Genomic DNA, 56251 nt, shown 5'->3' with positions numbered 1-56251 from the left:
AGGACGAGGCCCGCTGCCATCCGCAGTCCGTGCTGCCACGCCCGGGTGCCCGCCGGGGAGCGCCGCGCGGCGACGATCGCCGCCGCGACCACCCCGACGGCCGCCGCGACCAGCAGCCACCATGCCGCGCTCTCCTCCGACGCGAGGTTGCGCAGGTCGAGGGTCGTACCGCCGGGGGTGCGCAGTACGGTGTCCAGGGCGCGGGGTACGGGCAGCCCGAACGGGCCATCGGCGGTGCCGTCCCAGACGGCGCCGAGGCCGAGGGTGAGGGCGAGCCAGGCCAGATTGGGCAGGCCGAGCAGGATCACCGCGAAGGTCTCGGCCGGGTGGCCCCGGGTCGCCGCGGTGACGAGTCCGGCGACGAGGCCCAGGGCGACGTACGCCAGCAGCAGGAGCACCATCGCGTGGGCGACGGGCCGGACGGGCGCGAGGGGGCGTACCAGCCGGGCGGGGACGGCGGCGCCGTACGAGGCGAGCAGGGCCACCACCAGCAGGGCGGCCAGCCAGAGGAGCCCGTGGAGCAGGCTCAGGGGCACGTCGGCGGCGAATCCGGCGGACGCGGTGATCCCGAAGATGTCCCCGATGTCGGCGATCGTGCCGCCGGGCGTGAGGTCGAAGGTGTGCCGTGCGGCGGCGGCGAGTCCGACCAGGACGACGGCCCACAGCACTGCGAGCCTGGCGGCCCAGGCGGCGAGTTCACGGGCGCCGACGACGGCGTGCAGCCGCAGGGGCCGCAGGAATCCACGGGCGAGGGCGAGGGCGCCCGCGAGGGTGACGGAGAGGGGGACGACGTCGAGTGTGCCGCCGCCGACGGCGAGGGGTCCGGCGGAGCCGGTGAGTTCGACGGTGCCGCCCGCGCCGAGGACGGCGACGGCGGCGACGACGCCGGGGAAGGAGCCGTCGGGCAGGTCGGCGGCGCCCGCGGCCCACAGTCCCAGCGCGGCGGTGACGACGAGCGCGACGAGTCCGGCGGCGACGGCGAGGAACGCCTGGATCCAGCCGTAGGGGGTACGGCCCGCGGGGAAGGGGGCCGGGCGGCGGCGCCCGGGCTCCGGCTGCTGGGTCACGTCGTCACGCTATGCGGCGGTGGCGCCGCGCGCGCGCCGGGCCGGGCCGACGGCGTAGCGCCGACGGCCCGTCCCGGCTTGCGGGCGGTTCGCGGTGGACGCACACAATGGGCTGCGGACACGCCCCGGGGCGGCCGGGAAGCCCGGCGCGCCGGGTACGGCCCGCCCGGCGGCGCGCTGTCCCCGGGCCCGGTTCCCGTACCGCCCGGCACCCCGGCGTCCGTCCGCGAGTCCGATCGATCTCCTCCGAGCAGGGGTGGAGCACGTGAGCGCCGAACCGCCGCCGTCCGAACGTCCCACCGGTCCGCCGTCCGGTCCGCTCGCCGGGCCGGACTCCGCGCCGCCGCCGACCCGGGTGTCGGAACAGGTCCCGGCCGGGCCTTCGGGCCCCGGCGACGACAACGGGGACCGGTACGGCGGCGGAGGCGGCGGCGGAGGCGGCGGAGGCGACGGCGGAGGCGACGGCGGCGGGCCGGGGAAGCCGGAGGGCCCGGGCGACGGCCGGAGCGGCCCCTGGTGGCGATCGGTGCCCCGGGTCGCGCTGCTGAGTCTCGGGGTGGCCGCCGCGGTCGCCGTGGTCCTGGTCCTCACTCTGCCGGACGATTCGGACGAGCCGGGTTCGGGGGCGGGTGCGTCGGGGGAGATCTTCCTCCAGCCCGCGAGCGCCACCGGTCCCGATCCGTATACGGCGTCGTCGGCGAAGGTGAGCACGCCGCCGTCGCAGACGGCCCAGCCGTCGGGCCCGCCGCCGGACAAGAACGAGGTCCGTTCGGTGTCGGGGGCGACCCCGGGTCTGTACAGCGGGACGATGAACCGGCCGAGTTGCGACGTCGAGGCGCCGATCGTTCAGCTCTCCGCCGACGGGGCGAAGAACGCGGCCTTCGCCGGGGTGCTGGGAGTCGAGCCGAACGCCGTCCCGGAGTATCTGCGTTCGCTGACACCGGTTCAGCTGCGGATCGACACCCGGGTCACCAATCACGGCTGGCGCGACGGCGCGACGACCTCCTACCAGGCGGTCCTCCAGGCCGGAACGGCGGTCCTGGTCGATCCCAAGGGCGTACCGAGGTTCCGCTGTACCTGCGGCAATCCGCTCACCCCGCCGGTGGCACAGTCGGGTACGCCCCGTACCGAGGGCGACGCGTGGCCGGGCTACTCGGCCGACCGGGTGGTGTTCGTGAAGCCGGCGGCGAAGGATCTGAACGAGCTGACGGTCATCGCCCCGGACGGGGGCTGGTTCACCCGGCCGACGGGGTCCACGGGTTCGGCCGACCGTCCGACGAAGCCCCCGGAGCAGAAGCTGCCGTCGTCCCCGCCGCCGTCGGACGAGCCGTCCGGTGCGAAGTCGCCCTCCGAATCGCCTTCGACGTCGCCGCCGAAGCCGGATTCGTCGCCGCCGCCGTCGCCGCCGTCCTCGAAGCCCGCGGAGCCCGGGTCGTCGCCTCCGGAGGAGTCGACCCCGGGGCAGGTGTCACCGCCGCCGGAGTCGCCGCAGCAACCCGAGCAGCCGTACTCCCCGGGCGGCACCCCGGCTGCCCCGGACACCGGGGCGGCGAGCTGAGCCGGCGCTCCCCGGCCCGGCCGGACCGCGGGGGCCGGGCCGGGCCGGGAGCCCGTTACGGGGTGCTCCGGTCAGCCCAGTTCGAGGCTGGTGACCCCGAAGACCCGCTCCGTACGGACGGCGGGCGCCGGTCCCGTGTACATCCGGGTGGTGGGGAACTGGGCCGTCAGCCCCCGGTCGGCGGCGAGCGCCGCGCCTTCCCGGTGGGGTTCGGGGACGTCCACGGCGACCGCTTCGCCCTCGGCGATCCCGGCGGTCAGGCTGTCGAAGAGGGCTTCGGCGTCTTCGGTGGTGTCGGCGAAGAGGGGGCCGATCCGGTGGGCTTCGCGGCCCGGCCTGATCGCCCCGTAGCCGGTGATCCGGCCCCGGTCGAGCCGGGCGTAGGCGGTGTGGCCCGGCGCGGTCAGCCAGCGGGCGACGAAGGCGTCCCGCTCGGCGGGGAAGCAGGTCCGGTCGTACGCGCCGATCGCGGTGAGCAGATCGGCGGTGACCGGTACGACTCCGGGCGCGATGCCGCCGCCCCGGCGGGGGACGCCGCCGTACCGGACGGTGTCGTACGCGGCGCCGAAGCCGGAGCGCTCGTAGTTCCCCTGCTGGGCGGGGACGGCGTCGAGGCCGATCAGCCGGGTACCGGCGTGCGGCAGGGCGGCGCGCCAGGTCGCCAGACCGATGCCGCGGCCGCGCAGTTCGGGGCGGACGAGGTAGTGGCCGAGGAAGGCGTAGTCGGCGCCGTAGCGGACGATGGAGACGGCGGAGACGACGGCGCCGTCGATCCGGCCGACGAAGAAGCCCTCGGGGTCGGTGGGATGGAAGCAGGCGGCGTCGCCGTCGCCGGGGTTCCAGCCCTCGGCGGCGGCCCATTCGGCGATCCGGCGCCACTCCTCCAGAGTGGCCGGGGCGACGGTGAGGTCGGTGGTGTCCTGGATTCCGGTGAGGGGCTCGGTCATCTGCGGTGCGTCCCTTCAGGGGGTGGTTGCTGGGAGGTCGGGAGGTCGGTGTCCGGTGCGGCCCGTGCCCCGGTGGTCGGCGGGTCAGATCAGGTCCATCGCGGCCACCTCGTCGGGGCTGCCGTAGCTGACCGGCCCCGAGAAGCGCCGCCGGGCGGTGGCGAACCACCACACGGTGGCCACCAGGACCACCGCGACCAGGGCGATCGGAGCGTAGTTGAAGGTGGTGGGGGTGATGGGCAAGGCGTGCGGAAGAACGAAGAGGACACTGCTCAGTCCGATCCAGAGGACGGCGATCCGGGCCACCGGCACACCCCATCGGCCCAGGTTCCAGGGGCCGGGCCGGAATTCGTCCTTGAGCCGTAGCCGCAGAAAGATCGGGATGCCGTAGGCGAGATACATGCCGACGACATTGACGCTGATGATGGCGGCGAAGGCGGTATGGGACCAGGTGCCGGGCACGGTGAGGAGGAAGGAGCATCCGGCGGCCAGCCAGACGGCGTTGACGGGAGTCCGGGTCCGGGGGCTGACGGTGTGCCAGCGCCGGGAGCCCGGCATCGCGCCGTCCCGGGAGAAGGCGAAGATCTGCCGGGCGTTGCTGGTCATGTTGGCGAGCCCGCAGAACAGCATGGAGCCGATCACCACGAGGAGCAGCAGTCCGGCGGCCCCGGTCCCGATCCCGTCGACGAGGACGCGGACGGGGGGCGCGGAGGCGGCGGCCGTGGCGGCGTAGTCGTCGATGGAGTAGACGAGGGCCAGCATCAGGGCGAGTCCGGCGACGGCGGACCAGGCGATGGCCCGGACGATGCCGCGCGGGGTGTTGACGGTGGAGCGGACGGTCTCCTCGGACATGTGGAAGCTGCCGTCGAAGCCGGTGTAGGTCCAGCTGGTGACCAGCAGGCCGAGGAGCGCGGCGTAGACCCCGCTGGTGAAGCCGGTGTCGTTGACGAAGTGGGTGATGAAGGCGGGTGACCGGTGTCCGTCGGGGATGACGACGAGACAGCCGACGATCAGGGTCACCCCGCCCGCCAGCCACCAGACGGAGACCCGGGTGACCACGACGACCAGGTCCACGGTGTAGGTGTTGGCCAGGGCCTGGGCGAGCAGGATGACGGCGGTGATGGCGACGGTCCGGGGGCCGGTGGGTTCATAGGCCGGGTGGCCGAGGGCGATGAACGCCTGGATGAAGGTGGCGGCGGCATAGGCGGTGGCCGCCGTACCGCCCACCTGTCCCACGAAGTTGAGCCAGCCGGTGAACCAGGACCAGGCTCCCCGGTGGTTTCTGGCGAGCTTCCCGGCGGCGAAGTAGAGCGCGCCGCTGGTGGGGTAGGCGGAGGCGATCTCGGCCATCGCCGCGCCGACGAACAGCACCATCACGGAAACCGCTATCCATCCCGCGACCAGGATCAACGGGCCGCCCGCCGCCATTCCGTAGCCGAAGGCGGAGAAAATTCCGGAGATGACATTGATGATGGTGAAGGAAATGGCGAAATTGTCGAAGGCGCGAAATCTCCGGGTGAGTTTGCGCGGATATCCCATGGCGTGCAGGGTGGCGTCGTCGTCGAGGGCGACGGTCCCGTCGTCGCGGTGACGATTCCTGCGCCGGACGGCTGCGATGCTCTCCGGCACCGGCGGCCCCTTTCCGAAGTTTCCCGAAGTTCCCGAATTCTCGTGCGGCCCCATGGAGTTCCGGGGCGGTCCCGGGCCCGGCCGGGGCATCCGGTACCGGTCGCGGCCCGGCGGGCACGGACGGGTACCGGGCCGTCGGCCGTGCCGGCGGTACGGCCCCGGGCCGCCGGCCGAGCCGTACGGACACCGGTCCCGGCCCGGGCGGCGGGCGTCGCCGGTCCGGACCGTGCGCCCGGCGCGTTCCGGCTCCGGCTCCGTCAACAGGGCAGGGCGTCCTCGGGCGTACGGTCCGCTCATCCGGCGGGTACCGGCAGGCCCAGGGTCCGCCGGGCCCTGGTGAGCTGGTCGCTGGGTTCGCCGAAGGCGCTCCACGGCATCCGCGCGGCGTACGGTCCCATCGCCGTCAGCACATCCCGCGCCTCCGTCTCCTGGCGGCTCATGTAGAGGGCGTGGGCGAGATAGGAGAGGTCGAGGACGGGGGTGAAGCGGTAGCGGGGCACCTCGGGCAGCCAGTGGCGGTGGCCGTGGAGGGCGGTGGCCACCCACTGCGGCCGGCGCCAGGCCCGGTGGGCGAGCAGCGACGAGGGGTCGTACTCCTCGGCCAGGGCGACCAGCGGCAGCAGCCGCAGCGCGGAGCTGACGGGGGCCCGGTTGCTGAGGAAGGCGGCGACGTCCCAGCGGGCGCTGGCGGTGCCGCCGTAGCGGGCGAAGAAGAAGGCCAGAAAGCGATGGTGCGCCTCGCGGTTCCAGGGGTCGAGCCGCAGTACGCGGGCGAGCAGCGGCCAGGGGCCGGGAGGCGCGGTGAGAAGTCCGGTGGGCGCCGGGTCGCGGGGGCGGCGGATCCGGGCGAGCGCCAGATGGACCACCCAGGGGGTGGGGTCGCGGGGGTTGAGCCGGGCGGCCCGTTCGCAGGCACCCTCGGCGATGCCGAGCAGGGTTCCGGCGTGCCGGGCTCCGGCGTCGTCGGCGCGCAGCGCCCTGAGCATGGCGACCCGGGCCCACAACAGGGCGGACTCGGGGCCCGGTTCCTCGGCGAGCCACCGTTCGGCGAGGTCGGAGTCGGCCGCCTCGGAGGCCAGGACCAGGGAGCGGTGGGCCCGGGTCCCGAAGTCGGCCCGGGTCTCGCGCAGGGCGCGTTCGGCGCCGAGGTAGCGGCCCGCCTTGACGTCGATACAGGCGCGGGCCAGCCGACGGTCGTCGGCCGCCGGATGCCAGACGTACTGTCCCCCGAAAGACCCGGCAGGCACGTTCCCCTCCCCCGTCGCCCCTGACGCCACCGCCTCCGGCGCGCATTCCGGTGACGGGCCCGGTCACGGCCGTCGGAATGCGGCCGGTTCCCCGTGGATCACCGGCGGCGGGACCACACCCTACTCATCAACAAGTGGCGGAGAAAACACTCGTCCGGGTAACGGATGCGTTCTTCACCCCGAAGAGGTCGGTGACGGTGGCCGGTTCCGGCATATGCCACCACCGCACGCCACCAGCCCCTTTACCATGCGCCACAGAGGATTCCCCAGAGTTTACCGAGCAAACTCACCCGAAGGAGGGGATCGCCGTCTTTATCTCCGTCCGTTCCCGGCGGCGTTTGGCCAATTGGCGACTTGACCCGGAGTGAGCCTCCGCTCCGCCGCTCCGGCACCCGGCGCGGCCCCGGGGTCCGGGGTCGGCGGGACGGCGGCCGGCGCGCCCCGGGGGCGATCGGTTACGGACGGTCGCCGATGGCCGGATCCACCGGGTCCCGGGGGTAGCCGAACGGGACCGCCGTTCGGCCGATCCCGCGCGCCGGGATCATGATCAAACGATTCGCCCGGCGGTGTGGCCCGTCGATACCGGCCCGGTCCGGGCTCGTTGTCCGGGCATGATCAACCCTCGCCGCGCCGCGGTTCTCCCGACGCTCGCCCTCACGGCCGCCCTGACGGCCGTTCTGCTGCCCGGTACCGCCCGGGCCCAGTTCGCCCCCGCGCCTCTCACCGTCGCCGCCACCGCCGGGCTCGCCGCCGACGGCTCGGTGACGCTCACCGGTACGTACTACTGCGCGCCCGGCTCCGGGCCCGTCCTCCTCGACGGCGAGGTGGTCCAGGGCGACCGGCGGGCCGACTTGGACGGCATCCTCGCGGTCTGCGACGGCCGGCTCCGCGCCTGGAAGGCCACGGGCAGCCCCGCGTCGGGTTCGTTCGAGCGCGGCGCGGCCCGGGGCGAGGCCGTGCTGATGGAGCTGTCGAAGGGGCTGCCGTTCCCGGTCGGCGTACGGACCGCGGAGAGGGCGATCACGCTGACCCGCTGACCCACCGGGGCGCCGGGCCGCGCGGCCCGGCGCCGCCGTCACTCCCACCGGGTCGCCAGCAGCAGCGCGATGTCGTCCGGGCGGTCCTCCGCCTGGCGCGCCTCCCTGATCAGCCGGTTGGCGACCTCGGCCAGGGGGTCGTCGCCGTGGTCGGCGAGGGCGGCGCGCAGCCGCTCGATTCCGGTGTCGATATCGGCGCCCGCCTGTTCGACCAGGCCGTCCGTGTAGAGGGCGAGCAGCGCGCCGGGTTCCAGCGTCAGTTCGGTGACGGGGTACGAGGCGGCCGGGTCGACCCCCAGGACGACACCGCCCGCCAGATCGAGGACTTCGGTTCGCCCGTCCGGGTGACGCAGCAGCGGCTGCGGATGTCCGGCCCGTACGGCCTGGGCCCGGCCGGTCGCCGGGTCGAGGAGCAGATAGACGCAGCTGGCGAACTGGCCCGGGTCGAGGTCGATCAGCAGCCGGTTGGTGCCGCTCATCACCTCGGCGGGGTCGTGGCCGCCGAGGGCGAAGGCCCGCAGGGCGCTGCGGAGCTGGCCCATGGTGGCCGCCGCGGCGACACCGTGTCCCTGGACGTCCCCGATGACCAGGGCGATCCGGTCGCCGGTCTCCACCACGTCGTACCAGTCACCGCCGACGTCCATGCTCTGGGTGCCCGGGAGATAGCGGCCGACGGTGTCGACGTGGTCGAGGACCGGGAGCCGGTGCGGCAGCAGGGCGTCCTGCAGCCCCCGGGCCAGGGCCGCCTCGGTGTCGTACCGGCGGGCCCGCTCCAGGGCCTGGGCGATCAGCCCGGCGAGGGCCGTGAGGACGGCACGCTCCTCGGCGGAGAAGTCGCGCGGCTGGTCGAAGCCGAGGATGCAGGATCCGACCGGCCGCCCCGAGGCGATCAGCGGGAGGAAGGCCCGGGCGCCGACATGGGCGTCGAGGGGGATCCCGGGATAGGCGGCGGCCAGATGCTCCATGGACTCGAAGAAAATGGGGCGGCCGGTGGTCAGGGTCTCGACCCCGGGCAGTCTGGCGTCCAGGCCGACGCCGTCGAACCGGTCGAGGAAGCCCTGCGGGAAGCCGGTCTCCCAGGCCAGGAAGAGATGGCGCTCGTGGAGCAGGTAGATCGCCAGCTGGCGGCCGCCGAACGCGGGCAGCAGTTCGTCGGTGACGACGGCCGAGACCTGGCGGGCGGTGACGGCCTCGGTCAGGGCGATGGCGAGGGCCACCGGCCGGTAGAGGCCGGTGGACCGGCCGGTCAGGGCGCCCAGCGGCCCGGCGGGACGGTCGCCCGGCGGCCCGGCCGGGGAGCCGATCGGCCGCTCCGCGGGGTCGAGGGTGACGGTGACCCCGTCGTGGCCCGAGTACAGGGTCACCTGGAGCCAGCCGTCGTCGCCCCGGCGGGCCGTGAACGAGACGGGCGCGCGGGCCATCAGGGCGGCCCGGAAGTGGTCCTCGTAGGCGGGGTCGGCGAGCCAGGGCAGGGCCTCCCAGAGCACCCGTCCCGCCAGTTCGGGGCGGCCCCGCCCGAGCAGGGTCTCGGCGCTGTGGTTGGCGTAGGTGACCCGGCCGAGCCGGTCGAGCGAGAGCATGCCGCGCGGCAGCCGGTCGCTCGCCTCGGTCACGGCCTGCCCCGAGCCGAGGTCGACGAGGAAGCCGTGGAGTACGGCGGGACCCGCACCCGGCCCCGGCGCCCGGGTCGGGGCGCCGCCCGCCGGGCCGGACGGGGCCGGGAAGGCCACCGGGCCGCCGTGACCGGGCGGGGACTCGGGGCGGACCGGTGTGACGGAGAGTTCCACGAGATGTGCCCGGCCGTCGACCCCGCGCAGCCGGATCCGCCGGGCCTCGGCGCCGTCCGCCTCCCACGCCCTGCGGGCGATCGCGCGCAGCCCGAGGCCGTCCTCCGGGGTCAGCCGGTCGGTGAAGGCCGCCAGGGTGCCCGGGAAGTCCTCCGGGCCGTGCCCCAGGATGCGGCAGAACAGGGCGTCCCCGGTGACGGCGTCGGTCCGGAGATCCCAGGTGAAGTGACCGATCCGGACGGGCGGGGCGCTGAGCGACGGCAGCTGCGCGGAGAGCGGATCGGCGGTCCATACGACGTCCGTGCCGCCGTCCCGGAGAGCGTCGAGCGCCGCGCCGAGCCGACGGGCCGCCTCGTGCATCCGGCGGCGGTCGCCGTCGACCACGGCCCGGCCCGGGGTGGCCGTACGCAGGACGGCGAGCACCCCGTACCGCTCGGGTCCGTCGCCCACCGGCGCGTAGAACCCGCTGAACGGGAACGGCAGGCTCACCATCAGCTGCGGGAAACGGCGCATGGCCTCCTCGGCGTCCGCGAGATACACCGGACGCCCCGACCGGAAGACCCGGGCGGCGGGGAAGGGCCGGTTCAGATGCACCCGCCACCACGGGCGGAAGAGCCGGCTGGGCAGCCCGGCCATCACGGCGAGCCGCAGCAGCCCCTCCGTACCGGACCGCAGGTAGACACCACCGGAGAAGCCGCCGACCGCCTCCGTGGCCCCCACGGCGGCCTCGGCCAGCAGAAGCTCCAGCTCCGTCGGTGTGCCGGGGGCGGCGGGGGGCCGCTGGGGGGTGTCCCCGGTCGCGCCGTGCGAGGTCACACAGCCAGCATGCCCGCGGGGCGCGCGGGGCGCGCGTCGCGCGGGCAGGGGGTGGTCCGGCCGGGGTGCGGGCCGGCCGCGGGCGGTCTCCGCGGCCCGGGCCCGGTTTCCCGCACGGCCCGGGGAGGAGGCGGCCTCCGGGCCGGGTGTGCGGTGCTTCCTCCGGAGGAGTTCCGACCGCGGACCGTCCGTGGCCGCTCGCGCGGTTCCCCGCGCCCCTGGGATCCTCGCGGCGCCCCGCAGGTGGCCGGCCCCTCGAGGGGTCCGCCGCGGCGTCCGTCGCGAGGGCGGCGGCTACCGTCCGGTATCCGAGATGGTGCGCCGTCGCACCCCTGGTGCGCCCCGTGGACTGGGCTATGTTGAGCGGGAGCGGGACGAGAAGGAGTGACACCGGTGCCATCAGATCAGCGGGCACGCGCACAGGCGTCTGCGATCACGCCGGGAGGGCGGGAGCCCGCCGACGAACCCGCCCCGGCGGACCGCGTCCTGGCGCTCTTCGGCGGACACCGGCTCTCGCCCGGCCAGCGGCGGATCGCCCGGTACATCACGGACCATCTCACCGAGGCGGCGTTCCTCTCGATCACCGATCTCGCGGACCGGGTCGGGGTGAGCCAGCCGTCGGTGACCCGGTTCGCCGGGTCCGTCGGGTTCAGCGGCTATCCGGCCCTCCGCGAGGCGCTGCAGCCGATCGCCCTGAACGCGATCGCGGGGATCACGCAGACCCGTGAGGAGATCCGCCGCAATGAGCTCCAGGCGGCGGTCGACGCCGAGATCGAGAATCTGGAGAGCCTGCGGCGGCTGCTCGCCGACACCGACCGCGTCCTGGACATCGGCCGCGAGCTGGCCCGTTCCGTTCCGCTCACGGTCCTCGGCCTGCGGATCTCGGTCTCCCTCGCCGAGTACTTCGCCTACGCGGCCCGCCGGATCCACCCCGATGTCCGTACGGTCACCCGTGGCGGGAGCGTGGCCTACGACGCCCTGCTCCAGTCCCGGGAGGCGGGCGGTACCTGGGTGCTGGCCTTCGCCATGCCCCGGCACGCCAACGAGACCCTGGCCGCGATGCGGGCCGCCCGTACGGCCGGGCTGAAGGTCGCCCTGATCACCGATCTGCCGCTCGGACCGCTCGCGGACGAGGCGGACGAGACCCTGGTGACCGCCACCGGGTCCCGGCTGGTCTTCGACTCGTACGCGGCACCGGGCGTGCTGTCGGCCGCCCTGCTCCAGGCGATGGCGGACGCTGATCCGCAGCGCACCCAGACCCGGCTCGAAAGCTATGAACACGCGGCCGAGCAGCACGACTTCTTCCTGGACGACTGAGCACCGACTCGTCGCGGCCGGGGACGGGCGCCCCGAAGCCGGTTCCCGCACAACGTCCCGTCGGAACAACCCTGTTGGACATTCCCCGACCAACCGGACTGCATGAAAATTTTCTTACCCTTGCTTACTCGACGGTATATATATTTACTTCAGGGGGTGGCCCGGAGATCAACCGGATCGATCGGATCCCGTGACCGGTCACGCCCCGGGAAGGCCGGCCGCCCGCGACCATGCAGACGTACCACCGCGCCACCGGCCCCCTCCCCTCCGGCGCACCCCGCGCCGCGCAAGAACCGGGCATCGCGCCCTGACGCACTCCTCCTCGCGTCCGCACCGCGATGTCCCGTACGGGCCTCCGTCCCCTCGGAAGCCCACCCGGCGGCCTCGGCCGACCCCTGGGCCGGGGCCGCCAGAACCCTCCCGGTCGGCCGCCCGCCGCCCCGGACCCGTCACGGCTGGAGCGACGACGATGCCCCGGACCACCCCACCGGCCTCCCCTGACTGGCCGCTCCAGGTCGCCGCGCCCGGCACCCCCGAATGGGAGCGCACCGCCACCGGCTGGCTGCGGACCCTGGTCCCGGCGCGGTACGCGGCATATCCGACACTCACCCGCCACCCCGTGGTTCTCGCCCGGCACGCCCAGCTCCAGCTCCAGCACGAGATCAGGGCCGTACGCGCCGGACTCCAGACCTCCCGGGCCGAACTGCCGACGCTCGGCGTCTCGCCGCGGATCGCGGAGAGCGCGATCCTGATGTACGCGGCCGAACTGGACCAGCTCGACCGGCTGGCGCGCGGGGTACGCCTGGTGACCGCGGCGCTCGTCGCCGACGCCCGGCACCGGACCGAGGCAGCCGCGACCGGACCGTCCGGCCGCCGGGGGCGCGCGGCGGTCTGACGCGCCCGCGCGCACCCGCTTCACCTCCGCCCGGCGTACCGACACGGCGCGCCGGGCGTACGCATGCCCGGCCCCCACCTCCATCGCCCCTGCTCGGCGGCGTCCGGGACGGACCCGGCCGCCCTCCCCCGGCCCCGGAAGAAAGATCTCCGTCCCCACTTGCGCATTCGATACCCCCTAGGGGTATATTCCTTCTCGCCCGAGGGGGATACCCCCGAGGGGTATGGAACTCATAGAGGAGGGGACGGGCATGCCAACCGTCAATCCACGGCGCTGGTGGGCACTTCTGGTGCTGGCCACCGCGCAGTTCATGGTGATCATGGACACTTCGATCATCGGTGTGGCGCTCCCCGAGATGCAGCGCGATCTCGGGTTCGCGCCCGAGGACCTCCAGTGGGTCTTCAACGCCTATGTGATCGCCTTCGGCGGACTGCTGCTCCTGGGCGGCCGCCTCTCCGACCTGCTCGGAGCCCGCCGGGTCTTCATCAGCGGCTGGGTGGTGCTGATCGCGGGATCGGTGGTGGCCGCCGCCGCGACCACCGCCTGGGTGGAGGTCGTCGGCCGCGCCGTACAGGGCGTCGGCGGCGCGCTGATAGCCCCCGCGTCGATGACGCTGCTGATGATGCTCTTCGGACACAGCCCGAAGGAGCTGGGCAAGGCGATGGCGCTCTACGGTGCCGCCGCACCGGCCGGCGGCACCGCCGGAGTCTTCCTCGGCGGAGTCTTCACCGAGTGGGCAAGCTGGCCGTGGATCTTCATCATCTACGTCCCGATCGGCCTCGCCACCCTCGCCGCCGCCGGGCTGCTGCCCGCCGCCGCGCCGCGCCGGGGAGCCGTCGACGTCCTGGGCGCCGCCGCCGTCACCGCCGGTCTGGCCCTCGCGGTCTTCGCCGTCGTCCGGGCCCCCGAGATCGGCTGGGGCGCCACCGCCACGATCCTCCAGCTGATCGGCGCGGCCGTCCTGCTCGGGCTCTTCCTGGTCATCCAGAAGTCGGTCCGCACCCCGCTGATGCCGCTCGGCATCTGGCGGACCCCCGGCCTCGGCATCTCCAACCTCGGGATGGCGCTCCTGGGCGCCGCGTGGATCCCGATGTGGTACTTCCTCAACCTCTACCTCCAGCAGGTCCTCGGCTACGGGGCCTTCGCCAGCGGCGCCGCGCTGCTCCCGATGACGGCGCTCCTGATGGTCTTCATGACCCTGATCACCGCACGGCTGCTGGGCCGATGGGGTGCCAAGCCGCTGATCTCCGGCGGACTGCTGGTCCTCGCGGCCGGGCTGCTGTGGCTCTCCGCGATCGAACCCACCGGCAGCTTCCTGGTGGACGTACTACCCGCGTCGCTGGTCGCGGCGGTCGGCATGTCGCTCGCCTACATCCCGGCGATGATGGCCGCGATCTCCGGCGCCCAGCAGGAAGAGGCCGGACTCGCCTCCGGCATCGTCAACACCACCTACCAGGTCGGCTCCGCCCTCGGACTGGCCGCGCTCACCGCGGTCGCGACCTCCCAGGGCGCCGGGAAGCTGGGCGACCTGCCCGCCCTCACCGACGGCTTCAGCGCCGCGTTCGTCGGAGCGGCGGCCGTCGCGGCGGTCGGCGGAGTCCTCACCGGCGTCCTGATGCGGGGCGGCGGCCGGGCGACGGCGGGAGGTGAGGGCTGATTGCCCCCGGGTAGCCAACGCCGACGACGCGCCCCGTTACCCCCTCCTCCACGACCCGGCCCGCGCCCGGTCGTGGAGGAGTTTTCACGCGATATGCCGCCTCGGCCCTCCGGGTGAGCTCCCCGACCCGGACCGCGCCCGGCGCCCTGATGTCGTCGGCGGTCTGCGGACCGCCTGTGGTTCTTCGCGCAGTTCCGCCCCCTATGCCTTCGGCCATGGGGGGACCCCCAGCGCCACCTGGGTTGCCCTCCTCGACGCCCTCGCAAAGAGGCCAGCCCCTCCCCAAGGGCGGTGCATTTCCCGGGGGGCAGCGATCGGAAGAGCATTTGGGGACGCGGGGAACCGCGCGAACGGCCCACGACAGCGCGCGGTCGACGAACAACCCCGGACACTCACCCTCCCCTCCCCGGGAGGGGCTCCAGCACCAGGAACCCCTCAGCCGGAGGCGCCCCGACGGGACCGGGCGCCGCGCGTCAGGGACCAGCCGAGGCCGCCCGCCGCCGCCAGCGCCAGCGCCAGTTCGGGCCATGCGCCCGCCCGCGTCGCCGGGGTCAGGGACGAACGCAGCGGCACCTCGGCGACCAGCGCGCCGGGCGTGAAGAGCTTCGTCCGCTCGACGACCTCGCCGTCCGGCATGATCACGGCGCTGACGCCGCTGGTGACGGGAACGACGACGGTTCGGCTGTGTTCCACGGCCCGGATCCGGTCCATGGCGAGCTGCTGGTAGGTCATCTCGCTCCGGCCGAAGGTGGCGTTGTTGCTCGGTACGGAGATGAGCTGCGCGCCGTTGGTGACGGTGTCCCTGGCCATGTCGTCGAAGGCGGCCTCGAAGCAGGTGACCAGCCCGACTTTGGTGCCCGCGAGATCGAAGACGCCGACCTTGTCGCCGGGGCCGAAGTCGCGGCGGACCCGGTCCACGTCCTTGCTGAAGAGCCGGACGAAGGACCGCATCGGGATGTACTCGCCGAACGGCTGGACGTGCCGCTTGTCGTAGGTGTTGACGGGACCCCGCTCGGGGTCCCATTCGATGAGGGTGTTCCGCAGCTTCCCGGTCTCGGGGGTGATGACGGCGCCGACGACGGTGGGGACGCCGATCGCCTTCACGGCCCGGTCGATGACCATCCGGGCGTCTTCGTTGGCGTACGGGTCGATGTCGGAGGAGTTCTCGGGCCAGAGGACGAAGTCCGGCTGGGGTTCCCTGCCCGCCTTCACATCGGCGGCGAGTTGTTCGGTCCGGCGTACGTGGTTGTCGAGTACGGCGCGCCGCTGGGCGTTGAAGTCGAGGCCGAGCCGGGGGACGTTGCCCTGGACGGCGGCGACGGTGGCCGTACCGTCTTCGGCGGCGGTGTCGATCAGCGGGCGGGCGGCGACGGCGGCGGTCGCCGGGACGAGGACGGCGAGCAGCGCCGCGGCGAGCGGGCCGCGCGGCAGAGGCCCGCCGCGTCGCCGGTGGGCGAGGATCCGGCGCCCGGTCTCGTAGAGCCCGAATCCGCACAGGACGACCGCGAAGCCCAGGACGGGCGTGCCGCCGAGGGCGGCGAGCGGCAGGAACACGCCGTCGGCCTGGCCGAACGCGATCTTGCCCCAGGGGAAGCCGCCGAAGGGCACCCGGGCGCGGGCTGCCTCGCCGAGGATCCAGACGGCGGCGGCCCAGACGGGCCAGGCGGGGAGCCGGGAGACGACGGCGATCCCGGCGCCGGTGGCTCCGATGAACAGGGCTTCCACGGCGGCGAGGGCGACCCACGGCACCGGGCCGACGTCTTCCCCGGTCCAGATCAGCAGCGGCAGCAGGAACGCGAGCCCGGCGAGGTAGCCGAGGCCGAATCCGGCGCGGGCGCGTCGGCCGCGCAGTGCCCAGCCGAGGAGGGCGAAGGCGGGCAGCGCCAGCCACCACAGGGGGCGCGGCGGAAAACTGAGATAGAGCGCGGCGCCGGCCACCAGCGCGGCCCCGGGCCTGAGCAGCCGCGCCAGGGGGTGCGGCGGCGCCGGGTCGGGCGCGGTCGGTTCGGTCGGGGCGAGGGTGGCGGTCACAGCGGCGAGTCTACGGGAGGGGGGTATGGCCTTCCCGGGCCCCCGGCCAGGTCGGGGCTGGATCGGGGGCGGGGCGACCACTACGGTGAACGCGGCGGACGACGGGGACCGCCGGAGTACGGCTCGGGGGGTCGGCATGATGACGGCTGCGCGGGGGGAGCGCACCAGTACGGCGGACGGCGTGGGGATGGCGGTGCTGGGTGCCGCCGTCGGCTGGGCGCTGGTGAGCGCGGCGGGCCGGCAGGCCGGTCCGGAGGGGGTACTGCTCGCGGTGGTCGCCGTCGCGGCGGGGTACGCCTGCGGCCGGATGTCGGGCGCGCTGGTCCCGGTGGGATCGGCGACGGCGGCGTCCCTGGCTCTGCTGGGTCTCGCGGTGCTTTCGCCTGAGGGGGTGCCGGGGGTGAACGCTCAGTCCCCGGTGGAACCGGGCGACACGGGCGCGGCGGCGGCGCTGCTGGCGGTGAGCGCGGGGGCGGCCTGCTGTGCGGCGTCGGCGGCGCGCCGGCCGGGGACCCGGATCGTACTGCGGGTACTGGCGGTGGGTGTGGTGGGTACGGCGGTGGGACTGGGGTCGGCGGCCGGGGTCGCGGCGTCGGCGGCGGTGGTGCTGTGCGCGGTCGCGGTGTCCGGGCACCGGCGGCGGGCGGCGGCGCTGGCCGGGCTCGCCCTGGTGACGGTGGCGGTGGCGGCGGTGTCGTGGGCGGTGGCCGAGGACGCCCTGCCGGACGGTCCGGCGGAGTACGCGCGGACCCAGCTGACGGAGAACCGGGTGGCGCTCTGGCGGGACGCGGTCGCCCTGGCGGAGGAGGAACCGGTACGGGGTGTGGGGCCGCAGCGGTTCGAGCATCTGAGCGCCACGGCGCAGCAGACGACGGGTTCCGACGGCAAGCCGCATTCGGCGCTGTTCCAGCAGACCGCCGAGCAGGGGCTGGTGGGGGCGGGGCTGCTGGCGGCGGCGTACGGCTGGCTGCTGTACGGCCTGTGGCGCTCGCCGCGGCCGACTCCGGTGGTGCTGAGCGCGGCGGCGGCGCTGACGGCGCTCGCGGTGCTGGCGCTGCTGGGCAACGCGCTGAGTTTCGCGCCGGTGACGGCGGGGGCGGGGTTGTTGGCGGGGCTGGCGACGGCCCGTCCGCCGGGGTCGCCCCGCGCGTCCCGCGCCTTGCCGGCGCGGGTCGCCTGACGCGCGGGGCCCATGCCCCCGCGGACCCGCCTCCCGTAGCGCCTCGGCACTCCTGCGCACCGCCCCGAACCCGGGCCGCGCCCGGCGACCTGATGTTGTCCGCGGTCTGCGGACCGCCCGTGGCTTGTCGCGCAGTTCCCCGCGCCCCTGAATGCTCTCCCCAGCACCGCCGCTGAGAAGGGGCTACCCGCCTCTCTACGAGGGCTGCGAGAAGGGCAACCCAGGTGGCGCAGGGGGTCCCCCCATTGCCGAAGGCATAGGGGGCGGAACCGCGCGGGCAACCACCGACCGCGCGTGGTCGCCCGACAAGCTTGCCCGGCTGGGCGAAGGGCGTGGGCCTCACCGGGAGTACCGAGACGCTGGAGCCTCATCGCCGATGGCATGGGGGCCGGGGCCGGGGAGGCGCTCCCACCTGGGGCGCTCCAGAAGTGGCCGTCACACCGGGTGCGGGCGCGGCGTCAAGCGGTCGCGGATCGCGCGGACCGCCGACTCCGCGTCGTCGACCGTGACGGTGAAACGGAGCCCGTCACCGAGGGTGACCACGATGCCCTCGCCCCGGCGGACGACGACCGCCGTGCCCTTCTCGGGGCGCCAGCGGTAGCCCCAGCCGCCCCATTGCCGGGGTGTGACGCTGGGGACGACCTCGGCGTGGACGACGGTGGAGAGCGGGATCCGGCGGCGCGGCAGTCCGATATGGCCGCAGCGGATCTCCACGGCGTCGCTGTCGACGGTCACGGCGACATGGACGAAGGCCAGGGTGCCGTAGAGCATCAGCAGGCCCGCCGCGACACAGCCGACCACGGACATCACGAGCGCGACGACACCGGAGGTCCAGTCGGCGACGACGGCCAGTTCGATCCCGAGGGCGAGACAGGCGGCGCCCGCGACGGCGAGCAGCCACTGGACACGGTTGGTCGCCCGGCCCGTCCATACGGCGGGGACGGGTTCGGCCGCCGCGCCCGGCTGCTCGGGCGGTTCGGGGAAGTGGTCCCTCATGCGAAGCAGGGTAACCGGCATCGGACCGCGTGGCAGGGGGTCCGGGGCGAGGACCACACCGGCGCGTGACGCCGCCGGAGGTTGATGTTCCGCAGGTCAGCGGGTGGGGACGGTGGTGAGCAGCCGATGGGCCTCGGCGTACTCCAGCGCCTCGGGCGGCAGCGTGTCGACGGCCGTACCGCTGAGGACGACGGTGGGTTTCCCGGCGGGCGCGGCACCGGGTTCGGGCGTTGCTCCGATCCGGCGAAGGGCCTGGGCGGCGACGGCGGCGGCGGAGCCGTGGAGGGTGACGGGGCGGCCGACGGCGGCCCGGATGCGGTCGGCGACGAGTTCGTAGTGGGTGCAGCCGAGGACGATGTCGGTGACATCGGCGGGGGTCAGGGCCGCGGCGGCGGCGACGGCCTGGGTGATGCCGGGGCCGTCGGCCCACTGGATCACATCGGCCAGGCCGGGGCAGGGGACCTCGGTGACGGCGGTCCCGGCCGCGAATTCGCGGATGAGTCCCCGCTGGTAGGGGCTGCCGGTGGTGGCGGGGGTGGCCCAGATGGCGACGGAGCCGCCGCCCGCGGCGGCGGGCTTGATCGCGGGGACCGTGCCGATGACGGGGATCGCGGGCTCCAGCTCGGCCCGGAGTACGGGCAGGGCGTGGACGGAGGCGGTGTTGCAGGCGATGATCAGCGCGTCGGGCCGGTGGGCGACGGCGGCGCGGGCGGTGGCGAGCGCGCGGCGGGCGATGTCCTCGACGGGACGGGGTCCCCAGGGCAGTCCGTCGGGGTCGGAGGAGAGGACGAGTTCGGCGTCCGGCCGCAGTCCGCGCACGGCGGCGGCGGCGGGCAGGAGGCCGATCCCGGAGTCCATGAGCGCGATCTTCACCCGGTCACCATAGTCGACGGAGCGTGCCCGGCCGGTCCCGTGGGGCAGACTGCGGCGCATGAGCGTCCTCGCCGCGATCGCCGTCGTGTCCCTGCTCGCCTGGGGGTGGCTGCTGCTGGCCCGGGGGTTCTTCTGGCGGACGGATCAGCGGCTGCCGTCCCGGCCCAATCCCGGGCGCTGGCCGGATGTGGCGGTCGTCGTCCCGGCCCGGGACGAGGCGGGGGTGCTGCCGCTGAGTCTGCCGTCGCTGCTGGCGCAGGATTATCCGGGGCGGGCCTCGGTGGTGCTGGTGGACGACGGCAGTACGGACGGTACGGGTGAGCTGGCGCGGGCCCTCGCCGACGAGTGCGGCGGGCTGCCGCTGCGGGTGGTCCGTCCGGGTGAACCGGGGCCGGGCTGGGCGGGCAAGGTGTGGGCGTTGCGGGCCGGGATGGCGCCGGCCCGGAGCGGCCCGGTGGACGACGGAAGCGGGGACGGAAAGGGGAGCGGGAGGCCGGAGTATCTGCTGCTGACGGACGCGGATATCGCGCACGCGCCGGATGTGCTGCGGTCGCTGGTGGCCGCCGCCCGGGCCCATCGGCTCGATCTGGTGTCGCAGATGGCCCGGCTGCGGGTGGCGGGCGGCTGGGAGCGCCTGATCGTGCCCGCGTTCGTCTACTTCTTCTGTCAGCTCTATCCGTTCCGGTGGGTGAACCGGCCGGGGGCGCGGACGGCCGCGGCGGCGGGTGGCTGTGTCCTGGTGTCGGCGGTGGCGGTGGAGCGGGCCGGGCTGCCGGACGCGATCCGGCATGCGGTGATCGACGATGTCGCCCTGGCGCGTGCGGTCCGGCGGTCGGGGGGCCGGATCTGGCTCGGTCTGGCGGAGGGGGTGGTGAGCGTACGGCCGTATCCGCGGCTGGCGGATCTGTGGCGGATGGTGTCCCGGAGCGCCTACGCCCAGTTGCTCCACCATCCCCTGTTGCTGCTGGGGACGGTGCTGGGGCTGCTGTTGGTGTACGTGGTTCCGCCGGTGGCGCTGCTGGCGGGAGTGGCGGCCGGTGATCCGGGGGCGGTGTGGGCGGGTGGCGCGGCCTGGGCGGTGATGGTGGGGACGTATCTGCCGATGCTCCGCTACTACCGGGTGTCGCCGCTGCTGGCGCCGGTACTGCCGGTGACGGCGCTGCTCTATCTGGGGATGACGGTGGATTCGGCGGTCCAGCACTACCGGGGGCGCGGCGCGGCGTGGAAGGGGCGGGTGTACGCCCGTCCCGGGGCGGCGCCCGAGGAGGGGTGAGGCGGGCGGGGCCGCGACCGGGTGCCGCGGCCCGTAACGGGCTCGTACGCGGGGTCATTTGCGGCCGGGGGTCCAGTTCATGCCCCAGCCGTACGCCTGGTCGATGGTCCGCTGGGGGCTGACGCCGCGCCGGGGGACGAGGAACTCGGCCTCGCGTTTGACCACGAGTTCGGAGCCGGTGTTGGTGATCAGGGCGAGGGCGCAGACGGTGGAGGGGACGGTGCACTCGCCGAGGGTGAACTCGATGGGCGCGCCGTGCTGGGGGGTGAGGGTGACGGTGGCGTCGAGGTCGGCGAAGCTGCGGGCGCCCTCGTAGACGGTGACGAAGACGACGATGCGTCGGAAGTGCTGTCGGTGGTCGAGGTTGACGGTGAGGTTCTCGCCCGTGCCGCCGCCGGTGCGGTCGTCGCCGTCGAGGTGGATGAACGGGGGCCGGTGGAGCGATCCGAAGGCGTTGCCGAGGGCCTGGACGACGCCCTTGCTGCCGTCGGAGAGTTCGTACAGGGCGCAGAGGTCGAGGTCGAGGTCGCCGTGGAGGGCGATGGCGCGGCCGAGTTTGGCGCCCCAGCCCCTGAACTGTTTGCGGATCTGCCAGCTGAGGTTGACGCGCAGGGCGCCGGAGGTGCCGCCCTGTTTGGTGAGGGAGACGGTCGGCGCTTCTTTGGTGAGCGTGACCTTCGTCAGCCGTACGGGAGCGGCGGCGGGCGGCGACGCGGGTACGGCGGCGGGCGCGGATACCGGAGCGGACCGGGCGGACGGCGGCGCGGAAGCGGGTGCGGGCGCCGGGGCCGGAGGGGGCGCGGGCACGGGCGGGGTGTCGACGGTGATGCCGAAGTCGGTGGCCAGGCCCTCCAGTCCGCTGCTGTATCCCTGGCCGACGGCCCGGAACTTCCAGGCGCCCTGCCGCCGGTACAGCTCGCCCAGGACGAGGGCGGTCTCCACGGTGGCGTCGGTGGTGTCGTAGCGGGCGATCTCGGCTCCGGTTCCGGCGTCCAGGACGCGGACGGAGAGGCCGGGCACCCGGCCGAAGGGGCCGCCGCCGGCCGAGGCCGCGAGCACGATCCGGCCGATCCCGGGCTCGACCCGGTCCAGGTCGACGGCGATGGTGTCGGTGTCGGTGTCGGTCGTGTCGCCGGGGCCGGACCGCCTGCCCTCGTGGCGTACGGCTCCGGAGTCGTGCGCGGGCTGGTTGTAGAAGACGAAGTCGCGGTCGGACCTGACCTTGCCCGTACGCGTGTCGAGCAGCAGGGCCGAGAAGTCGGTATCGGGCACCGCGGGGCCCGATCGCCGGGCGAGTTCGACACGGACCCTCGGCGCCGGTACCGGAGTATTGGCGCCCTTGATCATGGACATGGAGCTTCCCCCATCCCGAGGTTCGGGTCCCCGGACGGTCCGCCCGGGGTTCGCCGGGCCAAGGTAGCCCCCTCCTGCCCGAAATGGGCGGCGGCAACCCGCCGGTAACCCGCTCTCAACTCGCCCTTTACCCGATTCTTGCGCTCATTCCTGACCGATTTCCCCGGATTCGCTCGCATTGGCCCACCACGACCCGTCGCGTCCCGCGAAAGAACCCCCCTTCCGGGCTCCCCAACCGACAGCACAACCCTTAACTTATGAGCCATGACCTCCCCCCGCTCCTCCTACGGCGGCGGTTACTACTCCGCACCCTTTTTCGCCGACACCCCGATCTACGACTCCCTGGTCGCGGAGCGGGGCACGCCTCAGATCGCCCCGATCAGAGTGCCATCCCCCTATGACAACGGCGGTCTCAGCTATCCGCCGGCGCTCCCGGCGGCGCTTCCCGCCCTCCCGGCGGGCCCATCGGCGGCCCAGCCCGCGCCCTCGTACGGCTATGGGCAGCAGGGGGGACACCCGGGACAGCTCCAGCAGGCGGCCGCCCCTTACGTACCGCAGCAGACCGCGCCCCCGCGCGGCTATCCCGGTCCGCAGGCCCCGCAGCCCCAGCGCCCGGCGCCCGCCGGATACGAGGCGATGCGTCCGGCTCCGGTGAGGCCCGCCCCGCCGCAGGGGCAGGGACCGGCGGCCTACAACCCCCAGTACCAGCGCCCCTATCCGGGCGGCCAGGGGTACTGACCCGTACCGGGACCGGGTTCCGGAGCCTTCCGGCGGGGTCGGGCGGCCCCGCCGGAACCGGCCGTCCGACCCGTTCCGGCCCCTCCCGGCGTGACAATCGTCTCCGCGTTCCCGCCAACACGCGGCTGACCTCGCGTTCCGTCAACTGCCGCCGCCCGGGCGCGCTACGGTGGTGCGACCCGCTCAGGCGGGGTCGCGAAGGCGCTGCGTTCCCGGGGTCGCCGGGCGCCGCGCACACCACGAGGTGGGGGCAGAGCAGCACGATGTCAGAGGGCACGGTCCAGGTCACCCACACCGGCACGTCGCGGTGGCGGCGGCGTACCGGGGAGTACGCGTCCCTCACGGCGGCCCTGGAGGCCGCTGGGGACGGTGATGTGCTCACCGTGGCGCCGGGTACGTACCGCGAGAACCTCGTGGTGAGCCGGGCCGTCACCCTGCGCGGCCCGGAGGGCGCCGTCGGCTCGGTGCGGATCGCGCCCGTGGACGGGGTGCCGCTGACGGTGCGGGCCTCGGCGACCATACGGGATCTGTACGTCGAGGGGCAGGACGCGACGGCGGCGGCCCTGCTGGTCGAGGACGGTACGCCGGAGCTGTCGGATCTGCGGATCTCCACCCGCTCGGCGGCCGGGATCGAGGTGCGCGACGGCGCGCGGCCGACGGTGCGCCGGGTGGCCGTGGACAATCCCGCCGGGGTGGGGATCGCCGTACTGGACGGCGCGGGCGGGGTGTTCGAGGAGTGCGAGGTCGTCTCGGCGGGCCGGGCCGGGGTCTCGGTCCGCGACGGGGGGCGGCCCCGGCTGGAGCGCTGCCGGGTGCATCACGCGTCGGGCGCCGGGCTGAGCGTCTCCGGCGACGGCAGTGTGCTGGAGGCGGTGGGCTGCGAGGTCTACGAGGTGAAGGGCGCGGGGGTGCATGTCACCGCCCGCGCGGCGGCCCTGCTGGACGGCTCCAGTGTGCACCGGACCGCCGCCGACGGGATCACCCTGGACACGGACGCGGTCCTGACGCTCTCCGACTGCGATATCCACGACGTCCCGGAGAACGCGATCGATCTGCGGTCCCGTTCGGTGCTCACCCTGACCCGGTCCACGGTCCGGGCCTTCGGCCGGAACGGCCTCTCGGTCTGGGACCCGGGGACCCGGGTCGACGCCAACCAGTGCGAGATATATGACAGTACGGGCGACTATCCGGCGGTCTGGATCAGCGACGGCGCGACGGCCGTACTGGAGGGCTGCCGGATCCATGACGTACCGGACGCGCTCTTCGTCCTCGACCGGGGCTCCCGCGCGGACGTGGTGGACAGCGACCTCTCGCAGATCCGCAATACCGCCGTGTCGGTGAGCGACGGCGCCACCGCCCAGCTGGACGACTGCCGGATCACCCAGACGTCGACGGGGGCCTGGTTCCGCGACCACGGCAGCGGCGGCACCCTGAACAACTGCACCGTCGACGGGGCCCAGACCGGGGTGATCGTCACCAAGGGCGCGGATCCGCTGATCGAGCGGTGTACGGTCACCTCGCCCGCCGAGGCGGGTTTCTATGTCTCCGCCGAGGGCCGGGGCACGTTCCGCGGCTGCCGGGTCACCGGCAGCGGGGGGTACGGCTTCCATGTCATGGACGGCTGCCGGACGGTCCTGAGCGGCTGCCGCACCGAGCGGTGCGCCCGGGGCGGCTACGAGTTCGCCGATCCGGGGCTGCTGACGGTCGACGACTGCACGGGCGACGAGTCGGCGGTACGGTCCCCGGCCCTCGCCTCCCCGCCCCTCGCCGGGGTGACGGCCGCCGTCACCGGGACGGCCCCCTCGGTTCCCGGGCCGCTCACCGCTCCCGCCGCGCCGGTCCGGCCGCCCGCCGCTCCCCCGGCGGCGGTACCGCCGCCGCCCGTCGCGGCCCGCGCCTCCGAGGACGTGCTCGGCGAACTGGACGCGCTGGTGGGCCTGGAGAGCGTCAAGCGGGAGGTCCGCTCCCTCACCAACATGATCGAGGTGGGGCGCCGCCGTCAGGAGGCCGGGCTGAAGGCGGCTTCGGTCCGCCGCCATCTCGTCTTCACCGGCTCCCCCGGGACCGGGAAGACGACCGTGGCCCGGCTCTACGGCGAGATCCTCGCGGCCCTCGGCGTGCTGGAGCGGGGCCATCTGGTGGAGGTCTCCCGGGTGGATCTGGTCGGTGAGCACATCGGTTCCACGGCGATCCGCACCCAGGAGGCGTTCGACCGGGCCAGGGGCGGGGTGCTCTTCATCGACGAGGCGTACGCCCTCTCCCCCGAGGACTCCGGCCGGGACTTCGGCAAGGAGGCCATCGACACCCTGGTGAAGCTGATGGAGGACCACCGGGACGCGGTGGTGGTGATCGTCGCCGGTTACACCGCCGAGATGGAGCGGTTCCTCGCGGTCAACCCCGGGGTGGCGTCCCGGTTCTCCCGCACCATCACCTTCCAGGACTACGCGGCGGACGAGCTGCTGCGGATCGTCCGGCGGCAGGCCGACGAGCACGAGTACCGGCTGGCCGACGGTACCGGGGACGCGCTCGTCGCCTACTTCGACAAGCTGCCCAAGGGCCCCGCGTTCGGCAACGGCCGGACCGCGCGGCAGACCTTCGAGGCGATGGTCGAACGGCACGCGGGCCGGGTGGCCGCCCTGGACGAGGCCGACACCGACGCCCTCACCCTGCTGTACCCGGACGATCTGCCGGAGCCGCGCTGACCGCGCCGCCTCCGCCGCGCCCGGGACCGGGCTGGCGGGGTACGCCGGGGATCAGCCGCAGCAGCTCCGTACGGGCGGCGGCGAAGACCGGATCGGCCTGGTAGTCGGAGTGTCCGAGGATGGGTTCGGGCAGCGGGCGGCGGGCCGAGCGCCCGTAGGCGACGGGGTCGAGCAGCGCCGGGCGGTCGGGCGCGGGCCGCGCGCCTTCGGGTACCAGGACCGGGCCCCCGATGGGGTCGGTGTGCCGCCAGAGATTGGTCCAGCAGTGCGTCTCGTCGCGGAGGGCGGCCAGCGCCTCGGGGCCGAAGTAGGCGGGGAACCAGCGGCCGTAGAGCCGCTCCAGCGGTGAGCCGTACGTCAGCAGCGCGACCCGGGAGCGGACCTCCGGCCGCAACTGCCAGACGGCTGCCGCCGCGAGCACACTGCCCTGCGAATGGCCGGAGATGACGAGCCGTCCGCCGCTGCTCCGGGTCCGTTCGGTCCAGGTGGACATCCGCCAGGTCAGATCGGGTACGGCGCGCTCCGCGTAACAGGGCGGGGCGAAGGGGTGGGCGGCGCGCGGCCAGAAGGTGCCGACGTCCCAGAGGATGCCGATGGTGCGGCGGGCCGACGGGTCGCGGTAGGCGCGCCGCCCCCAGGTGACGAAGAGGAGGAAGCCGAAGCCGATCAGCCAGGAGCCCAGCGACTGGGCGGTCTCGGCGGCGGCCTCGGCGAAGCCGCCGCCGAAGGCCCGGCCGGGGACTTCGCCGCTGAGCCGGGCGCCCGTCACCGCGCCGGCGCCCAGGACGACGGTCGCCGCGCAGACCGTGCCGATGACTGCGGGCGCGGAGTCGGTGACCCGGGCCGCCGCGCGGACCCGGGCGATGGTCCGGGTGCGGATGGTGTCGGGGCGCCAGCCGGTGTCGCCGAGCCGGGCGATGCCCGCGGTGGCCGGCCGGGACTCCAGGACGGCGTACTCGGCCTCGACGGTACGGGCCAGTCGGCGCGACCGGCGCCAGGTCCGCAGCGCCAGGGCGGCGGCGGGCGCCAGCAGCAGCACCAGGAGCACCGGGATCACGGACGCCTGCCAGCTCAGCAGGGTGGGCGGGCCGGGGATCCGGCCGTCTGCCCCGGGGGTGCCGGACCGGTCCAGCCAGTCCGCGACCCGCTGGGCGATCCCCCCGGTCATCACCCCGCCCAGGGCGCAGGCCAGTACGGTGACCGAGGGCCCGCCGAGGCCGCCGAGTACGCTGCGGGCGTGCCGGGCCCGGCGCTGGAGGACGACCGCGACGACCGCGAGCACCAGGACGAACACCCCCTGGATCACGGCGATCACCGCGAACAGGGACGCCCCGGGCAGGGTGCCGGACGACTCCCAGCCGGGCCGGGACCAGGCGGCGTGCAGCAGGGACAGGGCGAGCAGGGCGAGGGCCGCGCCGGGCAGGGCGGTGACGGCGGTCCGGTCGGCCCGGGCGTCGAAGCGGCGTTCGGTCCTGGCGCGCCGGGAGACCACCCAGACGACGGCGACCAGACCGAGCAGCAGCCCGCATTCCAGGAGGCGGCCCCAGATCGCCGGGATGCCGGAGCCGGCCGCCCGGTCGTGGCGGGCGGCGGCGACGGTGACGGCGGCGGCGACGGTGAGGAATCCGGCCGCGGTGTGGGCGGCCCGGAGGCGGGCGACATGGCGGCGGCCGTACCAGAATCCGGGGCGGCCGAGCGCCGGGCGCAGCGGTGGTCTCGGCGGGGTGCCGGGCTCCCCCGGCTCGCGTCCGTCGCCGGGGGCGTCGTACTCCTCGGGCTGCTCCTCCTCGACGTCCGGTTCGGACTCCGGTCCGGGGTCCTCCTCCACCGGTCCCGTTCCGCCGTCGGCGACATCGGCGCCGGTCGGCGGGCGCTGGGACTCGTAGGCCGTCCAGGTCCGGTGGGAGAGGTACCAGAGCAGTCCGACCAGGGCGGCCGGGATCAGGGCGGCGAGGGCGAGCCGCCGTCCCGGCTGGGACCACCAGCCGCCCTGGTCGGCGGCGAGGAAGCCGAGCCAGGACCGTCCCTCGGTGCACCGTTCGGTGCCCGCGCACTGCCAGGCCAGCAGATCGAGGGCGACTTCGGAGGCGGCGGCGGTCATCAGCACGGTCAGACTGAGCGCGATCAGCCGGACCAGGGCCCCGTACAGCCGCATCGGTCCGGGCCGGCCCCAGGCGCGCGGGCGCATCCAGTGCGCGAGGTTGACGACCATGAAGGGGAGCAGCAGCAGCCAGAGGGCGCGGGCGCTGTTGCCGGAGGTGAGATTGGACCAGACGTACGCCTCCGGAACCGGTTCGGCGCGGTCGCGCGCCGGGTCCTCCTCGGCGTGTTCGTCGTCGGCGCGGCGGAAGACGGCGGCCTTGTCGTCACCGGATATCCGGACCGTGCGGGGGTCGCCGAGCATGGACTGGGGAGTGGCACCGCCGACGCCGTGGACGAGCAGTTCGAGCGCCGGGCCCGGTCCGGGCGGGGGCGGGGGCGGGGGTTCAGCGGACACGTCAGCGGCTCGCTCTCCGGGTGCGGGCCCGTGGGGACGGGCCGTCGGGCGCGGCGGTGCGGGCGCCGCATCTCAGCGCCCCGGATTGTGGCAGTTCCCGGGCCCGGGGTCACGGAGTCGCGGAACCTGCGTGTGGGGCGCGTCGTGGCAGGATGAGGACTCCGGCCGGGGGCCGTCGGCGCGCGGGTTCCGTGCGCCGGGTCCGCCGGGCCGGTGCCGACGACGAAAGGACCGGCTCCGACGGTGACCGACCAGCAGAACCTGCTCGCCGAACAGCGGCGCGCGCTCATCCTCGACGAGGTGCGCAGACGCGGCGGGGTACGCGTCAACGAACTGACGCGCAGGCTCCGGGTCTCCGATATGACGGTACGGCGCGATCTGGACGCCCTGGCCAGGCAGGGTGTGCTGGAGAAGGTGCACGGGGGCGCGGTGCCGGTGGCGGCGGCCAGGACGCATGAGCCGGGGTTCGAGGCCAAGTCTGGTCTGGAGCCGCGGGCCAAGGAGGACATCGCCCGGGCGGCGGCGGCGATGATCGCCCCCGGTACGGCGATCGCGCTGGCCGGGGGGACGACGGCGTTCGCGCTGGCCCGGCGGCTGACCGAGCCGGAGGCGCTGCCGGATCTGACGGTGGTCACCAATTCGGTACGGGTCGCCGACGTTCTGTACCACGCGCACCGTAGCCGCTCCGGTGCGGCGTCCACCCGGCCGGGGGGTGCCGCGGTGGTCCTGACCGGCGGGGTGCGGACGCCGTCCGACACGCTCGTGGGTCCGGTCGCCGACTCGGCGATCCGCTCCCTCCATTTCGATGTGCTCTTCATCGGGGTGCACGGCATCTCGGTGGAGGCCGGTCTGTCGACCCCCAATCTGGCGGAGTCGGAGACGAACCGGCATTTCGTCCGGTCCGCCCGCCGGGTGGTGGTGATCGCCGATCACACCAAGTGGGGGACGGTGGGTCTGAGTTCGTTCGCCCGGCTGACCGAGGTGGACACCCTGGTGACGGACGCGGGGCTGCCCGCGGCGGCGCGGGCGGAGATCGAGGAGCGGCTGCCGGGCGCTCTCGTGGTGGCGGACCGGTCCGGGAACGACGGGGGGGAGGGGCCTTGACCGCCTTCCGGCTGGAGCGCGTGGTCGCCGCGCCGCCGCCGGAGGTATGGCGGCGGGTGACGGACTGGCGGGCGCACGCGGCGCTGGTGCCGCTGACGTCGTTGGCGTCCGCCGATCCCGGGCCGCCGGGTCCCGGCACGGTGTTCGTGGTGCGGACGGGGGTGGGCCGGGTCGGGTTCGACGATCCGATGGAGATCGTGGAGTGGTCCCCGCCGGGTCCGTCCGGGCCGGGCCGGTGCGAGCTGGTGAAACGGGGCCGGGTGATCCGGGGCTGGGCGGTGATCGAGGTCCGGGCCTCGGGGTCCGGGTCGGTGGTGGTGTGGACCGAGGAGGCGCGGGTGCGCGGGGTGCCCCGGCGGCTGGCGGCGTGGGAGGCCCGGGTGGGGCGCGCGTTGTTCGGCCGCGCGCTGGACGCGCTGCTGCGATCCGCCGGGTAGCCGCCCCCGGCGGACGCGTCCGCCGCCGGTGCACCCGGCGGCCGGGGCGGCCGGTGTGACCGTCCCATGATCGACTCGTTGGACGGTCACGGGGGATCGTGCCGGGTGTCACGACGGGCCCGGGAGCACCCGGGCGGCCGACGGACCCCGGACACCACCGCTCCCCCGACCCCGTTCAGCCGGACTCCACGGACGACACCGAGACTCGGCCGTACGCGGCCCCACCGCGACGCGTACGGACCGGAAGGGCCGCGCCCCGATGCCGACACATCGTCAGCCATCCCGTCAGCAGCACCGCCACGCCGTATGCGGTGGCCGCCCCGGGGCGGAGGAGGTGGAGGCGCTCCTCGTGGAGCACTATCCCCGGCTCGTCCGGCTGGCGTATCTGACCCTGCCCCCGGTTCTGGGCCGGCACCGCCGGGTCCTGGCGGCGCACGCGACGGTCCAGCGGGTCCTGCCGGTGGTCCGCCCGGTCGGGGCACGCTTCCCCGGAACCCGGTCCGCGCCCCCGGCGGGGCGGGGGCCCGCCGCCCGCCCCGGGACGGCCGGGAGGGCCGGGCCCTCCGGGCATTCCGCCGCCTCCGGGTCCGCCGAGGACCCGGGTGGGTACGGGGCTGCCGGGGCACACCGGTACCCCGGCGCCCCGGGGTACTCCGGGGATGCCGGATCCGCCGGGAATTTCGGTACGTACGGGCGCACCGGTTTCGACGGGGCCGCCGGGTATCCGGCGGCTTCCGGCCCCGGCGACGGCTCCGGTACGTACGGACACACCGGGCCGTCCGGCTTCGACGGGACCGCCGACGGTTCGCGGGCGGACGGCGCCGGGGACTTCCCGGGGGCCGGGCGGGCCCCGGGGGTCTTCGGGGCCCGGGGTGCGGCGAGGGGGCCGGGGGCGGCGGCCGAGCCGCCCGCGCGGGAGGCCGCCGCGTCCGCCGGGTACCGCTGGGTGCGGTACCGGGTGCTGCGCGGTGCTCTGCGCGGCCGGCGCGGGCTGCCCGCCGGGCCGCTGCCCCGGGTGGCGGGGCTGCGGCTCTTCCCCAGTGCGGGCGGCGCCGACGAACTCGCCCTCGACCAGGCCCTGTCGTCGGTACCCGCGCCCGCGCGCGCGGCCTTCGCACTCGGAGTGCTGGAGGGGCTGCCGGACTCGGAGGTCGCCGCCCTGCTGACGGCGTGCGGGACCGAGGAGCCCGAGGCGGCGCTGCGGATCGCGGGGCGGCTGCGCGAGACCGGCGGCGGCCGGGTGGAGTCGCTGCTGCGGACGGCGGAGTTCGACCCCTGTGTCGTGCAGACCCGGCCGACGGATCTGCTGCGGCGCCGGAGCCGCTTCCGGGCCGCGGCGGTCGCCGCGCTCTGCGTCCTGCTGGTGGCCGGGTCCGCGATCTCCGGCGACCCGGGCCCCGACGGCACGGCGACGGCGGTCGACGGCAAGGGGTGGGCGGCGGCCAGGGCCCGGGCCGTCGATCCCGTACGGCTGGAACGGGCGCCGCGCGACGCCTGGGCCGACACCTCCCGGGTCGACTTCTCGGCCTGGCCCGCGCGCGGCGGGCGGACGGCGGACACCGATCTGCTGCGGCGGGCGCTCGGCGCGTGGGCCTCGCCCGGGGCCGGGGTCCGGATGTCGGCGACCCCGGACACCCCTCGTACGCCGCCCGCTCTGCCGCCCCGGCTGCTGTACGCCGGGGAGGCGGACGGCGCGGCCGTGGTGCTGCTGCACGAGGGCGGGCGGGTGGTGCGGTACGCCGAGCCGCTCTCCGGCCGGGGCGCCGCCGCCCTCGACCTGGCCCGGGTCGACGACGCCGATGTGACGTCGGGCGCGGCCGTGGTGGTGAGCCGGACGGCGGAGGGGGCCAGGCTGCTGCTCGCGCCGTGGATCGCCGACGCGGCCGTACGGGATCTGCTCGCACCGGACCGGGGCGTCCGTCCGCTGGCCGTCGCGGCGGACGGGGTGACACCGCTGCTGGCGTCCCCCGCCGCGGCCGGTACCGCCTGTACGGCCTGGCCCGCCCTCCAACTGCGGTCGTCGGCCCGGATCGTGGAGGACCACGCCTTCCTCGTGACCGACCTCGGCGATCTCGTACCGGCGCATCTCACCCACACCCCGCCACCGGGTTCGGGGGCGCCCGCCCGGCAGCCCCGGGAGGCGACGGGCGGACCGGCGCTGGCGAACTGGGCGCGCGCCGCCTGTCTGCTGCCGGGGCTGCGCGGCGCGGGCGTACGGACCGTCAACGACTGGACCTTCGCGGAGCAGGCGCTCCCGGACGACGGCGGCCGGGCCGCCTGGGTCTGTACCCGGGCGGAGACCTGGCGCGGCCCCGGCCGGGTCCTGGTCCGCTTCCAGCCGCCGGAGCAGGGCGGGGCGGCCGGAACCGGACCGGGACCCGGCCGGGTGGTCGCCGAGGAGCGGGACACGGCCGCCTGCGGCCGGTTCGGACAGCATGTCCTGGCGGGCACCCGCTGGCGCTCCCCGGAGGGGCGCTGGTATCTGCTGGCGGCGGGGAGCCGGCGGGTCACCCGGATCACGGCCGTGGGGGCGGTCACGGCCACCGCGTCGGGGACGACCCTGGCGGCGCCCGCGTCCGACGGCGCCGGTGAACCGGGGTCGGTCCGGCTGTCGGCCCTGCTGGGCACGGGCGACACTCTGACGCCGCTCGGCCGTGACTGACGTCCCCCGGCCTCCGGCCACAGGGGTAGGTCAGCCCGGTCGGCCCCGACCGGGCCCGGCGGCGTACCGCCCGGGTGTGATCCCCAGGTGCCGGGTGAAGTGCCGGTTCAGATGGGACTGGTCGCAGAAGCCCACCGCCGCGGCGACCTCCGCGGGTCGTTGGCCGGTCAGCAGCAGTCGCCGGGCCCGGTCGACGCGCCGCCCGGTGAGACAGGTGTGCGGGGGCAGTCCGAGGCTCTGCCGGAAGCAGCGGATCAGATGGGTGGGTGTACGTGCGGCATCCCGGCGGCCTCGTCCAGGGACAGGCCGGTGGAGATCCGGGAGTCCAGCAGCTCGCGCAGGGCGGCGGCGACCCGTCCCGCCTCGGGTCCCGGCGCTCCGGCCGCGGGGGCGCGGAGGTGGTGGAGCGGTCGTTCTCGGACGAGGGTCGGCCGGGATTCCGCCTCGAACTCGTCGCCCCGGGCGGCGAGGGCCCGGTGCAGTCGGTGGACGCCCTGGCGCAGCGCCGCGTCGCCGTGGACCGGGCCGTCGACGGCGGCCCCGGTCAGCCCCTCCGGCAGGACCGTGGTGGTGAGGTAGAGGACCCGTTTGCGGAACCCCGACGGATGCGCCGTCCGGCCGTCGTGGGGGACGCCGGGCGGCAGCAGGACGACCGGGCCCGCCCCGGCGGCTCCGTGACGGTGTCGTGGGTGTGGACCGGGTAGGCGTGTTCGGTGAAGCGGGCGTGGAAGACCTCGGCGATCCCCGGTATCGGGGGCCGCCGGGCGCTGATCCGGTTTCCGGGCCGGTCGTCGGTCATGCCGGGAACGTACAAGACCGGAGATCGCCGCCGGGGGCACGCTCGGGCCATGAACCCATGCCGCTCCGCCGTGAGTCTCGCCCGCGGACTCGCCCGCTTCGGCGACTTGCGGGCCCAGCGGACCATCGCCGGACTCAACGACTACGAGGTGGAACTCGCCAAGGTGAAGGGCGAGTTCGTCCGGCACACGCATCAGGAGACCGACGAACTGTTCCTCGTCGTCCACGGACGGCTCACCATCCGGCTCCGGGACGGTGATGTCACCCTCGGGGCGGGCGAGTCGTTCATGGTGCCCCGAGGCTTCGAGCACTGCCCCGTGGCCGACGAGGAGACGCACATCCTGCTCGTGGAACCGGCGGGCGTCATCAATACGGGTGATGCCGGCGGGCCGTTGACCCGGGCCGCCGAGCCCCTGGGCTGACCAGCGCGTCCGAGGTCCGCGCCGTCCGGGGCCGGTGTCCGGGACGGTGGTACGGGCCTCCGCGCCGGGGCCTGCCGGCCCGTACCGCCGCTATCGTGTGCCGTCCTGTCCACCCCCCGGGAGGAACGGTCCGGATGGTTCGCCGACTGCGCTCCGTGGAACTCGACTTCATCGGGACCGCGCCGGTCCGCCCGGTCTTCACGGCGGTGCTGCGGGCCTCGCCGCGGGACGTGTACCGGGCCCTCGCCGAGGACGTGCCGGGCTGGGCCGAGTGGTTCGACGCGGTGGCGGAGGCGGAGCCGACCCGGGGCGGCGCGGGCCGGAACGTCCGGCTGCGGATCGGGATCCGTTTCGACGAGACGATTCTGGCGACCGACGCCTTCACCCGGTACGCCTACCGGGCGGACACCACCAACGCGCCGGGGCTCACCGCACTCGCCGAGGAGTGGCTGATCACGGCCGTGCCGGGCGGCGGCAGCCGGGTGGCCTGGACCTTCGCCCTGGACGGCGGCCGGGCCGCCCGGCTGCTGACGCGGGCCGTCGCGCCGGGCCTGCGGGTGTCCTTCCGGGGCGCCATGCGGGCCCTGGACCGGCGGCTCGCCGCCGACTGACCACCCGCCGGACCGGAACGGGATCCGGGATCGTACGACCCCGGATCCGGCCCCGATCCCGGTCAGGGGGCCGTACCGGTCAGGCCGACCAGGCGCCCGTGGTCAGGAAGCGGTCGAGCGCGGCACTGTACGGCGCGATGTCCAGGCCCTGTCCGGCGAGCCAGTCATCCGAGTAGTACTTGTCGAGATAGCGGTCGCCCGGGTCGCAGAGCAGCGTGACGACGCTTCCCCGCCGCCCGGTGGCCACCATCTCGCCGACGATCTTCAGCGCGCTCCACAGCCCGGTCCCGGTGGAGCCGCCCGCCTTGCGGCCGATGGCCGTGTCGAGCGCGCGGACCGCCGCGACGCTCGCCGCGTCGGGCACCTTCATCATCCGGTCGACGGCGCCGGGGACGAAGCTGGGCTCCATCCTGGGCCTGCCGATGCCCTCGATCCGGGAGCCGTGGGCACTGGTGGCCCCCGGGTCGTCGCGGGTCCAGCCGTCGAAGAAGCAGGAGTTCTCCGGGTCCGGGACGCAGATCCGGGTGTCGTACTGCATGTAGTGGACATAGCGGGCGATGGTCGCGGAGGTGCCGCCGGTGCCCGCGGTGGCCACGATCCACGCGGGCTCCGGATAACGCTCCAGCCTGAGCTGCTGGTAGATCGATTCGGCGATGTTGTTGTTGCCGCGCCAGTCGGTGGCCCGCTCGGCGTAGGTGAACTGGTCCATGTAGTGGCCGCCGGTCCGGGCCGCGAGCGCCGCGGACTCCTCGTACATCCGGCGCGGGTCGTCGACGAAGTGGCAGCCGCCGCCGTGGAACTCGATCAGCCGGATCTTCTCGGCGCTGGTGGTGCGGGGCATCACGGCGACGAACGGGACGCCGATCAGTTTGGCGAAGTACGCCTCGGAGACGGCGGTCGATCCGCTGGACGCCTCGATGACCGGCTTTCCGGGCCGGATCCAGCCGTTGCAGAGCCCGTAGAGGAAGAGGGAGCGGGCGAGCCGGTGCTTCAGACTGCCGGTGGGGTGGGTGGACTCGTCCTTGAGGTAGAGGTCGATGTTCCACTCGTCGGGGAGCGGGAAACGCAGCAGATGGGTGTCCGCCGATCGGTTGGCGTCGGCCTGGACCTTGCGGACGGCCTCCTTGAGCCAGTCGCGGTAGGCCGTGTCGCTGCGGTCCACGTCGCCGGAGCCCGCATCGGGTCCGGTGGTGGCCGTAGTGGCCGTGACGCCGTCCACCGGCCTTCGTTCGTCGTTCATCCCGCCGTCCGCCCGTTCTCGTCGCCGGTGTGCCCGGTGGTCCGCTCACGGATCCCCGGGACCGCCCCGGACGCTTGCGTCCCTCCCGTCACAGTAAGCCCGCCACCTGCGCAAACATCCGCTTGGGGCATCCATAGGCATGACTTGTGGGCCGAACGCACCCACCCGTGGGCCGGTGGGCGGACCCCGTCCGGCCGCCGTACTGGTGCGGGCGGGCCGGTATGTTGCAGACTGCCAGCAGACGACGCGAACGATGGGGAGGAGGGGCCGGATGGCCATGGCGGATCCCGAATTCCGGGCCACGGGTGTACGGATCGAGCGGTGGCCCCGCTCGCTCACCAAGGCCGGTCAGGTGCTCATCCAGGACGGCAGGCTCCAGTTGCTGACCAGTTACGGCCGGGTGATCGACAGCGCCCCGGTCCGGGCGGTCAGGGCGGGGAAGGCGTGGTTCTCGGACGAGTCGAGCACGGCGCTGACGGTGAACGGCAGGCGCTACCGGCTGACACTGGGTCAACGCGACGAGGCGGCCGACCCCGAGAAGCTCGCGGGGCGCTTTCTGAAGGCCGTACGCAAGGCCGGTGGCGGCGAGGGCTGACCCCGGAGTACGGCCCCGTACCGCGGCCCGAAGCGGCACGGCCCGAACCGGACCGGCCCGGAAAAGCCCGGGTTCGGCGGTCTCGGCGACGGGGCGGCCCGGACAATACGGCGGAAGACACCCGGCAGGCGGCCGGGGGCATCGCGCGGCGCCGAGTTGCGGCGGCCGTGCCCGTGCCGCACGCTGAGCATGTATCACTCAGGGTGAAGCAGTGGTCACGCTGTGATCCAGCCATCGCCGTCAGGCGGACCGCCGCCGTTCGTCGGATCCGATCCCTCCGTCTTCTTCCGGACCTCAACTTCGGGGAGTCGCAGCCGTGATCACCGAACCCAGCAGACACTGCACGGTCGAGTTGCAAGCCGTGCCCACGCGGATCGGCCAGGTCCGCAGAATCATCTCCGCGCAACTGCGCCACTGGCATCTCGATCCGCTGATCGACCAGGCGGCGCTCGGTGTGACCGAGCTGCTGACCAACGTCCTTCAGCACGCGGAGCCCGACAAGCGGTGCACCGTCGACGTCGAACTGCTCCTGGACCGGCTCACGGTCTCGGTCCGCGACCGGGATCCCCGGCTGCCGACGCTCCGGGCCGCCGATCCCCTCGCCACCTCGGGCCGCGGTCTCGAACTGATAGCGGCGGTGAGCGAGAACTGGGGCGCGCGGCCCCGGGACGAGGGCGGCAAGGAAGTCTGGTTCACCCTCGCGGCCGACTGACCGGCCGACCGCACACCCGCCTCCGGTTCCGGCGCGGAGGCGGGGCGGGATCCGCGGTGGACGAGGGCGGTCAGCGCCGCCCCTCCACCGGGCCGAACCGCTCGTCGAGTACGGACAGCCGGCGCCAGTACTCGTCCTCGTCGATCTCACCGGCCGCGAAACGGCGGCCGAGGAGTTCCACGGGTGACGGTGCCGCCGGTCCGGCGGCCGGGCCGCCGCGCCCGGCCGCGTACCGCGGTCCGTGGCCGGACGGGCCCCGCCACAGCCCCGTCCGGCGCACCAGGGCGACGGTGCCGACCACGACGGCCGCCCAGATCAGCGGGAAGAGCAGGATCCACGGTCCGGGTCCGTGCCCGTCCCCGAACGCCAGGGTGTTCATCTTCGGTCAGCTCCTCGGTGGAGGGCACCGCCGGTGCGGTGCCGCGCTGCCTCCGAGGCTCCCTCCGGGGCCGGGCCGTGTCGTCGTCCGCGTGGCGCGACCGCCCGTACCCCCCGGGGAGCAGCCGGGGCGGCCCTGACTGCTCCCCCGGTCAGCGGCGGGCGGGCCCGGTGCCGTCGAAGCCGGGGAGTACGGTCCGGGCGATTCGGCGGCGGACCCGCTCCTCGTGGACGAGTCTGCCGACGAGCGCCCCGCCGTAGACCACCACTCCGACGCCGACCAGCCAGGACTGGAGGACGAGTACGGTGCCGAAGGGGCCGTAGGTGACGGCGTTCGAGGCGATCAGCGGGGAGAACACCAGCTGCGAGAAGACCCGTAGCCCCAGCATGAACAGGGCGGTCGCGACGGCGCCCGGCAGCAGCGCGCCCCAGCGGACCCGGCCGCCGAGCAGCAGCCGCTGGGCGACCCAGAAGAAGACGAAGGTGCCCGTGACATCGGCGACGGCGGTTCCCACGGTACCGATCGCGTCGTCCCCGAAGGCGGGGGTGTTGACGAAGACCAGCAGGGCGAAGACGAGCAGGGCGAGAAAGACGATATGCCGCCACATGGTGTGCCAGCGGGCCGTCGGCAGGTCCCAGACCTTCTCGTAGCCCGTCTGGACGGCCGATCCGAAGGTGAGCCCGAAGACGGCGAGGGCGGCCAGACCGAAGGCCGTGGTGCGCTGGAGGGCGGTGCCAGGCGGTGCGAACAGCCGCTCGACCTGCGCCTGGGAGGCGGTGGAGACGCCGAGGGCCTGGCCGAGCCAGCGGGCGAAGCCCTGGCTGCTGGCCGGGTCGGCCGCGGCGACCACCACCAGCAGGGGGACCAGGGTGAGGAAGCCGAGGGCGGCGAAGCCCATCGCGCGGTGCAGGAGTTCCATCTCGCGGCCCCGGTTCCAGCCGAGCCCGACCGGTGACGCGGCGACGGCGTCGTACAGCCGCCGGAACCGGTCGGCGACGCCCGGCGGACGGGCGCCGGGTGGCTGGATGGTCATGGTCGTCGCCTACCCGTTCCACCGGGGCGAGGTGTCAACCGTGCCCCCGGACGGGTGGCGGCGGAGCGTGACGGCGGGCCGGGGCGCCGGTGGGGCCCGGTCGCCGTACGCCTCCGGGCCGGCCGGCGCCGTACGCCGCGCCGCGCTCTGCGGTCTCAGGCGAGGGCGCGCAGCGGGTCGTCGAGGACCGGCTGCCAGGCGAGTTCGGCCGCGCCCACCAGGCTGTTGTGGTCGAGGGTGCAGGGCAGGATCGGCACACCGCCGCTGCGGCCCCACAGGCTGCGGTCGGCGACGACGGCGCGCAGCCGTCCCGGGTCGGCGGCGAGCAGGGCCCGGTGGAGTCCGCCGAGGATGATCCGGTCGGGGTCGAGCAGGTTCACCAGTCCGGCGAGGCCGAGGCCGAGCCGGTCGATCAGCTCCTCGCAGGCGGCCCGGACGGCCGGGTCGTCGTACTCCGTACGGAGCAGTTCGCACGCCTGCGCGAGCAGGGAGACCTCGGGTCCCGGGTCCCGGCCCGCGGCGGTGAGGAAGGCGAGCGGGTCGGTCTCGACGTCGAGACAGCCGCGGCTGCCGCAGTGGCAGTCGCGGCCGTCGGGGCGGACGGTGAGATGGCCGACTTCGAGGGCGAGCCCGGAACTGCCGGTATGGAGCCGCCCGTCGACGACGAGGGCGCCGCCGACGCCCCGGTGTCCGGTGGCGACGCAGAGCAGATGCCGGGAGCCGCGCCCGGCGCCGTGCCGGTGTTCGGCGAGGGCGGCGAGGTTGACGTCGTTGCCGGTGAACGCGGGACCGGTGATTCCGGCGGCCCGGATGTGCTCGGCGAAGATCCGCTGGACCGGCGAGCCCGCGGGCCAGGCGATGTGCAGCGGGTTGAGGGCGGTGCCCTCGGGTTCGGCGACGGCCGACGGCACGGCGAGGCCCGCGCCCGCGCACCGGCGGCCGTTCGCCCGGAGCAGTGCGGCTCCGGCGTCGACGACGGCACCGATGACCTGTCCGGGGTCGGCGGAGGGGGTGAGGCAGCCGGGGGCGGTGGCGACGATCCGGCCGCCGAGGCCGACGAGCGCGGCCCGGAATCCGTCGACATGGACCTGGGCGGCGAGGACGACGGGTCCGGTGTCGTCGACGGAGAGCCGGTGCGACGGTCTGCCCTGGGAGCCGGTGGCGGCGGCGGGCCGGGAGTCGACCCGGATCAGGCCCAGCGCCTCCAGTTCGGCGGCGACGGCGCCCGCGGTGGCGCGGGTGACGCCGAGTTCGGCGGTGAGGACGGCCCGGGTGGGCGCGCGCCCGGTGTGGACGAGTTCCAACGCGGGGCCGAGGGCGCCGCGCCCCCGCTCCAGTCTCGATCTGGCGGTCGTCGCCTTGCCGTTCATGGAGGCGAGTCTCCCACGGCCGGACGGGTCCGCCGTCCCCCGCCGGAGGTCTCCCCCGGCGCGAAGGGGGTACGGCTCCGGCCCCGTGGGCGGCGGATGAACCGGCGCGGGGACGGCGGGCGATACGCGCCCCCGCCGGGCCGGGGCCGTGGTTCCGGGGCCGTACCGTACGGCTCCTCCGTACGGACTGCGCCCCCGCGCCCCGGTACGGAAAGGACGCCCCGCCTCCGGTCCGGCCGGGCGGCCGGATCCGGCCGCGCCCCGCGTCTTGTCCGAAAAGGATCGGACACCTATCCTGCGTTTGTGCCGGATCTGAACAAAACAGGGCCGGTGGCCTCGGGCGGAGTCTGCGCGGACTCCGCTCGTCCGGCGCCCGCCCGCCCCTTCCTCGTCGCCCTGACCCTCTTCTTCGCCCTCGACGGCTTCCTCTTCGCCGGGTGGGTGGTCCGTATCCCCGCCGTCAAGGAGCAGACCGGGGCCTCCGCCGGAGCCCTGGGCCTTGCGCTGCTCGGCGTCTCGGCGGGCGGTGTGGTGACGATGATGCTCACCGGCCGCCTCTGCCACCGCTTCGGCGCCCCACGGGTGACCGTCGGCAGTGCGGCGCTGATGTCGGCCTCCCTCGCCCTGCCCCCGCTCACCCGGGACGCGCTCGCGCTCGGACTGGTGCTGCTGGTCTTCGGCGCCGGGTTCGGGGCCATGAGCGTGGCGCTGAACAGCGCGGCCGTCGAACTCGTGGCCGTGCTGGGACGGCCGTTGATGCCCGCCTTCCACGGGGTGTACAGCCTGGGCGGGATGGTCGGTGCCGGGCTCGGTGCCCTGATCGCGGGCGGTCTCTCGGCCACCCGGCATCTGCTGCTGCTCGCGGCGGTGGGGCTGCTGGTCACGGTGGTCGCCGGGGTGTTCCTGCTGCGTTCGGCCGGACCCGGGCCGGGGTCCGGACCCGGGCCGGCGGCAGGCGCGGGACCGGGGAGCAGGGTCCGGCTGCGGGGCAGGACCCGGACGTATGTCCTGCTCTTCGGGGTGATCGCGCTCTGTACGGCGTACGGTGAGGGCGCGATGGCCGACTGGGGCGCCCTCCATCTGGAGCAGGATCTGGGGACCGGGCCCGGTGTCGCGGCGCTCGGCTACGCCCTGTTCGCCCTCGCGATGACGGCGGGCCGGCTCTCGGGCACGCTGCTGCTGGAGCGGCTGGGGCGGACCCGCACCCTGGTCGCCGGCGGTTCGGCGGCGGCGCTCGGGATGCTGCTCGGCGCCCTCGCGCCCTCCGTGGGTCTGGTGCTCACCGGGTTCACCGTGGCCGGGCTGGGGCTGGCGAACATCTTCCCGGTGGCGGTCGCGGCGGCGGGGGCCGTCGCGGGCCCCTCCGGGATCGCCGCCACGTCCACTCTCGGCTACGGGGGCATGCTGCTGGGCCCGCCCGTGATCGGTTTCCTCACCGATCTGTTCTCCCTCCCGGCGGCGCTGACGACGGTGGCGGTCCTGGCGGCGGGCGCGGCCGTGGTGGCGTACGCGGTACGGGACGCGGCGCCGCCGGCCGGGACCGGGGCGCCGTCCCGGGAGCCGTCCGCGGCACCACGCGCCAAAGGCGTCCGGGCGGTGGACGGCGGAGGCGGGGCGGCCTGATCCGGCTGTCGTCACCCCGTATCACGGCCCTGGTGATCCCGCCGCCGACCGGCCCCCCGGTGGCACAATCGCCGGATGGAGAACGGGGAGTTCATCGATGTCGTCGACCACGAGGGCGTACGGCTGGCGGACGCGGCCGGGGCCGCCGGGTCCGATGCCGGGGTACCGGGCTGTCCCGGCTGGCGGGTGCGGGACCTGCTCCGCCATACGGGGACGGTGCACCGGTGGGTGACGGCGCTCGTCGCGGAGGGGCGGGAGAGCTACCGGCCGCCGGAGCCCGAGCCGGAGTCCGACGGCGACGCGCTGCTCGCCTGGTTCCGGGAGGGGCACCGGGCGCTGGTCACGACGCTCGCGGCGGCCCCGGACGACCTGTCGTGCTGGACCTTCCGGCCGGTCTCCTCACCGCTGGCCTTCTGGGTCCGGCGGCAGGCCCATGAGACGGCGGTCCACCGGGTGGACGCCGAATCGGCGCTGGGCGGCGCGCCCGGTACGGCGGGCACGCTCACCCCGGTGACCCCGGGATTCGCCGCCGACGGCATCGCCGAACTGCTGGAGCTGCACGGCCAGGACCGCAGCCGGGTGCGCTCGGCGACACCCCGGATCCTGCGGGTCCGGGCCACGGACACCGGGGACGTATGGACGGTACGGATCACCGAGGAGCCGGTGGTCGCCGACGCCTCCGGGACGGGCCCGGCCGACTGCGAACTGCGCGACACCGCCGAGCGGCTGTATCTGACGCTGTGGAACCGGCTGCCGCTGAGCGCCGTTTCCCTGACCGGGGACGCCGCGACCGCGGCGCTCTGGCGGGAGTCGTCCGCCATCGGCTGAGCGGTGGCCTCGACGGGCCGCCGGAAGGAGGAGTCGTGCCGCGTCGTCGGGAGCGGACCAGGACCGAACGGGACGCCGTCACGGTCGAGATCGGGTACGCGCTGGTCAGCGCGGCCTTCGCGGCGGCGGTGGTGTTCGGCGCGATCGCCGGGCCCGGCTGGGTCTTCCCGGTGCCGACGGGGCTCGCCGACGGGCTGGTGGTCGTGGGCCGGGCCGCCGCCGTGGTGGTCTTCGCGGTCCGGGTGGCGACGGTGTTGTGGCGGTTCGGGAGGCGCCCGCGCGGCGGGGGCGGGGCGCGCGGCGGGGGCGGGGCGCGCGGCGGTCAGCCCAGCCAGCCGGGGCGGACCAGTCCGGACTCGTAGGCGAGCACCACGAGCTGGGCCCGGTCCCGGACGCCGAGTTTCACCATCGTCCGGCTGACATGGGTCTTGGCCGTCAGGGGGCTGACGACCAGTCGGCGGGCGATCTCCTCGTTGGAGAGGCCGATCCCGACCAGGGCCATCACCTCCCGCTCCCGTTCGGTGAGCGGGGCGAGCCTGCCGCCGTCCGCCGGGGCCTTGGAGCGGGCGGCGAACTCGGCGATCAGCCGCCGGGTCACCCCCGGCGAGAGCAGCGCGTCCCCGGCGACCACGGCATGCACCGCGCGCAGCAGTTCGTCCGGTTCGGTGTCCTTCACCAGGAAGCCGGAGGCGCCGGAGCGGATCGCCTCGAAGACGTACTCGTCGAGTTCGAAGGTGGTCAGGATGACGACCCTGACGTCGGCGAGCCGGGGGTCGGCGGTGATCCGGCGGGTGGCGGCGAGACCGTCCAGCCGGGGCATCCGGACGTCCATCAGGACGACGTCCGGGCGGACTTCGGCGACCAGGCGGACGGCCTCGTCGCCGTCGGCGGCCTCCCCCGCGACCTCGATGTCGTCCTGGGCGTCGAGGAGGGCCCGGAAACCCGCGCGGACCAGGAGCTGGTCATCGGCGAGCACCACCCGGACCGGGGTCCTCCGCCGGGCGGCGGAGGACGTTCCGGCCGCCGGATCCGCCGCCGCTCCCTCCCCCGCCGCCGCGCCCGCGTCCCGGGACACGACCGTTCCGGCCGCCACCGGGCCCGTTCCGGACGGCCCGCCCGGGCGGCCGGTGCCGTCCCGGGGTCCGGGGGGCGGGGTCGCGGCGCTCACGGGGTCTCCTTCGGTCGCAGGGGCAGATCCGCGCGGACCGCGAATCCGCCGCCGGGGCGTGGCCCGGCCTCGATCGTGCCACCGAGCCCGGCGGCCCGCTCCCGCATCCCGGCCAGACCGTTGCCGCTGCCGCCCGCGTCGGAGCCGGTGGCCGGGCCCTCGTCGGTGATCCGCAGGGTCAGGCCGGTGGGCCCGTAGGAGATCCGGACCACGGCGGTACGCGATCCGGAGTGGCGCACCACATTCGTCAGCGCCTCCTGAATGATCCGGAACGCGGCGAGATCGGTGCCCGGCGGCAGGGCGACCGGGGTTCCCGCCGTTCCGACGTCGACGGCGAGTCCAGCGCTCCGGGCCTGCTCGACCAGTTCGGGGAGCCGGTCGAGTCCGGGCGCGGGCGCGCGGGGCGCGTCACCGGGCGCCCGCAGGCTGTCGAGTACCTGACGGACCTCGCCCAGGGCCTCCTTGCTCGCCGCCTTGATCGTGGTCAGGGCGGTACGGGCCTGGCCCGGGTCCCGGTCGATGAGGGCGAGGCCGACTCCGGCCTGGACATGGATCACCGAGAGGGAGTGCGCGAGGACGTCGTGGAGTTCCCGGGCGATCAGCAGCCGCTCCTCGTCGCGGCGGCGCCGGGCGGCGGCGGCGCGTTCGGCGGCGGCCCGGGCCCATTCGGCGCGCCGGACCCGGAGGAGTTCGGAGCCCGCGAGTACGGCGGCGATCCAGGCGGCCACCACCAGTTCCTGCCCCCAGGGGGCGGGACCGTCGCCGGGCGGCGGCAGCCGGGCGTAGAGCCAGTGGGCGATGAGGACATGACCGGTCCAGAAGACGCCCGCCGCCCACCAGGCGGCGTGCCGGTGTCCGGCGGCGCTCACCGAGAAGACCGCGACGGCCAGCGGCAGCAGAACGGGGCCGTAGGGATAGCCGAGCCCGAGATAGAGCAGGGTGAGTCCGGTGACGGCGGCCAGGGCGGGGACCGGCCACCGGGTACGGAGCAGCAGGGTCGCCGGGATCAGCGGCAGCAGCGCCCAGCCGAGCGCGTCCAGCGGCTCGCGGCCCGCGGCGCCGTGGCTCCGGGCGGCGAAGCCCGTACCGACGACGGCGCATACGGTGACGAGCAGGGTCGAGGGCCAGGGCAGCCGGGCGGCGCGGCGGCGCTCTGGGATCCGGGCCCACGGAGGTCCGCCGTCCCCGCCCGCCGCGGGACCGGCGCAGATGGGGGCGGCGTCGTGGTCCATACCGGAAACGCTAGTGCGCGCGGGAACGGCGCGCGTCACCCCGGTGTCGTGATCACCTCTACTCCCCGGGGAGTACGGCCGCCCGCCAGCCGGCCCCGGAGCCGCCCGCCGCCGGGCCGGGACCGTACGGCGGCGGGCGCGGGACAGGGTTGTTCCGGGGTCAGGGCAGGGCCGGCAGGCCGACCTCGTACGCCAGCCGGGCGACGGCCCGGCCGAAGAACGCGTCACGGTCCTCGACGATCCGGTGGAACTGTCCGAAGAGTTCGAAGGAGAGCAGTCCGAAGAGTTCGGCCCAGGCCGCGACCATGGCGAGCACCGTGGCGGGCGGCAGACCGGGGGCGAGGGCCGCGGCGAGGCGGCCGGCCTCGCCGGTCAGGGCCGGGTCGATCGGCGGCGGGGTGAGGGGGGCGGCGGCATGGGCGTCGCGGACCACGGCGATCAGGGCCAGGCCGACCCGGGCGGCCGGTTCGATCGTGTCCCCGGGGGCGGCGTAGCCGGGTACGGGCGAGCCGTAGATCAGGGCGTATTCGTGCGGGTGGGCCAGGGCCCAGGCGCGGACCGCCGTACAGACGGCGGTCCAGCGGGTGACCGGGGGGGTATCGGGCGCGGTCCGGGCGAGAGCGTCCTCGGCGGAGGCGCCGATCGCGTCGTAGGCGTCGACGATGAGCGCCGTCAGCAGTTCGTCGCGGCTGGGGAAGTAGCGGTAGAGGGCGGAGGAGACCATGCCCAGTTCACGGGCGACCGCCCGGAGCGACAGTCCGGCCGCGCCCTCGGTGGCGACCCGGCGGCGGGCCGCGTCCTTGATGGCCGCGGTGACTTCGGCTCGGGCCCGTTCGCGGGCGCCGCGGATGGTGGTCATGGCCCGCAGTCTCGCACGGTTCGGAGCACCGGCCAATTTCGAGAGCGGTGCTCTTGCTTTCCTCCGGCGCAGCCCGCACACTGGAAACGGGAGAGAGCACTGCTCTCGAATACGAACACCGCTCTCGGCCGGGTTGTGACGACCCGGCCCGATCACCGACACAGGAGCAACGGATGTCACAGCACTCCGGTACCGCCGCCACCGGCACCCACTACCTCCGCCCCGGCCGGTTCGACAGCGCCTTCGGCCGGCTGGTGGGCTGGCTCGCCCGGCGCGGCGTGAGCCTGCTGGGGTCGGCCGAACTCTCGGTGGTCGGGCGCTCCAGCGGCGAATGGCGGAGCGTCCCCGTCAATCCGCTGACCTACGGGGGCGAGACCTTCCTGGTCTCCGCCCGGGGCCACTCCCAGTGGGTGCGGAATATGCGGGCGGCGGGCGGCGGGCGGCTGACCCTGGGCCGCTCGGTCCGGAACTTCACCGCCGTCGAGCTGGACGCGGCGGAGAAGCCCGCGGTGCTCCGGGCCTATCTGGAGCGCTGGGGCTGGGAGGTCGGCCGGTTCTTCGGCGAGGTGACGGCGGAGTCGTCGGACGAGGAACTGCGCGCGGCGGCGGACCGGCATCCGGTCTTCCGGCTCACCGTCGAGCGATGAGCCGTACGGCCACGAGCGCCGGGGAACGACCCCGTACCGGAACCGTCCCGGCCGTGACCGGGCCGACGCGTACGGCGCACCGGACGGCCGGCGACCGGCGACCGCCCGGGACGCGCCACGCGTGAGCCCGGGCCCACGAACCCGGCCCGGGCTCACGGAACTGCGGTCACGCGGTCGCCGACGGCTCCTTCTCGTCGTCCCCCGTCGTGCCGTCGCCCTCGCCGTCGGCCCCGTCCGGACGTCCGGCGGGCTCGCCCATCCGGCGGTCCAGGGCCTCCAGGGCCCGGCGGGCGACCCCGCTGCCCCGGACCAGACTCGCCAGGGTCGCCGAACCGCGGGTGATCTCGGTGAAGGCCCGCCACGCGGGGCGCAGCCCGGTGAGCGCGGCGTGGATCAGCCCGGGGCGGCGCTTGAAGACGGCGAGCATCCGGCGGCCGACGGCCATCTCGACCCCGAGCCCGGCCTTCACGGCGAAGGCGTAGTTCAGCGCCTGGCGCCGGGCGTCCACGGCGTCGTGGGCCTCGGCGATCCGGACCGCCCACTCCCCCGCGAGCCGACCGGACCGCAGGGCGAAGGAGATCCCCTCCCGGGTCCACGGCTCCAGCAGTCCGGCCGCGTCACCGCAGACCAGGACCCGGCCCCGGGAGAGCGGGGAGTCGTCGCTGCGGCAGCGGGTGAGATGCCCGGAGGAGATCGACGGCTCGAATCCGGCCAGCCCGAGCCGGGCGATGAAGTCCTCCAGATAACGCTTGGTCGCGGCGCCCTCGCCGCGGGCCGAGATCACTCCGACGGTGAGCGTCCTTCCCTTCGGGAACACCCAGCCGTAACTGCCGGGGATCGGACCCCAGTCGATCAGCACCCGACCGGCCCAGTCCTCGGCCACCGATTCCGGGACCGGGATCTCGGCCTCCAGACCGAGGTCGACCTGGTCGAGCTTGACACCGACATGGGCCCCGATCCGGCTGGCGCTGCCGTCGGCGCCCACCACCGCATGGCCCAGGATCGTTTCGCCGTCGGAGGTGACCACCGCCACCGTCCGCCGGTCGGGGACGGCCGCGCCGTGCTGCTCCACCCGGGAGACGGTGACGCCCGTCCGCAGGACGGCGCCCGCCTTCTCCGCGTGCTCGACCAGCCGGGCGTCGAATTCCGGCCGGTTGATCAGCCCGAAGAGCATCCGCTTCGACTTGCGGGTCCTGGTCAGCCGCCCGTTGAGGGAGAAGGTCACGGCGTGCACCCGGTCCCGCAGCGGCAGTTCGAAGCCCGGCGGCAGACTGTCTCTGGACGGTCCGATGATGCCGCCGCCACAGGTCTTGTAGCGGGGCAGTTCCGCCTTCTCCAGCAGCAGGACCCGGCGGCCCGCGACCGCAGCGGCGTAGGCGGCGGACGCTCCGGCCGGCCCAGCGCCGACCACGATCACATCCCACACCGGGCCGCTGTGCCCCTGTGCTTCCGATCCTGCCCCGGTGACACCGTTCTCGCTGCTCACGATGTGGTTCTGCTCCCGATCCGACGCGTGCCCGCTGCTGCCGTACGGCATCCTACGGCGCGGTCGTCCCGTCACGCTGTGGCAGGATCGATCGCGCGTTCGCCGTACACCAACCCTCAACGTCGCATCCACGAGGAGCGTGCCCATGTCCGACCATTCGATCGCCGAGACCGTCGCGGGGCTGATGCCCCGGGCCCGGACCGAACTGGCCGAGCTGGTCGCGTTCGCCTCGGTCGCGGACCCGGCCCAGTTCCCCCGGAGCGAGTGCGAGGCCGCCGCGCGCTGGTGTGCGGACACCCTGCGCGCCGAGGGCTTCCAGGACGTGTCGGTCTTCGGCACACCCGACGGCACGGAGTCGGTGTACGGATATCTGCCGGGCCCGCAGGGCGCTCCGACGGTGCTGCTCTACGCGCACTACGACGTCCAGCCCCCGCTGGACCCGGACGGCTGGGACTCCCCGCCGTTCGAGCTGACCGACCGGGACGGCCGCTGGTACGGGCGGGGCGCCGCCGACTGCAAGGGCGGCTTCATCATGCACCTCCTCGCGCTGCGCGCCCTGAAGGCGAACGGCGGGGTGCCGGTCGGGGTGAAGGTGATCCTGGAGGGCTCCGAGGAGCAGGGCACCGGCGGTCTGGAGCGGTACGCCGAGGAGCACCCCGACCTACTGACGGCGGACACCGTGGTGATCGGTGACACCGGCAACTTCCGGACCGGGCTGCCGACGGTGACGGCGACGCTGCGCGGGATGACCGTGGTCCGGGTCCGGATGGACACCTTGGCGGGCAATCTGCACTCGGGGCAGTTCGGCGGGGCCGCGCCGGACGCGCTGGCCGCCCTGATCCGGGTGCTGGACTCGCTGCGGGCCGAGGACGGCTCGACCACCGTCGACGGGCTGACGGCCGATCAGGAGTGGGAGGGCCTGGCGTATCCGGAGGACGCCTTCCGGGAGGACGCCAAGGTCCTGGACGGGGTCGGTCTGATCGGCTCCGGCGCGGTGGCCGACCGGGTGTGGGCCAGGCCCGCCGTCACGGTCCTCGGTATCGACTGCCCGCCGGTAGTGGGCGCGACCCCGTCGGTCCAGGCGAGCGCGCGGGCCGCGGTCAGTCTGCGGGTGCCGCCGGGCCAGGACGCGGTGGCGGCGACGAAGCTGCTGACGGCACATCTGGAGAAGCACACGCCGTGGGGCGCGCGGGTCTCGGTGGAGCACGTCGGGCTGGGGCAGCCGTTCCTCGCTGACACCGGCAGCCCGGCCTATACGGCGATGGCGGACGCGATGCGGGTGGCCTACCCCGGCCAGGAGATGCAGGTCTCGGGCGAGGGCGGCTCGATCCCCCTCTGCGGCACCCTCGCGGGGCTCTACCCGGAGGCGGAGTTCCTGCTGATCGGGCTGAGCGAGCCGGCGGCGCAGATCCACGCCGTGAACGAGTCGGTCTCGCCGGAGGAACTGGAGCGGATGTCGGTGGCGGAGGCCCTGTTCCTGCGGAACTACGCGGCGTCCAAGGGTGTGCCGACCGGCTGATCCTTCCGCCGGGCGCCCGGCCTCGCGGCTCGCCCGGCGGCTTGTCTCCGTGAGCCGCCGGGCGATTCGCCGCCGGGAGAACGGCGGACGGCCATCGGCGTGACCGGGCCGACGGCCCGTCAGAGCCGGGGCGGGCCGGGCCGGTCGGAGCGTCAGTGCCGGACCTCCGGTCTCCGGGGCGTCTTCCCTTGCCTGCCGGGGCGGTGATCCGGGACCGGTCCGGGTACGGCTCCGACTCCATCGCGCCGGGCCGCGCGCCGGGCGATTCAGCGTCGGGCGGAGATCGCCGTCGGCGTACTTCCGGGACGCGGCGGTCCGGCCGTGCCTGGGTTCGGGGCATGGGCATCATCGACGTACGGCCCCGGCTCCATAGGTTCCGCTTCCGGATCGGCCAGGCGTATCTCCGGCGCGACGACGGCGGACTGACCCTGATCGACTCCGGTGGCATCGACGCGGCGGCCGTGGTCGAGGAGGGGATCAGGACCACCGGCGAGGACCCCGCCCGGCTCCGCCAGATCGTACTGACCCACTGCCATCGCGACCATGTCGGCGCCGCCGGTGAGCTGGCGGACCGCTACGGCGCCGAGATCGTGGCGCACCGGCTGGACGCCCCGGTGACCCGGGGCGAGGCGCCCGTACCCGAGCCGGTACTCCTCGACTGGGAGCGGCCCCTGCGGGAGCACGGCCTCACCGTGCCAAAAGCCCCGCCGACCAGGGTCGACCGGGAGGTGGCCGACGGCGACGCACTGGACTTCGGCGACGGCGCCGTGGTGGTGAACGCGCCGGGGCACACGGACGGCTCCCTGGGCGTCCATCTGCCCCGGCACGGGGTCCTGTTCACCGGGGACGCGGTCGCCGCCGCCGACCGGGTGATCCTCGGGGTGTTCGACACCGACCGGGCGCGGGCCAAGGCGTCCATGGCCAGGTTCGCCGCCCTCGCCCCGACCACGGTCTGTTTCGGTCACGGGGATCCGGTGACCAGAGACACGGCGGCGGTACTGAAGGCCGCGGCCGAGGAGGCCGCGGCGGCCGGCTGAGTACGGTTCGGTGCGGTCGAAGCACGGGGCGCGGTCAGGCGTGCGCTCCATTGCAGAAACGTTTACTCAATAGAGCGTCAGATGGCCCCGGCAGCCGTCAGCCGACCGGTACGCCCGACTCCAGATTGAGTACGACTCCCCGCTCCCGGGCCCGCAGCGCCCAGCGCAGGCGCTCGTACCGCTGGGGCGGCAGCAGTCCGGCCGCCTCGCGCTCGCCGACGAACCGCCAAGCCCGCAGCTCCCGTCCGGGCAGCCGGACCCGGTCGGCGTCGGCCCGGTCGAGCCGGCCGCCGTCGAAGAGCAGCCGCAGCCCGCCGTGGCCGGGTGGTCTCGGCGGCTCCCAGTCCACCACCAGCAGCCGGGGCACCCGGCCGAGAGCGATGCCCAGTTCCTCGGTGACCTCGCGCATCCCCCCGCGCGCGGGCGCCTCGCCCGACTCGACCACACCGCCCGGGAACTCCCAGCCGGGCTTGTAGGTGGGGTCCACCAGCAGGACCCGGTCCGCGTCGTCGAAGAGGAGCACCCCCGCGGCGACGGTCTCGGCGGCGGGCCGCGGGGTCTGCACGATCTCGCAGACCCCCGCCTCCCCGGTCCGTACCGCCTCGGCGATCCGGTGCGCGGTCCCGCGCGGGTCGAGCCTGCCGTTGTCGACCACGAAGGAGTCGTCGCGCAGCCACTCCAGGGCCGCGCGATACGGCTCGACCTGCTCGTACGCCCAACGGCGGCGCCGTTCCCGGTCGGCGGGGGCGGCTCCCCCGTCCGCGCCCACCGCGCCCGCCGGGCGCGCGGCTCCGGACCCTTGGTCGCCGCAGCGACCGCCACCGCCGTCGGCGGACTCGGCCCGAGCCTCGATCCGGGCGCGCAGGATCGTTTCGTCCGGCGCCAGCAGCACCTGGCACACCGGAATGCGCCGGGCGGCCAGACCGCCGAAGATCTCGTCCCGGTACTCCTGGCGCAGCAGGGTCATCGGCACCACCAGCACCCCGCCCAGCTCGGCCAGCATGGCGGCGGCCGTGTCCACCACGAGCTGCCGCCAGATGGGCAGATCCTGGTAGTCCGTCACCTCGTCGAGGGCCTTCGGCGGCAGCAGCAGCCGGAGTCCGTCGCCGATCAGTTCGGGGTCGTACAGTGTGCTGTTCGGGATCAGCTCGACCAGTTCGCCCGCGGTGGTCGTCTTCCCGGCTCCGAACGCGCCGTTCAGCCAGACGATCACGTTTCCCCCTCTTCCATAGCCCACAGTGGATTGCCCGCAACGCCGTACCGCGTAACCCGCCGGAACCATCCCTGGCCGTCACCGGTCGAACTGTGTCCGCCGGTGCACCCGATTCCGTGCCGGGCGTCCGCGGAGGCGCATAGCCGTCTCACCCTACGAAAGGGGTCCCGAGACGTCTCCGCCCCTACCGGGCCCGGCGATGGCCGGACCCGGTCGTCCACCGTTCCCCCGCCGTTCGTCCACCAGATCTCCGGACGGCCACCGGGTCCTGAGCCGTCGTACGGCGGCTTCCGGGTCCGGGGCGGCCCGCCCCGGACACCGGAACCGCTCGCACTCCGCCACTCATACGCCGCCGCAGACAGCCGTCTCGTCCGGCGCTCCGTCCGCCTTCTCGTCCGGCCGGGCGTACGGCGCCGTCACCAGCGCCGCCGCCCCGATCAGCCCGGCGTCGCCGCCCGTCAGCGCCGGGGCCACGACCAGCCCCCGGGTGAACGAGAGCGTGGCGTAGTCGCCCATGCTCCGCCGCAGCGGTTCGAAGAGGACGTCGCCCGCCCCGGCCACCCCACCGCCGATCACCGCCGTCTCGACGTCGACGAGCGCCGCCGCGGCCGCGATCCCCGCCGCCAGCGCCTGGGCGGCCCGGGCGAAGGAGGCCCGGGCCACCGGGTCACCGGCCCGCGCGGCGGACGCCACGGCGGCGGCCGTGATCTCCCCGCCGGGGCCCGGCCGCCAGCCCGCCGCGAGGGCCCGGCGGGCGATGTTCGGCCCGCTCGCGATGGACTCGACACAGCCGCGCCCGCCGCAGGGGCACAGGTCGCCGTCGAGGTCGACACTGATATGGCCGAGGTGACCGGCGTTGCCGCTGGGGCCCGGATGGACCCGGCCGCCGATGACCAGACCGGCGCCGACCCCCGTCGAGACCACCAGACACAGGGCGTTGTCCCGACCCCGGGCCGCGCCCCGCCAGTGCTCGGCCGCGGCCATCGCCACCCCGTCGCCGACCAGCCCGACGGGCAGCCCGCCGGTCACCCGGCGGACCCTGGCCACCAGTGGGAAACCCCGCCAGCCGGGGACGTTGACCGGACTGACCGTCCCCTCCGAGGCGTCGACGGGCCCGGCACTGGCGATGCCCACGGCCACCACACGCCGCCACTGCGGTCCGGCGGAGAGTTCGGCCAGCACCTCCGCCACCGCGCCCATCACCGTCTCGCCGTCCTCCAGGGCGGGGGTGTCCCGGCGCGCCCTCAGCCGGATCCGGCCCGCCCGGTCGACCAGTCCCCCCGCGATCTTCGTACCGCCGATGTCCAGCGCCGCGACAAGTTGCGTCCGCATGGTTCCCACGTCCCCGTTCCCCCGGTACAGTGCCGCAACCGCGGCACCGGGCGTCCAGTCTTCCCTCCCCTGACAACGTTGTCCAGGTTCTATGCTCAACGCTGCAACTCCACTTCACCGCACGACGACGGGACGACGACACCGTGGCCGAGACCGACCGTTCCCCCCTCCTCTCCGAACGTTCCCGGGGCCCTCAGTCCCGGTACGGCAACCGGCCGACGATGAAGGACGTGGCGGCACGCGCGGGGGTGGGGCTGAAGACCGTCTCCCGGGTCGTCAACGGGGAGCCGGGAGTCACCGCGGACACCGAGCGCCGGGTCCAGGAGGCGATCGACTCGCTCGGGTTCCGCCGCAACGACAGCGCCCGGGTGCTGCGCAAGGGCAGGACCGCCTCGATCGGCCTGGTGCTGGAGGATCTGGCGGACCCCTTCTACGGGCCGCTGAGCCGGGCGGTCGAGGAGGTCGCCCGGGCGCACGGCGCCCTCCTCATCAACGGGTCGAGCGCCGAGGACCCGGAGCGCGAGCAGGAGCTGGCCCTCGCCCTGTGCGCCCGGCGGGTGGACGGGCTCATCGTCATCCCGGCCGGTCACGACCACCGCTATCTGGAGCCCGAGATCAAGGCGGGGGTGGCCACCGTCTTCGTCGACCGCCCGCCGGGGCGGATAGCCGCCGACGTAGTGCTCTCCGACAGCTACGGCGGGGCCCGGGCGGGGGTGGCCCAGCTGATCGCCCACGGCCACCGCCGGATCGGTTTCATCGGCGACCAGCCCCGGATCCATACGGCGGTGGAGCGGCTGCGGGGCTACCGGGCGGCGATGGAGGACGCCGGTCTCACGGTCGATCCGGACTGGGTCTCCCTCGGGTCGACGGCGCCCGAACGGGTCCGGCGGGCGGTGGACGACATGCTCGACGGCTCCGGCCCGGTGACGGCCCTGTTCGCGGGGAACAACCGGGTGTTGGTGACCGTGGTCCGGGCCCTGGCCGACCGGGAGCGGAAGGTCGCGCTCGTCGGCTTCGACGATATGGAGCTGGCCGATCTGCTCGGGATCACCGTCATCGCCCAGGACGCGGCCCTGCTGGGCCGGACGGCGGCCGAGCGGCTGTTCCGGCGGCTCGACGGCATCGAGGAGGAGCCGGCCAGGCTGACGCTCCCGACCCGGCTGATCCCGCGCGGCTCCGGGGAACTCCCTCCGGCGTAACGTCCCTTCGGACACGGGTACGCCCCGTCCGCCGACGCCCCCTCCCCCGCTACGCGGCACGGTCCGTTTCCTTCGGATCGTCCGATCCCCGGTTGATATGCGCCGGCCTCGCCGGACTCCGCCTCACCGCCGGCTTCATCCGGTCCGCGAGGTGGTCCGGGACCTCAACCCTCGGTACGGCGCCGGTAGGTGTTGATCACTACGCCGGACGGTGTCGGCCGCGTCGCGGTCAGGGTCAGGCGGCGGCTCTTGCCGTCGGCGAAGAGCCGCTTGCCGCCGCCCAGGACGAGAGGAAAGACCAGCAGCCGGTACTCGTCGACGAGGTCGTGTTCCATCAGGGTTCCGAGCAGCCCTCCACTGCCCAGCACCACCGTCTCCTTCTCGGACGCGGCCTTGATACGGCTGACCTCCTCCGCCGGATTCGCGCCGAGGACGGTGGTATTCACCCAGCCCGGATCCCCGAGCGTGCGGGAGGCCACGTACTTGGGCATCGCGTTCATCGCGGCCACCGCGGAGTCGTTCATATCGGCGTACGGCCATGTGGCGGCGAAGATCTCGTACGTTCTGCGGCCCAGGAGCAGGGCTCCGGCCCCAGCCGTGGCCTCGCTCATGAAACGCTCCACCGCCTCGTCCACAAAGGGCAGCACCCAGCCGCCCTGATCGAACCCGCCGTCCCGGTCCTCATCGGCCGAGAGGACCGACTGCATGACGCCGTCCAGCGAGACGAAGTTGACCACGACCAGCTGTCCCATGTGCTGCTCCCATCTGTGTGCATGCCTCATCGAGGCTGACTCCGCACAGGAGCGGGACTCATCGGTCGCGGCGGCAGCCGCGTCCCGGGCCAGGCGTTGATCCCGAAGAAACGGCCTCGCCTCCACGGCCGCGCCCCGCGCCCCTGTCCGGCGCGGGGCGCCGCCGTGCCGGGTCCGCCGCCCGGGGGCTTCTGGTCCAGACCTGACCGGAACCGTATGCCGCCCGTCGGACGTCCTGAGCGCTGGACCCCGGAACGACACGAGTCAGCACGGAGCGCCTTCACAGGACACACATATTATCGGCCGAGTCATCCGCATATCAGCCAAATCATTGGGGAATCTGCGCTTCCCATTGCTTCACGAGATATGTCCGGACAGTCTTTCTTCCGCCATCGGGGCGCGGACCCCGATGACATCGGCGAAGAGGGAGGGCTCGACCTCATGTCCATTCGCAAGATGTTCGCCACCGCCGCGGTGGTGGCGGCCGTGGCCGGTGCCGGACTGATGACCGCTCCGACCGCCCAGGCGGCCGACACCGGCACGACGACGTCGTCGGTCCAGCCCACGAGGTGGACCCCGTGGGGCAGCTATTCAAACCTGGGCCAGTGCCACTGGGCGGGCAACTGGGCCGTCATGAACGCGGGCGCGTCCTACTTCAACTGCGCCCACAACGCCCAGACCAACCTCTACGACCTGTTCATCTGGCGCCCCTGACGCTCCGAACCGCACCCAGCACGTCACGCCCGCGGCCGTGCACGGCCGCGGGCGTCCCCCGTTCCGGGCGGGGTCCGGCTACCCGGGCTCGGCGCCGGGCCGGGACGCCGGGCCGGTACTGCGGGCGGGGGCGTACGCCTCCAGTCCGGCACGGGTCAGTCCGGTGCGTCCGGTGACCTCCGGCGGATCCAGCGCGCCGCAGTCGAGACCCCGGAGCAGGAACCCGGCGAGGGCCCTGGCCGTGGCGGGTTCGTCCAGCACGTCGCCGGTGTTCCGGGCCGCGTACGAGGCGAGCCGGGCGGCGGCCCGGTCGAGGCCCTCGCGGTAGAAGGCGAACACGGCCGCGTACCGGGTGGGGAGTTGGCCGGGATGCAGGTCCCAGCCCTGGTAGTAGCCGCGGGCCAGCGCTCGCCGGACCAGGCCGTAGTGCAGCCGCCAGGCTTCGTGGACGTGTTCCGCCGGGCCGACGGGCAGCACATTGGTGGAGCCGTCCGAGACCCGGACACCGGTTCCCGCCGCCGCGACCTGCATCACGGCTTTGGCGTGGTCGGCGGCCGGATGGTCGCTCGCCTGGTGTCCGGCGGCGATGCCGAGACCGGCGCTGTAGTCGTAGGTGCCGTAGTGCAGCCCGGTGAGTCGCCCTCCGGCGGCGTCGATCAGCCGCGCCACGGTCGCGGTGCCGTCGGCGGCCAGGACCGCCTGGCTGGTCTCGATCTGGACCTCGAACCCGATCCGGCCGTCCGCGATGCCGTGCGCCCGCTCGAACGCCGTGAGCAGCCCGGCCATCGCGATGACCTGCTCGGCCCGGCTCACCTTCGGCAGGGTGAGGACCAGTCCCCCGGGCAGCCCGCCGTGTTCGACCAGCCCGGTGAGGAAGACGTCGAGGGTCCGGATGCCCCGGTTCCGTACCGCGGCCTCCAGAGACTTCATCCGGATACCGGTGTACGGGGCCGCGTCGCCCCGCCGGTACGCCTCGGCGACCAGCCGTGCCGCGCGGGCGGCGTGCCCGTCCTCCTCCGCGTCGGTCCGGCCGTCGTAGCCGTCCTCGAAGTCGATCCGCAGATCCTCGACGGGCTCCCGCGCGAGCTTGGTCCGAACCCGGTCGTAGACGGCCTCGGCCCGCGCGCCGGGCAGCCCGATGACGGCTCCGAAGGAGGCCGCGTCCGGGGCGTGTTCGGCGAGTACGCCGAGGGCCGCGCCGCTCCAGGTCCGGAGGGTGTCGGTGGTGAGGTCACGGGCGGACACATAGACGGTGTGGACCGGTTGGCGGGTGCCGGGGTCGCCGGGGTAGCGCCGGGCGAGTTCGGCGTCGACCGGCGCGAGCAGGGTGTCGACCGCGGCGCCGGTCGCCGTACCGAAGGTGGTGGCCGGTGGTTTCCGCTGCGCCATCGCCGTACGCCTCCCCTTCCGCGGTACGGAGTCACGCGTTCGTACGGGGCAGCTAAGCGGTGGTCGTGATCGCCGTCAACGGCGCCGGTGGCGGGCCGGAACGGCCGGAGCCGCACGGTGGGGTTCCACCGTGCGGCTCCGGCCGTACGTCCGTCTCCCCGGATCGGCCGTCGCGGCGGCGACGGATCCCGGGGGCCGGTTCAGCCCTTGCGCTTGTTGATCTCCTCGGTGAGTTGGGGGAGGACGGTGTGGAGGTCGCCCACGACGCCGTAGTCCGCCAGCTCGAAGAT

General features: G+C 74.6%; 46 protein-coding genes and 1 pseudogene (1 of these 47 cut by a window edge). 24 read left to right on the top strand and 23 right to left on the bottom strand.

Translation table 11 applies throughout. The annotated features are described in order from the left end of the window. On the bottom strand, positions 1 to 995 hold the 5' portion of the coding sequence (locus ABZ714_RS24080) for a streptophobe family protein (RefSeq protein ID WP_358827403.1). The gene continues 214 nt to the left of window position 1, outside the view; 995 of the gene's 1209 nt are visible here — the first part of the coding sequence; it begins with the start codon at positions 993 to 995; its stop codon lies off the left edge, out of view. 337 nt (positions 996 to 1332) lie between these two features. Here ABZ714_RS24080 and ABZ714_RS24075 point away from each other — a divergent pair, with 337 nt between their 5' ends. Then, positions 1333 to 2625 (top strand): DUF6777 domain-containing protein, encoded by a 1293-nt coding sequence (locus tag ABZ714_RS24075; RefSeq protein WP_358827375.1) that lies wholly within the window; start codon positions 1333 to 1335, stop codon positions 2623 to 2625. A 71-nt stretch (positions 2626 to 2696) separates the two neighbouring features. Here the strand turns inward: ABZ714_RS24075 and ABZ714_RS24070 are convergent, their stop codons facing one another. The 3 genes from ABZ714_RS24070 to ABZ714_RS24060 form a co-directional block, all read right to left on the bottom strand. Next, positions 2697 to 3572, bottom strand: coding sequence for a GNAT family N-acetyltransferase (locus ABZ714_RS24070; protein WP_358827374.1), 876 nt, complete (start codon positions 3570 to 3572; stop codon positions 2697 to 2699). A gap of 84 nt (positions 3573 to 3656) precedes the next feature. Then, positions 3657 to 5111, bottom strand: a complete 1455-nt coding sequence (locus tag ABZ714_RS24065; RefSeq protein ID WP_358827402.1) for an amino acid permease — start codon at positions 5109 to 5111, stop codon at positions 3657 to 3659. A 383-nt stretch (positions 5112 to 5494) separates the two neighbouring features. Beyond that, positions 5495 to 6448, bottom strand: coding sequence for a hypothetical protein (locus ABZ714_RS24060; protein WP_358827373.1), 954 nt, complete (start codon positions 6446 to 6448; stop codon positions 5495 to 5497). 611 nt (positions 6449 to 7059) lie between these two features. Here ABZ714_RS24060 and ABZ714_RS24055 point away from each other — a divergent pair. After that, positions 7060 to 7485 (top strand): DUF6299 family protein, encoded by a 426-nt coding sequence (locus tag ABZ714_RS24055; protein ID WP_358827372.1) that lies wholly within the window; start codon positions 7060 to 7062, stop codon positions 7483 to 7485. A gap of 38 nt (positions 7486 to 7523) precedes the next feature. Here ABZ714_RS24055 and ABZ714_RS24050 read toward each other — a convergent pair whose 3' ends face one another. After that, a complete protein-coding gene (locus ABZ714_RS24050; protein ID WP_358827371.1) occupies positions 7524 to 10088 on the bottom strand; it encodes a SpoIIE family protein phosphatase in 2565 nt (854 codons plus the stop codon). A gap of 393 nt (positions 10089 to 10481) precedes the next feature. Here ABZ714_RS24050 and ABZ714_RS24045 point away from each other — a divergent pair, with 393 nt between their 5' ends. From ABZ714_RS24045 to ABZ714_RS24035, 3 genes are all read left to right on the top strand, one after another. Beyond that, positions 10482 to 11405: a MurR/RpiR family transcriptional regulator gene (locus tag ABZ714_RS24045; protein WP_358827370.1), complete on the top strand. Its 924-nt coding sequence runs from the start codon at positions 10482 to 10484 to the stop codon at positions 11403 to 11405. Between the two features lie 469 nt (positions 11406 to 11874). Next, entirely contained in the window at positions 11875 to 12300 is a 426-nt protein-coding gene (locus ABZ714_RS24040; protein ID WP_358827369.1) for a hypothetical protein, read from the top strand. A gap of 250 nt (positions 12301 to 12550) precedes the next feature. Then, on the top strand, positions 12551 to 13957 hold the full coding sequence (locus ABZ714_RS24035) for an MFS transporter (RefSeq protein ID WP_358827368.1): 1407 nt from the start codon (positions 12551 to 12553) through the stop codon (positions 13955 to 13957). A gap of 435 nt (positions 13958 to 14392) precedes the next feature. Here ABZ714_RS24035 and lnt read toward each other — a convergent pair whose 3' ends face one another. Beyond that, complete coding sequence (gene lnt / locus ABZ714_RS24030; protein ID WP_358827401.1) at positions 14393 to 15928, bottom strand: apolipoprotein N-acyltransferase; 1536 nt, start codon at positions 15926 to 15928, stop codon at positions 14393 to 14395. Positions 15929 to 16124: 196 nt separating this feature from the next. On the opposite strand from lnt, the gene ABZ714_RS24025 reads away from it, so the two are divergent. Further along, positions 16125 to 17168 carry an O-antigen ligase family protein gene (locus ABZ714_RS24025; RefSeq protein ID WP_358827367.1) on the top strand — a complete coding sequence of 348 codons (1044 nt, stop codon included), beginning with the start codon at positions 16125 to 16127 and terminating at the stop codon, positions 17166 to 17168. Between the two features lie 435 nt (positions 17169 to 17603). On the opposite strand, the gene ABZ714_RS24020 is transcribed toward ABZ714_RS24025, so the two are convergent. Further along, positions 17604 to 18164 (bottom strand): hypothetical protein, encoded by a 561-nt coding sequence (locus ABZ714_RS24020; RefSeq protein ID WP_358827366.1) that lies wholly within the window; start codon positions 18162 to 18164, stop codon positions 17604 to 17606. 96 nt (positions 18165 to 18260) lie between these two features. Next, complete coding sequence (locus tag ABZ714_RS24015; protein ID WP_358827365.1) at positions 18261 to 19097, bottom strand: aspartate/glutamate racemase family protein; 837 nt, start codon at positions 19095 to 19097, stop codon at positions 18261 to 18263. On the opposite strand from ABZ714_RS24015, the gene ABZ714_RS24010 reads away from it, so the two are divergent. Further along, positions 19096 to 20310, top strand: a complete 1215-nt coding sequence (locus tag ABZ714_RS24010; RefSeq protein WP_358827364.1) for a glycosyltransferase — start codon at positions 19096 to 19098, stop codon at positions 20308 to 20310. The two genes, ABZ714_RS24015 and ABZ714_RS24010, sit on opposite strands and share 2 nt — an antisense overlap. Before the next feature lie 54 nt (positions 20311 to 20364). Here the strand turns inward: ABZ714_RS24010 and ABZ714_RS24005 are convergent, their stop codons facing one another. Then, positions 20365 to 21663 (bottom strand): TerD family protein, encoded by a 1299-nt coding sequence (locus ABZ714_RS24005; protein WP_358827363.1) that lies wholly within the window; start codon positions 21661 to 21663, stop codon positions 20365 to 20367. A gap of 264 nt (positions 21664 to 21927) precedes the next feature. On the opposite strand from ABZ714_RS24005, the gene ABZ714_RS24000 reads away from it, so the two are divergent. Both ABZ714_RS24000 and ABZ714_RS23995 read left to right on the top strand, forming a co-directional pair. Continuing rightward, positions 21928 to 22401, top strand: coding sequence for a DUF6643 family protein (locus tag ABZ714_RS24000; protein WP_358827362.1), 474 nt, complete (start codon positions 21928 to 21930; stop codon positions 22399 to 22401). A gap of 263 nt (positions 22402 to 22664) precedes the next feature. Further along, positions 22665 to 25103, top strand: coding sequence for a right-handed parallel beta-helix repeat-containing protein (locus tag ABZ714_RS23995; RefSeq protein ID WP_358827361.1), 2439 nt, complete (start codon positions 22665 to 22667; stop codon positions 25101 to 25103). Here ABZ714_RS23995 and ABZ714_RS23990 read toward each other — a convergent pair. Further along, positions 25063 to 27507 carry a hypothetical protein gene (locus tag ABZ714_RS23990; protein ID WP_358827400.1) on the bottom strand — a complete coding sequence of 815 codons (2445 nt, stop codon included), beginning with the start codon at positions 27505 to 27507 and terminating at the stop codon, positions 25063 to 25065. The two genes, ABZ714_RS23995 and ABZ714_RS23990, sit on opposite strands and share 41 nt — an antisense overlap. A 336-nt stretch (positions 27508 to 27843) precedes the next feature. Here ABZ714_RS23990 and ABZ714_RS23985 point away from each other — a divergent pair, with 336 nt between their 5' ends. The 3 genes from ABZ714_RS23985 to ABZ714_RS23975 all read left to right on the top strand — a co-directional run bounded on the left by ABZ714_RS23985 (position 27844) and on the right by ABZ714_RS23975 (position 31803). Next, on the top strand, positions 27844 to 28704 hold the full coding sequence (locus ABZ714_RS23985) for a DeoR/GlpR family DNA-binding transcription regulator (protein ID WP_358827360.1): 861 nt from the start codon (positions 27844 to 27846) through the stop codon (positions 28702 to 28704). After that, positions 28701 to 29141: an SRPBCC family protein gene (locus tag ABZ714_RS23980; RefSeq protein ID WP_358827359.1), complete on the top strand. Its 441-nt coding sequence runs from the start codon at positions 28701 to 28703 to the stop codon at positions 29139 to 29141. The genes ABZ714_RS23985 and ABZ714_RS23980 overlap by 4 nt, the downstream gene beginning before the upstream one ends. A 259-nt stretch (positions 29142 to 29400) precedes the next feature. Next, entirely contained in the window at positions 29401 to 31803 is a 2403-nt protein-coding gene (locus tag ABZ714_RS23975; protein ID WP_358827358.1) for a hypothetical protein, read from the top strand. 30 nt (positions 31804 to 31833) lie between these two features. On the opposite strand, the pseudogene ABZ714_RS23970 reads toward ABZ714_RS23975, so the two are convergent. Further along, a pseudogene (locus ABZ714_RS23970) lies at positions 31834 to 32602 on the bottom strand (AraC family transcriptional regulator). A gap of 49 nt (positions 32603 to 32651) precedes the next feature. On the opposite strand from ABZ714_RS23970, the gene ABZ714_RS23965 reads away from it, so the two are divergent. Both ABZ714_RS23965 and ABZ714_RS23960 read left to right on the top strand, forming a co-directional pair. Then, on the top strand, positions 32652 to 33023 hold the full coding sequence (locus ABZ714_RS23965) for a cupin domain-containing protein (protein WP_358827357.1): 372 nt from the start codon (positions 32652 to 32654) through the stop codon (positions 33021 to 33023). A gap of 134 nt (positions 33024 to 33157) precedes the next feature. Continuing rightward, positions 33158 to 33634, top strand: a complete 477-nt coding sequence (locus ABZ714_RS23960) for an SRPBCC family protein (RefSeq protein ID WP_358827356.1) — start codon at positions 33158 to 33160, stop codon at positions 33632 to 33634. Between the two features lie 79 nt (positions 33635 to 33713). Here the strand turns inward: ABZ714_RS23960 and ABZ714_RS23955 are convergent, their stop codons facing one another. Continuing rightward, positions 33714 to 34874, bottom strand: coding sequence for a PLP-dependent cysteine synthase family protein (locus ABZ714_RS23955; protein WP_358827355.1), 1161 nt, complete (start codon positions 34872 to 34874; stop codon positions 33714 to 33716). A 271-nt stretch (positions 34875 to 35145) separates the two neighbouring features. Between ABZ714_RS23955 and ABZ714_RS23950 the strand changes: the two genes are divergently transcribed. Further along, entirely contained in the window at positions 35146 to 35469 is a 324-nt protein-coding gene (locus tag ABZ714_RS23950) for a hypothetical protein (protein WP_358827354.1), read from the top strand. A gap of 316 nt (positions 35470 to 35785) precedes the next feature. Further along, a complete protein-coding gene (locus tag ABZ714_RS23945) occupies positions 35786 to 36181 on the top strand; it encodes an ATP-binding protein (RefSeq protein WP_358827353.1) in 396 nt (131 codons plus the stop codon). Positions 36182 to 36251: 70 nt separating this feature from the next. Here ABZ714_RS23945 and ABZ714_RS23940 read toward each other — a convergent pair whose 3' ends face one another. From ABZ714_RS23940 to ABZ714_RS23930, 3 genes are all read right to left on the bottom strand, one after another. After that, positions 36252 to 36560, bottom strand: coding sequence for an SHOCT domain-containing protein (locus ABZ714_RS23940; protein ID WP_358827352.1), 309 nt, complete (start codon positions 36558 to 36560; stop codon positions 36252 to 36254). A 151-nt stretch (positions 36561 to 36711) separates the two neighbouring features. After that, positions 36712 to 37593: a YhjD/YihY/BrkB family envelope integrity protein gene (locus ABZ714_RS23935; RefSeq protein WP_358827351.1), complete on the bottom strand. Its 882-nt coding sequence runs from the start codon at positions 37591 to 37593 to the stop codon at positions 36712 to 36714. Positions 37594 to 37748: 155 nt separating this feature from the next. After that, positions 37749 to 38963 (bottom strand): ROK family protein, encoded by a 1215-nt coding sequence (locus ABZ714_RS23930; protein ID WP_358827350.1) that lies wholly within the window; start codon positions 38961 to 38963, stop codon positions 37749 to 37751. Between the two features lie 396 nt (positions 38964 to 39359). Here ABZ714_RS23930 and ABZ714_RS23925 point away from each other — a divergent pair, with 396 nt between their 5' ends. The 3 genes from ABZ714_RS23925 to ABZ714_RS23915 all read left to right on the top strand — a co-directional run bounded on the left by ABZ714_RS23925 (position 39360) and on the right by ABZ714_RS23915 (position 41776). Then, positions 39360 to 40586, top strand: a complete 1227-nt coding sequence (locus ABZ714_RS23925; protein ID WP_358827399.1) for an MFS transporter — start codon at positions 39360 to 39362, stop codon at positions 40584 to 40586. Between the two features lie 75 nt (positions 40587 to 40661). Then, positions 40662 to 41414 carry a maleylpyruvate isomerase family mycothiol-dependent enzyme gene (locus ABZ714_RS23920; RefSeq protein WP_358827349.1) on the top strand — a complete coding sequence of 251 codons (753 nt, stop codon included), beginning with the start codon at positions 40662 to 40664 and terminating at the stop codon, positions 41412 to 41414. A 35-nt stretch (positions 41415 to 41449) separates the two neighbouring features. Then, the gene (locus tag ABZ714_RS23915) at positions 41450 to 41776 is read left to right on the top strand and encodes a DUF6332 family protein (RefSeq protein ID WP_358827348.1); all 327 of its coding nucleotides are present in this window, start codon (positions 41450 to 41452) and stop codon (positions 41774 to 41776) included. On the opposite strand, the gene ABZ714_RS23910 is transcribed toward ABZ714_RS23915, so the two are convergent. From ABZ714_RS23910 to ABZ714_RS23900, 3 genes are all read right to left on the bottom strand, one after another. Further along, positions 41737 to 42393 carry a response regulator transcription factor gene (locus ABZ714_RS23910; RefSeq protein ID WP_358827398.1) on the bottom strand — a complete coding sequence of 219 codons (657 nt, stop codon included), beginning with the start codon at positions 42391 to 42393 and terminating at the stop codon, positions 41737 to 41739. The two genes, ABZ714_RS23915 and ABZ714_RS23910, sit on opposite strands and share 40 nt — an antisense overlap. 185 nt (positions 42394 to 42578) lie before the next feature. Next, positions 42579 to 43814 (bottom strand): sensor histidine kinase, encoded by a 1236-nt coding sequence (locus ABZ714_RS23905; RefSeq protein ID WP_358827347.1) that lies wholly within the window; start codon positions 43812 to 43814, stop codon positions 42579 to 42581. Positions 43815 to 43974: 160 nt separating this feature from the next. Continuing rightward, positions 43975 to 44673 carry a TetR/AcrR family transcriptional regulator gene (locus ABZ714_RS23900; protein WP_358827346.1) on the bottom strand — a complete coding sequence of 233 codons (699 nt, stop codon included), beginning with the start codon at positions 44671 to 44673 and terminating at the stop codon, positions 43975 to 43977. Between the two features lie 173 nt (positions 44674 to 44846). Here ABZ714_RS23900 and ABZ714_RS23895 point away from each other — a divergent pair, with 173 nt between their 5' ends. Beyond that, on the top strand, positions 44847 to 45320 hold the full coding sequence (locus ABZ714_RS23895; protein ID WP_358827345.1) for a nitroreductase family deazaflavin-dependent oxidoreductase: 474 nt from the start codon (positions 44847 to 44849) through the stop codon (positions 45318 to 45320). Between the two features lie 166 nt (positions 45321 to 45486). Here ABZ714_RS23895 and ABZ714_RS23890 read toward each other — a convergent pair whose 3' ends face one another. Next, the gene (locus ABZ714_RS23890) at positions 45487 to 46857 is read right to left on the bottom strand and encodes a geranylgeranyl reductase family protein (protein ID WP_358827397.1); all 1371 of its coding nucleotides are present in this window, start codon (positions 46855 to 46857) and stop codon (positions 45487 to 45489) included. Positions 46858 to 46951: 94 nt separating this feature from the next. On the opposite strand from ABZ714_RS23890, the gene ABZ714_RS23885 reads away from it, so the two are divergent. After that, on the top strand, positions 46952 to 48325 hold the full coding sequence (locus ABZ714_RS23885) for a dipeptidase (RefSeq protein ID WP_358827344.1): 1374 nt from the start codon (positions 46952 to 46954) through the stop codon (positions 48323 to 48325). 338 nt (positions 48326 to 48663) lie between these two features. Continuing rightward, positions 48664 to 49362: an MBL fold metallo-hydrolase gene (locus tag ABZ714_RS23880; RefSeq protein WP_358827343.1), complete on the top strand. Its 699-nt coding sequence runs from the start codon at positions 48664 to 48666 to the stop codon at positions 49360 to 49362. 97 nt (positions 49363 to 49459) lie between these two features. On the opposite strand, the gene ABZ714_RS23875 is transcribed toward ABZ714_RS23880, so the two are convergent. Beyond that, positions 49460 to 50575 (bottom strand): NUDIX domain-containing protein, encoded by a 1116-nt coding sequence (locus tag ABZ714_RS23875; RefSeq protein WP_358827342.1) that lies wholly within the window; start codon positions 50573 to 50575, stop codon positions 49460 to 49462. Positions 50576 to 50917: 342 nt separating this feature from the next. Continuing rightward, positions 50918 to 51907 (bottom strand): ROK family protein, encoded by a 990-nt coding sequence (locus ABZ714_RS23870; RefSeq protein ID WP_358827341.1) that lies wholly within the window; start codon positions 51905 to 51907, stop codon positions 50918 to 50920. Between the two features lie 221 nt (positions 51908 to 52128). Here ABZ714_RS23870 and ABZ714_RS23865 point away from each other — a divergent pair, with 221 nt between their 5' ends. Further along, entirely contained in the window at positions 52129 to 53106 is a 978-nt protein-coding gene (locus ABZ714_RS23865) for a LacI family DNA-binding transcriptional regulator (protein ID WP_358827396.1), read from the top strand. A 164-nt stretch (positions 53107 to 53270) separates the two neighbouring features. Here the strand turns inward: ABZ714_RS23865 and ABZ714_RS23860 are convergent, their stop codons facing one another. Continuing rightward, positions 53271 to 53858, bottom strand: a complete 588-nt coding sequence (locus ABZ714_RS23860) for a dihydrofolate reductase family protein (protein WP_358827340.1) — start codon at positions 53856 to 53858, stop codon at positions 53271 to 53273. Between the two features lie 441 nt (positions 53859 to 54299). Here ABZ714_RS23860 and ABZ714_RS23855 point away from each other — a divergent pair, with 441 nt between their 5' ends. Beyond that, positions 54300 to 54572 (top strand): hypothetical protein, encoded by a 273-nt coding sequence (locus tag ABZ714_RS23855; protein ID WP_358827339.1) that lies wholly within the window; start codon positions 54300 to 54302, stop codon positions 54570 to 54572. Positions 54573 to 54650: 78 nt separating this feature from the next. Here ABZ714_RS23855 and ABZ714_RS23850 read toward each other — a convergent pair whose 3' ends face one another. After that, a complete protein-coding gene (locus ABZ714_RS23850; protein ID WP_358827338.1) occupies positions 54651 to 55961 on the bottom strand; it encodes an aldolase/citrate lyase family protein in 1311 nt (436 codons plus the stop codon). Positions 55962 to 56251: the final 290 nt, after the last annotated feature.

It is taken from the genome of Streptomyces sp. NPDC006798 (assembly GCF_040635975.1).
In the GTDB taxonomy this organism is placed as follows: domain Bacteria; phylum Actinomycetota; class Actinomycetes; order Streptomycetales; family Streptomycetaceae; genus Streptomyces.
The sequence above is the reverse complement of the archived record's forward strand: the minus strand, read 5'-3'. Positions and strand labels throughout refer to the sequence as shown.

What these genes read in the sequence shown, in the direction of transcription:
- ABZ714_RS24070 (WP_358827374.1), bottom strand. Translation starts at nt 3,572, where the DNA reads ATGACCGAGCCCCTCACCGGAATCCAGGACACCACCGACCTCACCGTC.
- ABZ714_RS24065 (WP_358827402.1), bottom strand. Translation starts at nt 5,111, where the DNA reads ATGGGATATCCGCGCAAACTCACCCGGAGATTTCGCGCCTTCGACAAT.
- ABZ714_RS24055 (WP_358827372.1), top strand. Translation starts at nt 7,060, where the DNA reads ATGATCAACCCTCGCCGCGCCGCGGTTCTCCCGACGCTCGCCCTCACG.
- ABZ714_RS24040 (WP_358827369.1), top strand. Translation starts at nt 11,875, where the DNA reads ATGCCCCGGACCACCCCACCGGCCTCCCCTGACTGGCCGCTCCAGGTC.
- ABZ714_RS24035 (WP_358827368.1), top strand. Translation starts at nt 12,551, where the DNA reads ATGCCAACCGTCAATCCACGGCGCTGGTGGGCACTTCTGGTGCTGGCC.
- ABZ714_RS24025 (WP_358827367.1), top strand. Translation starts at nt 16,125, where the DNA reads ATGATGACGGCTGCGCGGGGGGAGCGCACCAGTACGGCGGACGGCGTG.
- ABZ714_RS24020 (WP_358827366.1), bottom strand. Translation starts at nt 18,164, where the DNA reads ATGAGGGACCACTTCCCCGAACCGCCCGAGCAGCCGGGCGCGGCGGCC.
- ABZ714_RS24010 (WP_358827364.1), top strand. Translation starts at nt 19,096, where the DNA reads ATGAGCGTCCTCGCCGCGATCGCCGTCGTGTCCCTGCTCGCCTGGGGG.
- ABZ714_RS24015 (WP_358827365.1), bottom strand. Translation starts at nt 19,097, where the DNA reads ATGCGCCGCAGTCTGCCCCACGGGACCGGCCGGGCACGCTCCGTCGAC.
- ABZ714_RS24005 (WP_358827363.1), bottom strand. Translation starts at nt 21,663, where the DNA reads ATGTCCATGATCAAGGGCGCCAATACTCCGGTACCGGCGCCGAGGGTC.
- ABZ714_RS24000 (WP_358827362.1), top strand. Translation starts at nt 21,928, where the DNA reads ATGACCTCCCCCCGCTCCTCCTACGGCGGCGGTTACTACTCCGCACCC.
- ABZ714_RS23995 (WP_358827361.1), top strand. Translation starts at nt 22,665, where the DNA reads ATGTCAGAGGGCACGGTCCAGGTCACCCACACCGGCACGTCGCGGTGG.
- ABZ714_RS23990 (WP_358827400.1), bottom strand. Translation starts at nt 27,507, where the DNA reads ATGCTCGGCGACCCCCGCACGGTCCGGATATCCGGTGACGACAAGGCC.
- ABZ714_RS23975 (WP_358827358.1), top strand. Translation starts at nt 29,401, where the DNA reads ATGCCGACACATCGTCAGCCATCCCGTCAGCAGCACCGCCACGCCGTA.
- ABZ714_RS23965 (WP_358827357.1), top strand. Translation starts at nt 32,652, where the DNA reads ATGAACCCATGCCGCTCCGCCGTGAGTCTCGCCCGCGGACTCGCCCGC.
- ABZ714_RS23960 (WP_358827356.1), top strand. Translation starts at nt 33,158, where the DNA reads ATGGTTCGCCGACTGCGCTCCGTGGAACTCGACTTCATCGGGACCGCG.
- ABZ714_RS23955 (WP_358827355.1), bottom strand. Translation starts at nt 34,874, where the DNA reads ATGAACGACGAACGAAGGCCGGTGGACGGCGTCACGGCCACTACGGCC.
- ABZ714_RS23950 (WP_358827354.1), top strand. Translation starts at nt 35,146, where the DNA reads ATGGCCATGGCGGATCCCGAATTCCGGGCCACGGGTGTACGGATCGAG.
- ABZ714_RS23940 (WP_358827352.1), bottom strand. Translation starts at nt 36,560, where the DNA reads ATGAACACCCTGGCGTTCGGGGACGGGCACGGACCCGGACCGTGGATC.
- ABZ714_RS23935 (WP_358827351.1), bottom strand. Translation starts at nt 37,593, where the DNA reads ATGACCATCCAGCCACCCGGCGCCCGTCCGCCGGGCGTCGCCGACCGG.
- ABZ714_RS23930 (WP_358827350.1), bottom strand. Translation starts at nt 38,963, where the DNA reads ATGAACGGCAAGGCGACGACCGCCAGATCGAGACTGGAGCGGGGGCGC.
- ABZ714_RS23920 (WP_358827349.1), top strand. Translation starts at nt 40,662, where the DNA reads ATGGAGAACGGGGAGTTCATCGATGTCGTCGACCACGAGGGCGTACGG.
- ABZ714_RS23905 (WP_358827347.1), bottom strand. Translation starts at nt 43,814, where the DNA reads ATGGACCACGACGCCGCCCCCATCTGCGCCGGTCCCGCGGCGGGCGGG.
- ABZ714_RS23900 (WP_358827346.1), bottom strand. Translation starts at nt 44,673, where the DNA reads ATGACCACCATCCGCGGCGCCCGCGAACGGGCCCGAGCCGAAGTCACC.
- ABZ714_RS23895 (WP_358827345.1), top strand. Translation starts at nt 44,847, where the DNA reads ATGTCACAGCACTCCGGTACCGCCGCCACCGGCACCCACTACCTCCGC.
- ABZ714_RS23890 (WP_358827397.1), bottom strand. Translation starts at nt 46,857, where the DNA reads ATGCCGTACGGCAGCAGCGGGCACGCGTCGGATCGGGAGCAGAACCAC.
- ABZ714_RS23885 (WP_358827344.1), top strand. Translation starts at nt 46,952, where the DNA reads ATGTCCGACCATTCGATCGCCGAGACCGTCGCGGGGCTGATGCCCCGG.
- ABZ714_RS23880 (WP_358827343.1), top strand. Translation starts at nt 48,664, where the DNA reads ATGGGCATCATCGACGTACGGCCCCGGCTCCATAGGTTCCGCTTCCGG.
- ABZ714_RS23870 (WP_358827341.1), bottom strand. Translation starts at nt 51,907, where the DNA reads ATGCGGACGCAACTTGTCGCGGCGCTGGACATCGGCGGTACGAAGATC.
- ABZ714_RS23865 (WP_358827396.1), top strand. Translation starts at nt 52,129, where the DNA reads ATGAAGGACGTGGCGGCACGCGCGGGGGTGGGGCTGAAGACCGTCTCC.
- ABZ714_RS23860 (WP_358827340.1), bottom strand. Translation starts at nt 53,858, where the DNA reads ATGGGACAGCTGGTCGTGGTCAACTTCGTCTCGCTGGACGGCGTCATG.
- ABZ714_RS23855 (WP_358827339.1), top strand. Translation starts at nt 54,300, where the DNA reads ATGTCCATTCGCAAGATGTTCGCCACCGCCGCGGTGGTGGCGGCCGTG.
- ABZ714_RS23850 (WP_358827338.1), bottom strand. Translation starts at nt 55,961, where the DNA reads ATGGCGCAGCGGAAACCACCGGCCACCACCTTCGGTACGGCGACCGGC.